A 56,928-nucleotide genomic window follows, 5' to 3' on the forward strand; every position below is an offset into this window, starting at 1 on the left:
GCGAGCGTGTCGGACGCGAAGCCTCGCCGTCCGCCGCCGTGCTCGACAGCCAGACCGTCAAAACCATGGAGAGCGGCAGGCCACGCGGCTACGACGCCGGTAAGAAGGTCAAAGGCCGCAAACGCCAAGCGCTGGTCGACACGGACGGGCGTGCGCTCGTCCTCGATCCGCAGCCTGCCGACGTGCAAGACCGGGACGGAGCCATTCCGGTCCTGCGCCTGTCACGCCGAAGCTTCCCGTTCATCACCAAGGCCTTCGCCGCCGCCGGCTATGCTGGCGACAAGCCAGCGAGCGCGAGGATCATTGCCGTCGAGATCGTGCGCAAGCCTCCGGATCAGGTCGGCTTCGCTGTCCATCCACGCCGGTGGGTCGTCGAACGGTTCTTCGGCTGGATCAGCCGCAACCGGCGCCTCTGGAAGATGCGGAAGCGACCCTCGCCTCCGCCAGAGCCTTCCTCTACGCCGCAGCCGTCATGATCCTCGTCGGACGCCTCGCCCGATCACCCTGACTCCTCGGACGGACTCTTAGGGTCTATATAATTCTGATAAAAATCTTGTGTGTATCGGCAGATATAATCCAAAATCAGGCTCATCGTAAAATCAATGAATTGTTCCTAACTGCACCGCTGCTTATGAGGCAAATTTTCTCAAGATGAATGCTTCTTGAGATGCGCTCAGTTCCAAAATCAGCAAAAACCAGTGTGAATATTATTACTCAATGCCTTAGCGAAATACCGCCCGAGACCAGCGCTATTGTTTACAATCATTGAGAACCCGAGCCAATTTTGCTTGAACTCTGGAAAACGAAACCGTGCCTTTATTAAACCTTCATCGACCCTTCCCGCCGCCACTTCATCCCGCAGGAATATAACATAACGTATAATATTCTCATGAAGCCGCTGATAATCTTCTTTCTCACTGTGAAATAATAAAAACGGATCGATAAACAGTGAGAGATCATTGATGATCGAGATGTTGAATGCGCCATCGGTATCTACGTCATCGGCAGATACCCCGGAAAAAATCGTTGAAGAAAGTTGCTATGGCACGCGGCTATCAGTTGACGGCCGTACAGAGATGACTTCATTTGTCACAATTTTCAACCTAACCGAGCTTTTTGGTGCTTCGGGCTAGGAGGGAGCAAGTCCCGTTGAACGGGTCGCCGAGGGCTGCGCGCGCAGCGTGAGGCATCTGTGGCGCTGGCGCTCTGACCGGTCGTGAAGCATCCGACAACGCTGGTGGAACGCGGCGAAGTTAGCGTCCGCCCTGCCGTGGTTGCCCCCTTCGCCAACACAACGCGGGTAAACTTCACCCGGCTAGGCTCTCAAGACTCAACCGCAACCGCGCAGCACGCCCCCCGACCCCGTCCCCGCTGCGCAGACCAACTTCGGAACGGAACCGTCGCGCGTCGCATTGCTGGCTCCGCATTCGGGAGCTTGCCGTGAGACCCACCCTTCTCGTCCTCCTCGGGCTGTCGCTCCTGGCCGTCCCGCAGCATGTCCGGGCGCAGGCCGTCGCCGGGGAGGCGTATACGACCCTGGAGGCGGACGCGCCCCGCCCGGGGCCGCCGCCGCCCCTGCCGGACCTGTCCGATCCGAACGGGCGGGCGGGCGAGGCCCTCAACGAGCCCGGCGAGCGCTCCGGCATCCCCAAGACGCTGCGGTCCTCCGGCTCCAAGGCGGGCGGTCCGGCCAACGACCTCAACCCGAGCGGGCAGGCGGAGGCGCCGGCGCCGCCCAAGGGCGATCTCGGCAAGGTCGCGGCCGGGCAGGACCTGTTCCACGGCAATTACTGCGGCAAGGGCCAGCGCGGCGCAGGCCTGCCCCCGGTCGACGCCCTCGACGCCGCCTGCATGCACCACGACGCCTGCTACGACGCCGCCGGCTACAGTTCCTGCGCCTGCGACGCGACCCTGCGGCGGGAGGCCGGGGCCGTCTCGGACGCGCCGGATGCCTCGCTGGAGACGCGGCGCCGGGCGCTGAGCGTCACCCAGGCCACGGTGGCGATGAGCTGCCGCGCGCCCTGATCCGTCCGCAGCGCCCCGCAGGCCGGGGCCGCGTTCCGGGCCGCCTATCGGCCTTGGGGCTGAAACCCAGCCCGTTCAGGGTGTTTGGATCGGGGCGCGATCCGGACGTTTCATCCGGCGAATTCACACGGATCCGTTTGACGCCAACGCTTTGAACCCTGTGCGCTTTCCCCTCCCCCCTTGCGGGGAGGGGTCAGGGGTGGGGGTGGTGCAGGATCGAGCGTCCCGGTGCCATCTGCCCCCCACCTCCAACGCCTCCCCGCAAGGGGGAGGAGCGTGCGTCCCGTCTCGCCGCAATCGCTGCGCCAAACACGTGGAAGGGCTGGGCTGAAACCCGATGCCGGCCGCCGGCTCAGGGCCCCACCGTCCCCGGTCTGCCCCCACCCGCGCTTGCGCCCGCGCCCCGGATCGCCGACAGCAACGGCTCTCCCACGGAACCGGGAATCACCCGCGTTGAACGTCCTGTCGATCCAGTCCCACGTCGCCTACGGCCATGTCGGCAACGCCTCGGCGGTGTTCCCGATGCAGCGGCTCGGAGTCGAGGTCTGGCCGGTCCACACGGTGCAGTTCTCCAACCACACCGGCTACGGGGCGTGGCGCGGCCCGGTCTTCGAGGCCGCGATGATCCGCGACGTGGTGCGGGGCATCGGCGAGCGCGGGGTGTTTCCCGCCTGCGACGCGGTGCTCTCGGGCTATATGGGCTCGGCCGAGATCGGGTCCGCGATCCTGGAGGCGGTGGATTCCGTGCGGGCGGCCAACCCGCAGGCGCTCTATTGCTGCGACCCGGTGATCGGCGACGTCGCGGAGGGCGTCTACGTGCGGCCGGGGATCGAGGCCTTTTTGCGCGAGCGCGCCGTGCCGGCGGCCGACATCCTCACCCCCAACCAGTTCGAGCTCGGCCTGCTCACCGGCCTGCCGAGCCGCACCCTGGCCGAGGCCGGGGCGGCGATCGCGGCGCTCCAGGCCCGGGGGCCCCGGGTGGTGCTGGTCACCTCGGCGCTCTGCGCGGACACGCCTTCCGACAGCCTCGACCTGCTGGCCGGGGCGGGGGGCCGGGTGTTCCGGGTCCGCACCCCGCGGCTCGCCATCGCGGTGAACGGGGCGGGCGACTGCATCGCGGCCCTGTTCCTGGTCCACTACGCCCGCACCGGCTCGGCCGAAGCGGCGCTCGGCGCCGCCGCCGCCTCGGTCTACGGCCTCCTGAAGCGCACCGCCGAAGCCGGCGCCCGGGAGATCCTCACCGTGGCCGCGCAGGAGGAGTATGTGAATCCGAGCGAGGTTTTTGTGGTGGAGGCGGTGTGAGGGGATTGGGTTGGGGGGCGTCGCGCAGGGCAGGGCCCTTGGGCCGCCGGGCGAGGTGCGGACTCCCTCTCCCGTGCGGGAGAGGGCTGGGGTGAGGGACGAGGTCCTTCCGGATACGGCGCATCCCTCACCCTGTCCCTCTCCCGCACGGGAGAGGGGACCCGCGCCTCAACAGACGACGGGTGAGCCTGCTCGCCCGCGCGGGACGCCGGCGACGCCCCCTCATTCCCCCGCCCGCACGATCGTCGGCTCGTGCGTCACGGTGAAATTCACCGAGCGGGCGATGAAGCATAGGGCGTGCGCCCGGTGGTGGAGCGCCAGGGCCTCGGCGGCGTCAGCGTCCGCGGTGATCGTCACGCGGGGGCGCAGGGTGACGGCGGTGAACTGGCCGGCGCCGTCGGCCTCCTCGGTCATGCGGCCCTCGGCCGTGTCCGTGTAGGCCGTCACCACGATCCCGGCCTGGGCGCAGAGGCCGAGATACCAGAGCTTGTGGCAAGCGCTGAGCGAGGCGACCAGCAGGTCCTCCGGGTTCCAGCGGGCCGGGTCGCCCCGGAAGGCCGGGTCCGAGGAGCCCGGGATCGGGGGCTTGCCCGGGACCTCCGCCGCGAAGGCGCGGTCGTAGCCGCGATAGGTCCGGGTGCCGGTGCCCCGGTTGCCGGTCCAGGTCACCGTGACCGCGTAGCTGTGCTCCGTCTCAGACATGGCGCCCTCCCGGCTGGACCGTCTGGGAAGCGGCACCGCACTCGGCTAGGCTTCCGGACCGCGCCGCCCGGATCGCATCGGGCGGCCGCACAGCCTAGCAAAGCGCACCGCCGCCAGCCGGTTGCGGGCGCCGCCTGGAGGACCGACACGATGGCGCGCCGCTTCGTCACCCTCGACGTGTTCACCGAGCAGGCACTCGCCGGCAACCCGCTGGCGGTGGTGCTCGACTCGGAGGGGCTCGACACGGCGGCGATGCAGGCCATCGCCGGGGAGTTCAACCTGTCCGAGACGGTGTTCGTGCTACCGCCGAGCGAGGCCCGCCACCGGGCGCGGCTGCGGATCTTCACGCCCCTGCACGAGCTGCCCTTCGCCGGCCATCCCACCGTGGGCGCGGCCGTGCTGCTGGCTTTGGAGGGGCCGGCGCAGGGGGATGCCCGGGCCTTCGGCCTGGAGGAGCGGATCGGGATCGTGCCCTGCGTGGTCGAGCCTTTCTCCGACGGGAGCGGCGGGCGGGCGCGGTTCAAGCTGCCGGCCCTGCCGGAATTCCTGGGCGAGGGGCCGGATCCGGCGGTGCTGGCGCCGCTCCTCGGGCTGGAGCCCGGCGATATCGGCACTGGCCGGCACGTCCCGAGCCGCCACGGGGTCGGCCCGAGCTTCACCTGCGTGCCCATCGCCACGGTGGCGGCGCTGGACGCCGCCAAACCCGCCCAGGGGCCCGAGGCCGCGGACGGGCTCTACCTCTATGCCCCCGATCCCGAGGCCACCGGCCAGAGCTGGCGGGTGCGGATGTTCGCGCCCCATCTCGGCCTCCGGGAGGATCCGGCCACCGGCTCGGCGGCCGCCGCCTTCGCGGGGGTGCTGATGCAGTTCGAGACCCTGGGGGAGGGCACCCACGACGTGGTGATCCGCCAGGGCGAGGCCATGGGCCGGCCGAGCGATATCGCGCTCCAGCTTACCGTCGAATCCGGCGCCCTGCGCTCGGTGGAGATTGGCGGCGCGGCCGTCATCGTGTCGGACGGACGTTTACGTGTCTGAGGGCTTCCGGATCAGCCGGCTCGCCGGCGTCACGGCCCGGCGCGTGGATTACGACTGGCCGTTTCCCCGGGACAACGCGGCGGCCATCGCCGACCATTGGCGGGCGCGGCTCGCCCGCAGCCCCGGGATGTTCGACGGCACCGTGCTGCTGGGCTGCGCCTGCGCGGTCGAGGCCGGGATCGCCCGGGTCGACCTGTTTCCGGCACGCTATTCCAGCTTCATCGCCTACTGGGATTGGGGGCGGACGGAGGGCGGCGTGGTCAACGCCTTCGCGGCGATCGTGCCCTGGAGCGCCGACGGCGCCGTGCTGCTCGGCGAGATGGGCGCCCACACGGCCAATGCCGGCCAGCTCTACTTCCCCTGCGGCACCCCGGACCTCGACGACGTGCGCGGCGACGCGGTCGACCTCGCCGGCAGCGCCGCCCGGGAGCTCGCCGAGGAGACCGGCCTCACCCTGCCGGAGGGCGCCGCGACGGCGTGGGTGATGCTGGCCGGGGCGGGGCAGTTGGCCTTCCTGCGCCCGGTGCTCTTCCCAGAGCCGGCGGAGGCTCTGTGCGCGCGCATCGCGGCCCATCACCGCCGCGAGGCCGAGCCGGAGCTTGCCGGGATCCACCTGGTGCGGGCCGCGGACGGCCCCGAGGCGGTCCGGATGCCGGGCTTCGTGCGGGCGTATCTCGCGGATGTTTTCGGGGGTTAGGGCGCCGAAGGCCGGTGGGATCAATCGCACAACGGCGACACGATAAACCACCCTGTCATTCCGGGGCGCCGCAGGCGAGCCCGGAATCCAGATCCGCCGCCGACGCAAGACCTGGAGCCATCCAGTGGTTCTGGATCCCGGGCTCCGCTGCGCGGCCCCGGGATGACAAGGAGAGTGAGAGAGCGGCCGGCGAACTCCCGATCTCTTGGTAGGAACAGGTCTTCTCTCGATGCGCCTGTCCCACCCCGACGATACCGATCTTCTCGCAGGGGCCGAGCGCGCAAAACACCATCACCCGAAGCGCCCGCAATACGGATCACCGTTTCCTTGTCCGCGGCAGGGGCTTCCTTAGACTTTGCCGCTCCGCTGGACCGCTCGCGCACGCGACGCCGAGCCACACGACAGGCCCCATGCCCCTCCGCTTCCCTGCTCCCCGCCTCACCCGCCGGCGCGCGGCCGCCGGGCTCGCCGCCGCCCTCGCGCTGTCCGCCGTCCCGTCGCGCGCGGCCGAGCCGGTGGTGCTGCGGGTCGGCGATCAGAAGGGCGGCAACCGCTCGCTGCTCGAGATCTCCGGCTTCGGAAAGGACCTGCCCTACACCATCGCCTGGTCGGAATTTCCCGCCGCCGCGCCGATCCTGGAGGCGCTCAATGCCGGCGCCCTCGATGTCGGCTATACCGGCGACCTGTCGCTGCTCACCGCCTACGCGGCCGGTGCCCCGATCAAGGCGATCGGCGGCACCAAGTCGGACCCGCGGAGCCAGGCGATCCTGGTACGCCAGGATTCGCCGATCCGCTCGGCCGCCGACCTCAGGGCCAAGCGCCTGGCCGGCACCCGCGGCGGCTGGGGCCAGTTCCTGATCGACGCGACCCTGGAGAAGGCCGGGATCAAGCTGGAGGACGCCACCTTCGCAGCCCTCAATCCCGTGGACGCCAAGGTTGCCCTGGTCGCCGGCTCGGTGGATGCCTGGGCGGTGTGGGAGCCCTACGTCTCCTTCGCGACCCTGAAGGACAAGGCCCGGGTGATCGCCGACGGCGAGGGCCTGACGCCGACCATCACCTTCATCGTCGCCTCCGACAGCGCCATCGCCACCAAGCGCGCCGCTGTGCAGGACCTGCTGGAGCGCCTGAACAAGGCCCGGCTGTGGTCCCTCGACCATCTCGACACCTACGCCAGGAGCACCGCCGCGCTGACCCGGATGCCCGAGGACGTGCTGCGCGCGGCCTACGGCGCCCAGCGATCCAGCCCGATTGGGATCGACGACGGCGTGGTGCAGGAGACCCAGGCGGCGTCCGATCGCGCCACGCGCTACGGCATACTGGGCAAGCGGCTCGACGTGAGCCGGGTGCTCGATCGCAGCTTCACCGCGCCGGCCCCGAACGCGAACTGAGGCGAGCCCCGCCGGCCCCGAAATCGCACCGCAAAAATTCGCCCGCGCCGACGGGAGCTTCGCTGTGCCCGGGACGTTTGCGTTGCAGTCCGGATCACCGGCCGAGGCGCCCTGCGGTGCGCCGGCCGGCGTTCCGGGCTGCCAGCACCGGAGCTCCCATGGCCGACCCGATCCGTTCGACAAGCTCGTCCCGCGCGACCCGCACGCGCATCCAGGAAGGCCAACCCTATCCGCTCGGCGCCACCTGGGACGGGCTGGGCGTCAACTTCGCCCTGTTCTCGGCCCACGCCACCAAGGTCGAGCTCTGCCTGTTCGACGACCAGGGCGAGCAGGAGATCGAGCGGATCGAGCTCCCCGAATACACCGACGAGATCTGGCACGGCTACCTGCCGGATGCCCGCCCCGGCACGATCTACGGCTACCGGGTCCACGGCCCCTACGAGCCGAAGGCCGGCCACCGGTTCAACCACAACAAGCTGCTGATCGACCCCTACGCCAAAGGTCTCGTCGGCTCGATCACCTGGAACCCGGCCTTGTTCGGCTACAAGATGGAATCGGGCGACGACCTGACCTTCGACGACCGCGACAGCGCGCCGTACAACCGCCGCTCGCGGGTGATCGACCCAGCCTTCACCTGGGGCCGGCACCGCAAGCCCAACGTGCCGTGGGAGAAGACGATCTTTTACGAGGCCCACGTAAAGGGCATGACCAAGCTCGACCCGCGGGTGCCGGAGAAGCTGCGCGGCACCTATGCCGGGCTGGGCACCCCGGACGTGCTCGACTACATCAAGAGCCTCGGCGTCACCTCGGTGGAGCTGCTGCCGGTGCATTCCTTCGTGCAGGACGATTACCTGCAGCAGAAGAACCTGGTGAATTACTGGGGCTACAACACGATCTCGTTCTTCACGCCCGCCCGGCGCTACGCGGCGGTGCCGGACTTCGCCTTCTCCGAGTTCAAGGAGATGGTCTCGCGCTTCCACGGCGCTGGCCTCGAGGTCATCCTCGATGTGGTCTACAACCATACCGCCGAGGGCAACGAGAAGGGCCCGACCCTGTCGTTCAAGGGCGTCGATAACGCCTCCTACTATCGGCTGATGCCGGGCGAGCCGCGCTACTACATCAACGACACCGGCACTGGGAACACCTTCAACCTGTCGCATCCGCGGGTGCTGCAGCTGGTGACCGATAGCTTGCGCTACTGGGCGACCGAGATGAAGGTCGACGGTTTCCGGTTCGACCTCGCCACGATCCTCGGCCGCGAGCCCTACGGCTTCGACGAGGGCGGCGGCTTCCTCGACACCTGCCGGCAGGACCCGGTGCTCAACGGCGTCAAGCTGATCGCCGAGCCGTGGGATTGCGGCCCCGGCGGCTATCAGGTCGGCGGCTTCCCGCCCGGCTGGGCCGAGTGGAACGACCGGTTCCGCGACGACGTGCGCGCCTATTGGCGGGGCGATCCCGGCCTGCTCCCGGACCTCGCCGCCCGGGTCTCTGGCTCGGCCGACAAGTTCAACAAGCGCGGCCGCAAGCCCTGGGCCTCGGTGAACTTCCTCACCGCCCATGACGGCTTCACCCTGCACGACACGGTCGCCTACAACGAGAAGCACAACGAGGCGAACGGCGAGGGCAACCGCGACGGCCACTCGCACAACCTCTCGTACAATTACGGGGTCGAGGGCCCGACCGACGACCCGGAGATCCAGGCGGTGCGCCTGCGTCAGATGCGCAACATGCTGGCGACCCTATTCCTGTCCCGCGGCACGCCGATGCTGCTGGCCGGCGACGAGTTCGCCCGCACCCAGGGCGGCAACAACAACGCCTATTGCCAGGACAACGAGGTCTCCTGGCTCGACTGGGGGGCGATCGGCGACGAGCAGCGGGACCTGGCCGAGTTCACCCAGCGCCTGATCATCCTGCGCAACGCCCTGCCGATCCTCAGCCGCGGACGCTTCCTTACCGGCCAGTACGACGAGGAATTCGGGGTCAAGGACGTCACCTGGCTGCGCCCGGACGGGGGCGAGATGGCCAGCGAGAACTGGTCCGAGGGGGGAGCGAAGGCCTTCGCAGTCCAGCTCGACGGCCGCGCCCAGGCCACCGGCCTGCACCGCCGCGGCGGCGACGCGACGCTGCTGATCATGTTCAACGCCCACCACGACCTGGTGACGTTCACCCTGCCCGAATCGCCTAACGGCATCGCCTGGACCCGGCTGCTCGACACCAACCTGCCTGACAGCCAGGACGTTGAGAGCTTCAAATTCGGCACCGGCTACGACGTGACCGGGCGCTCGCTGCTAATGTTCGTGCTCAAGCCGGAGGACACACCGGGCGACGACGCCACCGAGATGGAGCGCTCCTACCAGCACGTGATGCAGGCCTACGAGCGCGCCAACGTGGAGAGCGTGCACTTCCACCTCGACCCCGAAGCGTAAAACGCCCGGGCGGGACGGTTTTCGTCCCGCCCGGGCCCCGCCGCCTTGCGCCCGGCGGCGCACCCGGCTAACAGCACCCCACCGCGCGGCCCTGGTCGCGCCCGGCGCCTTGCGCCCGGGCGCCGTGTCCGCGGCCGGAGGGGTGGCCGAGTGGTTGAAGGCGCACGCCTGGAAAGTGTGTATACGGGAAACCGTATCGCGGGTTCGAATCCCGCTCCCTCCGCCATCTGACCCGCACAAACCGTTATTTTGCAACGAGTTAGCGGTTTCCATCCTAACCTTGCTTACAATGATACCTACAAGCCCCTCGCACGGGATGCGCGAGCGGCGTTCGTTAGGAATGTGAGTTGACCGGAACGGTCGTCCCGGTATTCGCGGAATGTAGGTTGGCAGTGAGATGCGCCGACCTTCCCCGTCCGCCCCGAAGTGCCCCTCAACCCACAGATGGGGCGGGCGTGGTTGCAGTTGACGTTGGCAGTGCGCCGACGGCGTTCGCGAAAACTTCCACATAGGTGAGAGACAAGCTTTGCCGTGCAGCGGTAGCGCGGGAGGGTCGACCTCACACTCGACCTCCACGCCCGCGGTGATCGTTTTCCTCCCCCGATAGCGATAGGTCAGCGGGCGTGGGCGTCGGGAGGGGGTCGCGAACTGCTCCCCCCCCTAAGCTCCCATAGCTTTCGCCAACTTGGCGACTCCTCAGCAGGCCAAGTGACAGAGTTTGCCACTTGGACCGACGCAGATCTGCGTTCGTCGTGGCCGACCGTGCAGATGCCAACTTGGCGCCTGCACCGGCTACGGGGGTGGTAAAACACCACATCCTCACCGCATCGAGGCCAGCGTCCGCAGGTCCGCCCGCACGTTATGCGCTAGTGGCGTTCGTTAGGCTGTGCATGCATTTTGCATTCAGTTTGAGGTCGGATTGGTCTCCGATCTCCCCGCCCGCCCCGACAAGCTTTCCTCCCCCGACTGCTCGAAGGGCGGGCGTGGATGCTGTGATGGCTAGCTGGCCGGGCAGAACGGTTTCCGTCCAGCAAGCTTCAGCATAAGGTGGCGGCGTCGGCACGCCTTGAGGGGGCGGTACGTCGGCCTTTCACGCCCGTCTCAGGCTCGCCCCAAGCTGCAAGGGGCGGGCGTGGATGCCAGGGGGTCGCGAATTGCTACCCCCTAAGCTCAACTTAGCCCTCCCCAACTTGGCGACTCCTCGGCCGACCAAGTGGCCAAGTTGGCCACTTGAACCGACACAGAGATGCGTTCGTCGTGGCCGCCCGTGCAGATGCCAACTTGGCGCCTGCACCGGCCAAGGGGGTCGTAAAACACCACCCCCTCACCGCATCGAGGCCAGCGACGGCAGGTCCGCCCGCACGCGATGCGCGAGCAGCGTTTGTGAGGGGCGTAATCAAGCCCGATCATTTCCTGGTCGCGCCTCTGGGAACCATCGACAAGCCCCCGAGCTTCCTAGCTTGACCGTGGGATGACCTGCACCTTCCGCGGCTCCGTGAGATGCCACCGTTCCCAGTGGCGGTACGAGAGGAGACATTCCTTGCGCACTTCGATGATCACCGCGGCCCTGCTCGCCACGCTCGGCGCCGCCGCTCTCGCGCCCCCTGCCTCGGCGGCCCCTCTCAGCCCGGCTCCGGCAGTGGCCGTCGCCGGCGTCCATGACAGCATCGTAGACGCTCGCTGGCACCCGATCCGCCGTATGCGTCGCATGATGCATCGGAACCAGCACCACCGCCGATAGCAGCCGAGCGGTCGCTGCCAGCGACATCGCCCAAGGCTCGGCCGCGGATGACACCGCAGCCGGGCCTTTCTTTTGCAATTGGAGCATCGGTCTGCTTCACCGCATCGAGGCCAGCGATGGCAGGTCCGCCCGAGCGGTTAGAGCCTCAGCTCGCCGCACCCGATCCCGGGACCGAGCGAACGCTGCATCACCGTCCCGGTACAGCATGTCTGATCGGGCGAGATCGAAGCGGGCGAGCCGGAGCATCCGGACCGCGAGGAAGGTGTAGATCACGCGCATAGCTTGATCACCTCCCGCAGGACCGTGATCACCATGCTCTCAAGGCCGTCCGGTGCCCTATTCTGCGCCGGATCCTTGAATGGGAATGTGTGAGACAGGTAGTCCTGAAGGCAGAGACGAGCCTTGGCATTCAGGTCGGCATGAGTCACCGACGGCTCTGCTAACGCGCGATCCCAGACCTCACCGTACAGCTCCATCTCGGCATCAAGTTTGTCGTCGTCTCAGTCCTCAGCCTCGCACCGAGGAAGTATGCCCGCCCAATGGGCAGTCGCCCAATCGCATGCGCGGGCTAAGATCAGCAAGATACTTTGGATTAAATATCTCGGCGCAACCCATCAGGTCACACGCTCGGCCTAATCTCTCCACGTGCGTATCACGTCCCGTGACGGCTCTGAGAGTTAGCTGCGCTGAATTAGACGCTAACTTTGTCGCAAAATCTGATCGGTCAATTAGCATCATCTCGAATAAGTAGAGTGTTCCCTGAAGAGACTTCCTCAGCAAAATGAAGGAAACCGCCATCTTACCTTTGCGAGAAGCCTCAAGCGCCTCATAAATCAAACTCAACGCATCAGATAAAGCCGCTGAAAAAACGTTGGACGCTAGTATATTTTCTAGATTTTCGCCCCTGTCTTGTTTTTGAAGCCATGCAAATATGTCATCAGAGGCTTCGAATGATGCACGCTCAACTTCATTCTCGAAATTTATTGCAGTGTAAAAGGATTTTTGTTCGACACCTGATTTTAGCAGTGTAAGCATGATGTCATGCATTGCGAAACAAAATTCGTGGGCAGGATGAATAGCCTCAGGTAATCTAATGTTTTACCTGCCGGCAATTGAGGATACGGTACCGGAAATGAACGCTTCCTTTGGGAGAAACAGACTCGAAGCCAGCAATATCGGTGCTACGTGTAAATCCGCCGGTGGCGCCGAGCAAGGTGAAGTCTGCCATGATGACGGCATTAACGAGGGTCGATCTTGGCCGACCGCGAAGCTACCGACTTACAGAAGGCGATAATCGATGAAGATTTTTTCTTGCGCGGTCGAATAATATCACACTACTCTCATGCAGGGTTTCTGCTTGGAGATTTTTCGGTCAAATGCCACACACTTGGGCTGTATCAGGTGGACGATTTTAGGTTTCCATATCGCCTCGAAAGCAAGCTAGCCGTCGTTCGAGAAATATCAAGATCTGTCGTAGCCATCCAGAAATATGAAAGCCGCATCAATGGTCTAATCGACGAAATTTTTGCTTTTTAAGAAACGCGTCATTTCATGGCTCACAGTTGGATAATGCCAAAATACAATAAGACACAAAATCTCATCGAAATGAGCATGTATATTTAGAAAAAGGCCATCCCCTTATCCTCCAGATACGAGAATTCGACTTGGATCAAATGAGATCTCTTAGCGACTCGGCATCAAATTTTGTCGGACGAATGATCGACTTTTTCGTGAGATATATTTGAACGAGAAACTTGAGAGCAACTGACAGCGTGCTGGTAGTGTGGCCTTGCTCCCATGCGCACAGCCCTCGCCGCCCTCGCCTTCATCGTCGCTGCCGGTCGGGCACGCGGCAGAAGGACCGGCTGCCCTCGCCACGGGATCAGTCTCTGAGCTGCCGCCTTCTCTCTAATATGAACCGCTTCGCACTCATCGGCATCTTCGCAGCCCTCTTCGCCGGGATCGTAGCCATCGGAGGCACTTGGTCATACGTGACGAGCATCAGCCCGGCCGTTGGGCCTGATACGAGCTCTACGCCCAATCCAACCGCGCAGAGGAAGCGGCCGTAGCTCGGCTTGCGGGACCCATACAAAAAGCCCGCGCCGGCGAACCGGGCGGGCGAAGGTTATGATTTCGAACTCTAGGGGGAGTCGAAAATCGCAGGGACCATACCGCAAATACCGGTAGAGGAAAGCCCGCCACGATGCTGGATCGGGCGGGCTTTCAGCCTCGGACAAAGGTGTCACCTCGGTGCCCGAGGCTCTGATGGCGCCAGCTGTTGAGACGGGCGCCGCAAACAATTTTAGTGCTGCAGCGCAACAAGGAAACCCGCCTCGGCAGTGCGCCGGGTGGGCTGAAGTTGTCATTGGGCTTCGAGCGCTATGCATGGCCCAGCCGATGCTGGTTCGCTTCGCCCGTTTGGATGACGTCAGGGCCTCACTCCGCCTTCGGCGTCTGCCGCCCATGGTTCTGGACCACGTCGCGGAATAGATTGGCTAGAGACGCATGCGGCAACCCTACGGTGAGTGCGACTTTCAGGCTGCGCTCAGGCCCATCAGCCCTACGGCCATTTGCCAACCAGCGACCAACATCGCGGCGATCCACGCCACCGTCGCGGCCCCGCCTGTGACCAGGATCAATACAACAAGGCGGTCCATCCGGGGGGGGCATGGACTGATCTTGAACCAGAGCTGTCCCAATCTGAGCCATAATTCACCGCCTAATCAACGCACTTTATCGATATTTGCAAGCTTTGTTCCTGCTGCGAGCAACGGCACCGCCTGCCACTCAAGAGCATAAAATGTAGATCACACTCGCTGGAGCGATCACCGCATTGGCTGCGCCAATCAGAGCAAGAATCATGACGGCGTTCGCATGAAGTTTCGGCTTGTCCTTGAACAGCCACTCAGCAGGAAACGCGAGCACTGTTATTGGTAGCATGCATACGACTATTGCGATCCATAGCAGCGCGCCGGGCACTAAGAGGAAAATACCTAATCTGCTTCTGGGTAAAAATTCGCTCAGTTGCTCGCGTGTGAGGATGGCTTGTGCCATTGGACGCGCCACTCCTCTTCCAGTCGGCTACTACAACTGAAAGTAGTATATGCTCGGCGGCGCTACCTCAACGGGAGATCGCTCAGTGTCGGGAGGCGGATTACGCAGAACCTAAGCAGTAGTTGCGCGCCTGATTATCCACCGGCCTTCACCATCTGCCGCCCGTGGTTCTGCATGAAAAAGCACGTCCCGCAGCAGGCGAGTTAACGATTCGTTAACGAAATTTGTTAACATATCTTTACGTGCCGAAGTCGGTCGCAAGGCAGCCCCTTCAAGCAGAGGGTCTAATTCTCATGCGTTTCTACTTCGACTTTGAGAATGGCGAGGAAGCTGTCCGAGACAGCAACGGCTTCGAGGCGGTTAATCTAAAACAAGCTCTGGCCGATGCTCTGGATATAATCCTCGAAGTGGCTGAAGAGACCGCCGCTAACCGACCAGATGATCTATGGACATTGGTCGTACGGGACCAGACCAAAGCACCGGTCGCGTACCTGCCAATTAGGAAGAATGTGACTCAGGTCGCTCTGGCGGCCTGACCGCGCTGCGCACCCTCAGGTGCCACCAGCCGGCACCATCGTCCGCCCACGCTGCAGCACGACATCCTTGAACAGATTGTCGGAGGCCGAGGTGCGGACGCTGGTTTCCGGCCCAGGCTTCTGAACGAGGACGTTGACGCTGCCGTTCGCCCCGATCTCGCGTCCGAGTTGGCCGAGGCTCGACAGGCTGCCGGAGAGGCTGTTCGGCGCGTTCACGACGCCGGCCACCGCTACGCCGGTGCCAAGGCTCGTGACACCGATCGTTACCAAGGCGGGGTTGAGAACGGTCTGTGCCGCCTGCCTCGCCGATCTGGCCGCGCCTGATCGTCCCCCGACTTCACGGACATGGGGTTTAGCTCGCGTTCCGTTCGGCTTGCTCGGGCGTGATGTAGCCGAGTGCCGAGTGGATGCGCTGCCGATTGTAGTAGCCTTCGATGTAAGCGAACAAGTCGCGTCGGGCCTCGTCCCGGGTCGCCCATTGTCGCTGGTGGACAAGTTCGACCTTGAGAGTGTGGAAGTCCTTCGGCAAGCTCAGGATGAGGGCTTTCCATCGGAGCGTTATCGTGAGCCCCAGCCGGTCCGGCTTATGGAGGGGATCGCCTTCATGCCGACGAGTTGCTTTCGATAGGCCTCGGCGGCGTACTGGCTGCCGCGATCAGAATGACAGATGAGCCCAGCGGCCGGTCTCTGCCGTTGGGTGGCCATCATCAGGGCGGCCAACGTCAACTCGGTCCGCATGTGATCACGCATGGACCAGCCGACGATCTTGCGAGTGGCGAGATCGAGCACGGCGGCCAGGTAGAGCCAGCCCTCGCCGGTGGGCAGGTACGTGATGTCGGCGAGCCAGACCGTGTTGGGCAGCGCGGCGGAGAACTGCTGCTTCAGGAGGTTGGGGGCGATCGGCAGATCGTGGCGGCTGTCGGTCGTGCAGGGCCGGAATCGGCGCCCTGCCAGGGCTCGGATGCCATGACGGCGCATCAGGCGCTCCACCCGCCCTCGACTGGCCGTTCGTCCCTCCGCACAAAGGGTGGCATGCACCCGAGGCGAGCCGTAGCGCCTGTGATGCCCGGCATGAATACGCCGGATGTCGTCGAGAAGGCGACGGTTGGACGCCGACCGGGCACTCTCGGGACGAGATCGCCAGTCGTAGTAGCCGCTGTGAGAGACTTCGAGCACGCGGCACATGAGACGCACCGGCCAGGTGCTCGCATGCTGCTCGATGAAAGCGAACGTCACTTGGGCATCTCTGCAAAGATGCCGATCGCTTTTTTTAGGACGTCGCGCTCCATGCGCGTCCGATCGAGTTCACGGCGCAGACGAACGATCTCAGCGGCTTGGTCGGAGGGGGAAGCCACCGGGCTCGCAGCCGCGGCTCCTGGTGATGCTGCTGCCCGTGGTGGTGAAGAGCCTCCCATCAGCGCCGTGCGCCACTGCCTCAGCATGGAGGGTTGGATCCCAAGTTCGGCCGCGATCTGCATCTGTGGTCGCCCGCTGCTTTCCAGCAGGGCCACCGCCTCGCGTTTAAACTCGGGCGTGAACTCGCGTCTCGTCTTCGCCATCAAACACCTTCCCAGCCCGCAAGGAGCGTATCAGAGGTGTCCGTAGAGCCGGGGGAGGATCAGTCTGACATGCCCCGGCGGTACGGGCGAATGATTGCCGAAACGGAAAAACCGGCCAGGCGCTGGGCCGGGTGGGCAGATGTCATTAGCGGTGTTCGCCGCCGCTCCCTCGACGGTGAGCACTCGGCCTTTCGTCGCACGCTGGCTTTTCCTCCGAACCGTTAGCGGCGCACGCAGTTGCCGCCTGACCACGATGGAGGAGAGCGCGATGTCGAACCCAGCCAAGGGACAGCACGGCGATGGCCAGCGCCACAGCACGATGAGCGCCAAGGAACAGAAGGCCGCCGAGGTCCAAGAGGCCGGGAGCGCAAAGGCCGACGCAGGCCACCCTGAGGTTCTCGAAGGTGGGAAAGCGGAGCCGACGACCGAGGGCAAGGGGCATCCCAAGTCGGCGGCATCGAATGCACCGGCAGGCGGGACCAGCGACGCGGCCACGAGCTCGGCGACAGTGGGCAAGGCTGAGAAGGAGGCTGCGGCTGCGGCCGGCGCTGAAAAGGACCAGCACGGGCGCGGACACCGGAAATCGGAGTAGCCTTCCCGTATCGAATGATCCGCTCGGCCCCGCCCCGATCTGCTCAGGGGGCGAAGGAGCATCCGATCTCACCAGCGGGCAATTGACACCGGCGAGGGCCCAGCCGGGGTTGTGCTTCATCGCCAGAGCCTGGAACAGCTTCGGCCGTGGATGGCGTTGCCATAAGCAACCCGCCGAAGCGATTTGAAGTCGAAATGGCCGACGACCTTACCCCGGACGAAAAGCGGGCCATCAACGAGGAGGCCCGCCTCAAGGTCGCGCGCATGCAGAAGACATGGGCGCAGCAGATCCGGTCCTTCAAGGTGAGGGCGCAGCTTCTCGCCGACGGAGGCAATCTGTCCCCGCGCGGTCGCTACGAAGCATCGGCCTACATCGCGGCGCTGGATCTCGCCGATGAAAAGCTGTCGCAAATTGCAGGAAGTTTGGCTGGGGGCGAGGTCACTGACGGCGAGACGCCGATAGCGGCGGCTTTGAATTGAACTTCAGGAAGGCTTTAGGCCGAAGTTAGAACGCCCGACACGCGAAAAAGCCCGCGCCGGTGGCCCCCGGGCGGGCTTGTCCAGACCTGAGCCCCGAGGGGTGGCGGGGCAGGATCCGGAGGCATTGTATCTCGGCGGCGGATACAGAAAAGCCCGCCGCGGCGCTAAGCCGGGCGGGCTGAAGGTGGTTCGGGAGGAACCGGGGAAGCTTCGCAAGCCGCAGGCCAGCTATGACGGGGCCTTCGACGAGGGTCCGCTCAAAAGTCACCCGGTCAGCCTCCACGCCCTGAATTGGGCTGCTGTCGATACTCGCCAGCTACGTGGCAGGAACAATATCGGCGGGCCGGATCCGCCTCTCAGTTGGGTCCTGGAACACCCCAGACCACAGACCCAGATGCCGCCCCCAGGCCCGCTCGGCGGCCTTCGTGTAGTCCAGCCCACGGCTCCGATCTGGCACGGCATAGCCACGTCCAATCATCCAAGCGCCGAGGTCCTCGTCGCCGACCCGGCAGATTGCTTCGACCGCACCCCCGGTCGCACCACCGCGAGGCTCACAGGCGATGGCAGCCCCGCCGATGTGATCCTCGAGTGCCCGCGCTGACGCTCGGCCGCATGGATAGGGCTGGTCCTGGGCGTCCGAGCAGGTCTGATCGGCATCGGGGGCTGCGATGCCGTAGAGGCTGATGCGGTGCGAGCCGACCATCACGGTCCCGCCGTCGAGCACTTGGGTTGGGCCGCGCAGCGGCTCGGCCGCCCTGGCGGGGGCGTGCCAGGCGAGGCCGCCCAGCAGGAACGCCGCCAGCAGCGGCAGGCGCGAGCGCCGGGCGGAGTCGTCGGGGCAGAGCACGGTGCCGGCGAGGCCGGCGGCACAGGCGAGGAGGGCACCGAGGATCAGGGACATGGAGGCATCTCCGCAAGAGGACTGCCCGCCTTCTGACCGGATCCGGCCCCGCGACCCTGACGGCGCCTGTCAGCCCCCCGTCAGGCTGGTGGCGTCATGCCGTGCGGGCGCGGGATGATTTCGCGCGCTCGGATCCCACTTGCCCCGCCATGGTCGAGCCCGTCTCCGCATGATCCAACCCCCGTCGCGCCGCGCCGCGCTCCTGCTGCTTGCCGGCGCGGTCCGGCCAGTACGCGCCTCGGAGTATGCCGACCGGGCCCGCCGCTGGAGGCACGCGATCGTCCCAGTTAGGGATTGCTGGCTTGAGCGGCGCGACAGGCGTGCTCTCGACGAGCAGCGCCAACATTGCGGTGCGTGAGCTTAGAAGGACGGCCGGCGGCTCGCCTGTGATAAGGCGCCACCGCTCGACAAAAACGGCAGCCGGCAGAACGTTCACTGCATCCGCACTAGACCTCAGGCCGTTCTCTGGCGGCTGAACGGGTGTACCCATGCGCCCTGAACGGGCACTGCCCTCTTACGGTCCATTCCTTTGTCGGAGATGGTGAAGTGGGCGTTCCCGCGGCAGATCATGGAAAAAGCCGGCGCTGGCGAACTGGGCGGGCGAAGTCTGTGATTTCGAACTCTAGGGAAGTCGAAAATCGCGGGGCCATATCGCCAAAGCCGGCACAGGAAAGCCCGCCACGATGCTGGATCGGGCGGGCTTTCAGCCTCGGACAAAGGTGTCACCGCGGAGCCCGAGGCTCTGATGGCGCCAGCTGTTGAGACAGGCACCGAAGGCAATTGTAGTGCTGCGGTGCAACAAGATAACCCGCCGCGGCGTGAGCCGGGCGGGCTGAAGTTGGGTCTCGGGGAGAGAACCCAGACTAAACGGTCGACGGCCTGATACTCCATCATGTGGCAGTTTTCGCTGCGTTCGAAACAGAAAAGCCCGCTCTGCTGTTGCTGGCGGGGCGAAAAATTATAGGATATTAAGCCTTTTCAGCGTGGGCTCAGCTGTAACGGGGGCGGCCGCAGTCTTCTTTGCGAAGGCTCGTCAGCCACGGTGCCGTTCATGACGAAATAGTGTGACCGCTACGCGCCTGTCCTCATAGCTTCGTCGGAGTGGCGTGCCTAGGCCACCTTGTCCCTCTGAAGCATAGGCGCAAGCTAGATGTTCGGTCCCGGCATGTGGTTTGACGGATCGAGCCTGAAACGTTCGGGCTCTTTCGTCCAGGTCTGGCAGATGAACTCGTAGGGGGTGAGGCCGCGTAGGGTCTTGAGCCGGCGGCCGTAGTTGTAGGCATCCACGAACAGCTGCAGGTGCTGCCGGAGCTCGTCATGGCTGGCGTAATGGTAGCGCTGGACCGTGGCGTCCTTGATGGTTCGGTTCATCCGCTCGACTTGACCATTCGTCCACGGGCAGCGCGGCTTGGTCAGGCGATGCTCGATCTTCGTCTGCTCGCAGGCCCAATCGAACGAGTGCCAGCGGTAGATGCGCGGCCGATCCTGGGTCGCCCAGTAGGCCGCCGCTTTGGCCTCGGCCTCCTCGTCCACCGGACGATTGTCGGCGAACTGGATGCCGTTATCCGTCAGCACCGTGTGGATCGTGTACGGCACGGCGGCGACCAGATCGTGTAGAAAGGCTGCCGCGATGCGCTGCGTCGCCCTCTCGTGCAGTTGAACGAAGGCGAACTTGCTTGTGCGGTCGATGGCCACGAACAGGTGTAGCTTGCCCTGTTCGGTGCTGACCTGCGCGATGTCGATGTGGAAGTAGCCGATCGGGTAGGCCTTGAAGCGCGAGCGCTTGGGTTTGTCGCCGTCAACATCCGGCAGGCGACTGATGCCGTGACGCTGCAGACAGCGATGCAGCGACGAGCGGGTCAGGTGCGGCAAGCTCGGCTGCAACGCGTAGAGGCAGTCGTCGAGCGGCAACAGGGTATGCCGCCGGAAGGCGACGATGACCGCCTCGTCCTCCACGCTGAGCACGCTGGAGCGGGGCTCCTTCGGTCCCATCCGCGCATCGGTACTGGTCTGGCGCGAGCGCCACTTCTGCACCGTCGTGGCGCTGATGCCGTAGCGCTTGGCGGCGGCCCTCACGCTCTCTTGACGAGCTTGGATTGCCCGACGGATCATCTCAGTCGTCGTGGCGCTGCCGTGGAGAACCTGTCCCATAGCGCGTCCCTCCATGCGGCATCATTTGTACCACCACACAGCGGGACCAAACATCAGGTTGACCAGCGCCACGTCGCCACCATGAGCGCGGACCACTGACCGCGCGATGGCCAGGCCGAGACCGGTCCCGCCCGTGGCCGCGTTGCGCGAACTCTCCAATCGTGCGAAGGGCGCAAACAACTCCTCGATCCTGTCAGGCGGAATGCCCGGCCCGTCATCGTCGACTCCTACGAACCTGCTTCGGAGTCTGACGCCCCGACATTTCGCTGGGCGCTTTGCTCAATATGGGCCGCCGCTCACTTGATGTCATGATGCTGATCGACACAGCAGGTCGTTTGCTCGATTTGTGAGAGACCAGTCATGTTCGACGTGACGAAGATGCTGGCCGACGCGCTTGGCGAGCACCTCGCGCTCACCTACCAGCGCACCTTTGGCAGTCGTGAACCACGTTTCGCGGAGGTGATCGAGGCGTCCGCACGTCTGACCATCGAGCGCATCGTCGGCAGCGATGCGCTTTACCACGATGGCGACCATACCGCCCTCGTCACCCTCGTGGCTCAGGACATCCTGCGCGGCCGGTTCCTCGACAAGGGCATCACGCCAGAGGATTGGCTGCATATGATCTTGGCCGCCCTGTATCACGACATCGGCTACGTGCGCGGTGTATGCTCAGGTGACCAGGCGAACGCCTTCGTCATCGACGCGCAGGGCACGACCATCGGTCTGCCGCGCGGCGCCTCGGACGCGGCGTTGGCGCCCTACCACATCGAACGCTCGAAGCTGGCGGTGCAGGAGCGCTTCGGCACACATGATCTCGTCGATGCGCAGCGGGTGATGCGGGCCATCGAGTTGACCCGCTTCCCCGTGCCCGCGGACGATGAGCACCGGGAGACTGGGACCGAAGCTGGCCTAATGCGTGCGGCGGACCTGATCGGGCAACTCGGTGATCCACTCTACCCACGCAAACTGAACGCGCTGTTCCACGAGTTCGCCGAGGTCGGCCTCGACGCCCAACTCGGCTATGCCAGCCCGGCCGACCTCGCGGAGCGGTATCCGGCGTTCTTCTGGGGCAAGATCGAACCGGTCATCGGCGACGCGGTGCGCTTTCTCGATTTGACGGTGGAAGGGCGGAGCTGGGTGGCCAACCTCTACAGCCATGTGTTTGCGATCGAGCATGACCGTCGCCGCATGGGACCACACCCAGGCTGAGTTGCAGAAGTGGTCCTCACGCAGGCGAAAGTGGTGATAGCTTTCGAGAACAACCGCGCTCACGCTATGACGTATCGTCGGCTTTGCGCCCATCTCGGCCATTCAGGAGGCCCTCGTCCTTGCCCGAAAGCGGCCCCCGATGTGATGACTCTGGTCTGCTTGTAGCCGAGCGAGCGCCCGACCTTGCGGTAGAGGCAAGACCTACGCACCACTAATACAAGCGTCGATCGCCAACGCTGACATGTTCGTCGGACCCGGCGAAAAATCTATCTCGCTGCTGAGATTACGGTTGGGCCACTGATTGAAGTGGCTTCTCGATGCCCCCGCAATGCGACGCACCACCTGCGCAAAGCGAGGCTGCCCGCGGCGCACCGCGTCACCGAAAGCTCTGCTCCGGACCGACGAACCGATTGCCCGCGAACCGAAATTATCCCGGCTCGCCTCGGGGCGAAGCCCCAGATCCGCATCTGATCACGAGTGAGATGACCCAATCCCTCTGAAAAGTTCAGCGATTTGTGCAGCTGGTGCCGCGAAAATAAGCGTCGAAGCGCTTGCGGATGATCGAAAAAATTCTCAGACTGATGATCGGTGAGAATTTTTGATCGGCTTAAGCGTCGTGGTGTTGGAGCCTAAGGAACCTTCTGTCGCGCAACGGATCGCGCACGCGTTTCCGGCGCTCAGCTCCGCTCACCGAGACGTCGCCCGCTTCGTCCTTGATCATCCGTTGCGCGCTGCGACCCTGCCCGTGAATGAGCTTGCCGACTTGGTCGGCGTCTCAGTCGCCACCGCTAATCGGTTTGCCCGCGCTGTGGGCTATGAGGGCTACGCAAAGTTCCGCGCGGCCCTCGTCCTCGGCTATGAGAAGGCGCTCGCACCGGTCGAGAAGCTGCGCGGCAGCCGAGATCAGCCCGCGACCGCGTCCGGCATCCTCGACGGAGCCTTGGCCGACATCATTCGCAACATCGAGGCGACACGCCGCGGGCTCGACGGCCAGACCTGTGCGCAGGCCGTCGAGGCGATCCGCCGGGCCCGACGGGTCTACATTGTTGGGCTGGGCAGCAGCAGCTGGCCAGCCGGCATCCTGGCGCGCAACCTCGACGTCAACCGCGAGGACGTCCATCTGCTGGCAACCCTGGAGGGGCCCGGCTTCGCCGCCCGGACTCTGCGCCGGCTGACGACCGACGACCTCGTCATCGCGCTCGCAACCCCGCGGTACTTCGCCGACACGGTGCGGCTGGCCGAGATCGCCCGGAAGCACGGCGCCGCGGTCCTGGCGCTGACCGACGGACCGCACTCGCCCCTCGTCGCCACCGCTACGATCGCGCTCTACGTGCAGACTGACTGCCACTACTTCGCCGCCTCGGATGCCAGCCTGACGGCCCTCGTGGAGGCCCTGGCGAGTGCCTTCGCCCACGCCACCGTGGATCTCGTTCCGGCGGCGACGCGGGTGACGGAGGCCGTGCTGCCGTGGCTCGACCGCGACTACGCCGCCTGGCCGCCTCAGGGCGGATCCAACGACCTGTCCGACACCCCGCCTCCGGGAACCGTTCCATGAGCGACCACCGCCCCGTACTCGTGATCCACGGCGGCGCCGGGACGATCGCGTCGGGCCAGGCCGATCCGGGCGAAGCGCGCTATCACGCGGCCCTCGCCGAGATCCTGGCGGCCGGAGCGGCCTGCCTCGCCGCAGGCGGCAGCGCCCTCGACGCCGTGAGTGTCGCCGTCGACCTCCTGGAGGAGTGCCCGCTCTTCAACGCCGGCCACGGCGCCGTCTTCACCAGCGCCGAGACCCACGAGCTGGACGCCGCGATCATGGACGGCGCCACCCTGCGGGCCGGCGCTGTCGCGGGCGTCTCGCGGGTGCGCCGGCCTGGCCGCGCCGCTCGCGCGGTGATGGGGGCGGGCGAGCACGTCCTGATGGCCGGGGCTGGCGCCGAGGCCTTCGCGGAGCAGCACGGTCTGGAGATGGTCGAACCGGATTTCTTCTCGACGGAGGCCCGCCGCGACCAGCTCCGCCGGGCACTGGCCGCCGGGCAGGTCGCCCTCGACCACGATACGGCGTCGGGGCCCCTCGACGAGACCCGCAAGTTCGGCACGGTGGGCGCCGTCGCCCTCGACCGGGACGGCCATCTCGCCGCCCTGACCTCGACCGGCGGCATGACCAACAAGCGTCCCGGCCGGATCGGCGACTCGCCGCTGATCGGCGCGGGCACCTACGCGGACGACCGGACCGCCGCCGTCTCCTGCACCGGCACGGGGGAAGCCTTCATCCGCGTCGCGGCGGCGCACGATGTCTGCGCGCGCATGGCCTACGGGGGCCAGGACCTCGCGGCGGCGGCCCGGGCGGTGGTCGAGGACGCGCTCCCGGCGGTCGGGGGCCGCGGCGGACTGATCGCTGTCGACGCGCGCGGCCGTGTCGCGATGCCGTTCAACACCGAGGGCATGTATCGCGGCCTCGTCCGCCCCGGCGAGGCGCCAACCACCGCGATCTTCGGCGAGTCCCGCCGCGTCCCAGCTCCCGCGCGCTGAGATCCGACATGCCGACCATCGCAGCCGGAACCGGCTCTCCCACCGCGATGCCCGACGGGCGCGTCGTCTCCGTCACCGGCCTCACCGTCGGCTTCGCGACCTCCGAGCGGGTCGTGGAGGCGGTCCGCGACCTGTCGTTCCACGTCGATGCCGGCGAGACCCTGGCGATCGTCGGCGAGTCCGGGTCCGGCAAGTCCGTGACCTCGCTGAGCCTGATGCGCCTCGTCGAGCACGGCGGCGGCCGGATCGCGGCCGGGCAGATGCTGTTCCGGCGCAACTCGGGCGAGATCCTCGATCTCGCCGCAGCCCCGAACGCCAAGATGCGGGCGATCCGCGGCGCCGAGATCGCGATGATCTTCCAGGAGCCGATGACCTCCCTGAACCCGGTCTTCACCGCTGGGGACCAGATCGCGGAATCGATCCGCGTCCACCAGGGGAAGAGCGCCTCCGCCGCCCGGGCCGAAACTCTGCGGATGCTCGACCTCGTGCGCATCCCTGAGGCGCGCAACGTCCTCACGCGCTACCCGCACCAGCTCTCCGGCGGCATGCGCCAGCGCGTGATGATCGCCATGGCCCTATCCTGCAAGCCGCAGCTGCTCATCGCCGACGAGCCGACCACGGCCCTCGACGTCACGATCCAGGCGCAGATCCTTGAGCTGATCCGCAGCCTCCAGGCCGAGATGAGGATGGGCGTCGTCTTCATCACCCACGACATGGGCGTCGTGGCCGAGATCGCCGACCGCGTGCTGGTCATGTACCGCGGCGACAAGGTCGAGGAGGGGGCGGCGCCCGCGCTCTTCGCCGCGCCACGCCACGCCTACACCCGGGCGCTGCTCGCGGCCGTGCCCAAGCTCGGCGCCATGGCGGGCAGCGACCTGCCGCGGAAGTTCGACCTGCTGCGGGCCGAGGCCCGGGAACAGCCGACAGGGCAGGCGGCCCCAGCCGCGGTCGACGCGCCCCATGACACCGTTCGCGCCGGCGCTGGGCCGATCCTGCGGGTGCGCGACCTCGTCACCCGGTTCGACATCCGCGGTGGCCTGCTGAACCGCGTGCGCCGCCGCGTCCACGCGGTGGAGCGGGTCAGCTTCGATCTCCATCCCGGCGAGACCCTGGCCCTCGTGGGCGAATCCGGCTGCGGCAAGTCCACGACGGGCCGCTCGCTCCTGCGCCTCGTGGAGAGCGAGAGCGGCCTGATCGAGTTCGACGGCGGCAACGTCCGCGACCTGCCCCCCGGGCAGCTCCGCGGCCTGCGGCGCAACATCCAGTTCATCTTCCAGGACCCCTACGCGTCCCTCGATCCGCGTCTGACCGTGGGCTTCTCGATCATGGAGCCGCTGCTGGTTCACGGGATCGCGACGCGCCGGGAGGCCGAGGCGCGGGTGGCGTGGCTGCTCGAGCGCGTCGGGCTCACGCCCGACCAGGCGCAGCGCTACCCGCACGAGTTCTCGGGCGGGCAGCGGCAGCGCATCGCCATCGCCCGGGCGCTCGCCCTGAACCCGAAGGTCATCGTCGCCGACGAGGCGGTCTCGGCCCTCGACGTGTCGATCCAGGCGCAGATCGTGAACCTGATGCTCGACCTCCAGCGCGAGTTCGGCCTCGCCTACCTGTTCATCAGCCACGACATGGCGGTGGTCGAGCGGATCAGCCACCGGGTGGCGGTGATGTATCTCGGCCAGATCGTCGAGATCGGGCCGCGCCGGGCGATCTTCGAGAACCCGCAGCACCCCTACACCCGCAAGCTGATGGCGGCGGTTCCGGTCGCCGACCCGGCCCACCGGCACCTGCGCGCCCGCCGGCTCCTGACCGACGAGATCCCGAGCCCCGTCCGGGCGATCGGCGACGAGCCGCAGGTCGCGCCTCTCGTCGAGATCGGCCCCGGTCATCTCGTCGCCCGCCACACGGTCGGCGGCCTCGCCGCCTGACACCGCCTATCCCCGCCAGCAGGATCGTCCCATGCCCCGAGGTCTGACCATGTTCGAGCGCTTCCTCCTCGCCGCCGGCCTGCTCGCCGTGGCGGCCGCGCCCGCCGCCGCGGCGGGCGACCCGATCCTGGCGATCAGTGGCCAGCCCGAGACCCTCGACCCGTACAACACCAACACGACGCTCACGACCGCCGTCACCAAGTCGTTCTACGAGGGCCTCTTCGGCTTCGACAAGGATCTCAAGGTCCGCAACGTCCTGGCCGAGAGCTACGAGAACTCGCCCGACGGTCTGGTCTACACGTTCAAGCTGCGCGAGGGCGTGAAATTCCACGACGGCACGACGTTCGACGCCGCTGCGGTGAAGGCCAATCTCGACCGCGTCCTCGACCCGGAGAACCACCTCGCGCGGTACAACCAGTTCAACCGCATCAAGACGATCGAGGTGCTCTCGCCCACGAGCCTGCGCATCACCCTGAAGGAGCCGTTCGGGCCGTTCATCAACTCGCTGGCCCACGCCTCGGCGGCGATCATCTCGCCCACGGCCCTGAAGAAGTACGGCAAGGACATCGCCTTCCATCCGGTCGGCACCGGACCGTTCACCTTCGTCGACTGGAAGCAGACCGACTACGTCAAGGGTGCCAAGTTCGCCGATTACTGGCAGGCCGGCTTCCCGAAGGTCGACACCATCACGTGGAAGCCGGTGCCCGAGAACGGCACCCGCGCCGCCATGCTGCAGACCGGCGAGGCCGATTTCGCCTTCCCGCTGCCCTACGAGCAGGCCAAGATGCTCGAATCCAACAAGAAGCTGAAAATCGAGGTCCACGCCTCGATCATCGAGCGGTATCTCAGCATGAACGTGCTGCAGAAACCGTTCGACGACCTGCGCGTCCGACAGGCGATCAACTACGCGATCAACAAGGAGGCGTTGGCCAAGGTCGCCTTCTCGGGCTACGCCTTCCCCGCGCAGGGCATCGTCCCGCAGGGCGTGCGCTACGCCCACAAGATGGATCCGTGGCCCTACGACCCGGCCAAGGCGCGCCAACTCCTGAAGGAGGCCGGCTACGCCAACGGCTTCGAGGCGACCCTCTGGAGCGCCTACACCACCACCACCGCCCAGAAGGCGATCCAGTTCCTCCAGCAGCAGCTCGGCCAGGTCGGCATCAAGGTCCAGACCCTGGCCCTGGAGCCCGGCCAGCGCACCGAGTGGGTGCAGACCGCCCCCGATCCGAAGACCGCGCGCGTCCGCCTCTACTATGCCGGCTGGTCGTCCTCCACCGGCGAGGCCGATTGGGGCCTGCGGCCGCTGCTGGCGACGGAGGCGTGGCCGCCCAAGCTGAACAACACCGCCTACTACAGCAACGCCGAGTTCGACGCCCTCCTCGCCAAGGCGCTGGTCTCGACGAACGACGCGGAGCGGGCCGAGCTCTACGCCAAGGCGCAGGAGATCGTGATGAAGGACGCGCCCTGGGCGCCGCTGGTGACCGAGCGGAATCTCTACGCGACCTCCGCGCGGCTCTCCGGCGTCTACGTCATGCCCGACGGCAACATCGATTCCGGCGAAATCGCTGTCGCGCAGTAGCCGCCGATCGCGGACGCTGCGCCGGGTGGCCCGATCGACGGCCATCCCGGCGCGGCGCTCCCGCGCGATCGCCTCACGGAAACCCCGGATCCCGGGCGCGAGCCTATGCTGACCTTCCTGCTCAAGCGGCTCCTCGGGCTGCTGCCGACGCTGCTGATCGTCTCGATCCTCGTCTTCCTGTTCGTCCACCTGCTGCCCGGCGATCCGGCGCGGCTGGCGGCCGGGCAGGATGCCGACGCCCAGACGGTGGCGCTGGTGCGCACCGAGCTCGGCCTCGACCGGCCCCTGCCAGAACAGTTCGTGCGCTACTTCGCCAACCTCGCCCGCGGCGATCTCGGCGTCTCGATCCGCACCCGCCGCCCGGTCTCGACCGAGATTGGCGAGCGCTTCCTGCCGACCCTCCTGCTCACGCTCACCAGCATGGCCTGGGCGGTCGCCTTCGGGCTGATCATCGGCATCGTCTCGGCGGTCTACCGCAACGAATGGCCCGACCGGGTCGGGATGACGCTCGCCGTGTCCGGCATCTCGTTTCCCGCCTTCGCGCTCGGCATCCTCCTGATGCAAATCTTCTCGGTCGAGCTCGGCTGGCTGCCGACCGTCGGCGCCGACACGTGGCGGCACTATGTGCTGCCGTCGCTGACGCTGGGCGCGGCCGTGGCCGCCGTGATGGCCCGCTTCACGCGCGCCGCCTTCGTCGAGGTCATCGGCGAGGATTTCGTGCGCACCGCGCGTGCCAAGGGCCTCAAGGAGCGCGTCGTCATCGCCAAGCACTGCCTGCGCAACGCCCTGATCCCGGTCGTGACCATGATGGGCCTGCAGTTCGGCTTCCTGCTCGGCGGCTCGATCGTCGTGGAGGCGGTGTTCAATTGGCCCGGCATGGGCCGTCTGCTCGTCGATGCCGTGAACCAGCGCGACTACCCTGTGATCCAGGCCCTGGTCCTGTTGTTCTCGCTGGAGTTCATCCTGATCAACTTGGTCGTGGACGTGCTCTACGGCCTCATCAACCCGACCATCCGCTACAGGTGAGCCGGCCGTGACCGACATCCTCGTCCCCGCCGCCCCCACCGTCGCGCCCGTCCCTACCGGCATCCGGACGCCGTGGTCGGAATTCTGGCGCAAGTTTCGGCGCCAGCGTGTCGCCGTCGTCGCCCTGGGCTTCATCGGCCTGCTGGTCGCGGTGGCCGTGCTGGCTCCGTGGATCGTGCCCTACGACCCGGTCAACGACTTCGACTACGACCGGATCAACGAGGGCCCCTCTCTCGCGCACTGGCTCGGTGTCGATCCCCTCGGACGCGACATCCTGAGCCGCATCGTCGAGGGCTCGCGGATCTCCCTCGCGACTGGCTTCCTCTCGGTCGCCGTCGGCGGCCTGGTCGGGACCGTGCTCGGTCTCCTGGCGGGCTATTACGGCGGCTGGTGGGACCGGATCGTCATGCGGATGTCCGACGTGCTGTTCGCCTTCCCGGGCATCCTGCTGGCGCTCGGCGTCGTCGCCATTCTGGGCTCAGGGCTGGTCAACGTCGTCGTGGCGGTCTCGGTCTTCAGCGTCCCGGCCTTCGCGCGCCTCGTGCGCGGCACGACCCTGGTCCTGAAGAACACCACCTACATCGAGGCCGCGCGGAGCATCGGCGCTCCCGACCGGACGATCATCCTGCGCCACATCCTGCCGGGCACGATCTCGGGCATCGTGGTCTATTTCACCATGCGGCTGGGTACCTCGATCATCACGGCCGCGAGTCTGTCCTTCCTCGGCATGGGCGCGCAGCCGCCGACGCCCGAATGGGGCGCCATGCTCAACGAGGCCCGCGCCGACATGGTCTCGGCGCCGCACGTGGCGCTGTTCCCGAGCCTCGCGATCTTCTTCACGGTGCTGGCCTTCAACCTCCTCGGCGACGGCCTGCGCGACGCCCTCGACCCGAAGATCGACCGCCTGTGACGGACATCGCCCCTCCGCGCCCCGCGCCCCGCGTCGGCCGCCTGCCGCGGGGCGCGGGCGACGCCATCACCGACGTCCCGGGCGTGACGGTCGGCCATTGCACGCTGGCCGAAGGCGACGTGCAGACCGGGGTGACGGTCGTGCGGCCGCACGGCGGCGATCCCTACCGAGACCGTGTTCCTGCGGCCGGCGTCGTGCTGAACGGGTTCGGCAAATCCGTCGGCCTGATGCAGGTCGAGGAACTCGGCGTGCTCGAGACGCCGATTGCCTTGACCAACACCTTCTCCGTGCCGGCGGTGGCCGCGGCCCAGATCCGCGCGGCGATCGCCGACAATCCAGAGATCGGGCGCGCGCTGCCGACGCTCAACCCGCTCGTGTTCGAGTGCAACGACGGCTACCTCAACGACATCCAGCGTATGGCGGTGGAGGCGTCCGACTATCGCGACGCCCTCGGCGCGGCCGGCGCCGACGTCGCGGAAGGATCGGTAGGGGCCGGGCGCGGGATGTCGAGCTTCGGCCTCAAAGGCGGCATCGGTACCGCCTCCCGGCGGGTCCGCACGCGCACGCGCGGCCGCTTCACGCTGGGCACCCTCGTCCTGTCGAATTTCGGCAAACCGTCCCAGATCCGGGTCTGCGGCACGCCGCTCGCCGCACACCTCCGGGCAGCCGCGGACGAACCGGAACCGGCCGCGGAGGCCCCGGAGAAGGGGTCGATTATCATGATCGTCGCCACCGACGCGCCCCTCGACGCGCGCCAGCTCCGCCGCCTCGCCCTGCGGGCCGGGGCGGGCCTCGCCCGGACCGGGTCGGTGTTCGGCCACGGCAGCGGCGACATCGCGCTCGCTTTCTCGACCGCCTACACCGTGCCGCACGATCCCATGCGCCCGATGCCGGCGCTCGCCCTGCTGCACGACACGGAGCTCGACCCGCTGTTCGAGGCTGCCGCGGACGGGATCGAGCAGGCGATCATCCACGCTTTGTGGCGGGCCGAGGCGGTGACGGGCCGCGACGGCCACAGGCGGCGCGCGCTGTCCGATCTCCTGCCCGGCTGGGCCGATATCCTCGGAGCCTGAGCGATGCGCATCCTGATCTCGACGGATATCGAGGGCGTCGCCGGGATCTACCATCGCGTCCAGACGACGCCGGGCAACCCCGAATACGAGCGCGCGCGGCTGCTGATGACGCGCGAGGCCAACGCCGCCATCGCGGGCGCGTTCGACGGCGGCGCGCGGGCGGTACTGGTCAACGACTCGCACGGCGACTTCCGCAACATGCCCCCCGACCTCCTCGATCCCAGGGCGCAGGTCGTGCAGGGTAAGCCGCGGCCCCTCGGGATGATGGCAGGCCTCGATCAGGACATCGATGCGGTTTGCCTCGTGGGCTACCACTCACGGGCGAGCGGACGGGGCATCCTGGCCCACACGATCAACAGCTTCGCCTTCGCCCGGCTAGAGATCAACGGCCTTGAACTTGGCGAAGCCGGTCTCTATGGCGCGCTGGCTGGCGAATACGGCGTGCCGGTCGTGATGGGGAGCGGCGACGACGTCTTCATCGCCGAGAACCATGCGCTGTTTCCTCAGACCCGATTCGTGGAAATCAAGCGTGCGACGGGACAGAACAGCGGCATCAGCCTCTCGCCCGCGCAGGCCTGCGCGGCGATCCAGAAGACCGTCGCGGCGGCGCTGCGGGATCATGCAGCGCAGCCACTCCGCTTCGACGCTCCTTTCGAGATCCGCATGTGGGCACAATCTCCTGCTCTGGCGGATCTGTTCTGCGTTTGGCCGGCCCTGCGACGGGGAGAGGGCAATGAATTCGCATTCACTGCCGCACGCATCGAGGAGGCCGTTCGGATGATCAACTGCTTGTCAGCGATGTCGGCCGCGCTCCGGTGAAGTGAAGGCGGCGCAGGAGGCGTGGTTCGAGGCTTCGCCCGACCTCGACCCCGGCCGGCTCGACTTCCCCGATGAGCCAGCGGCAGCCACCTCAATTGGGTTGGTAGAAGAACGTCCGCTTCTCCGGGCAGCCTTCTCTAGAGCATTTTCGGGTTGAGCTGAATCGGATGTCTGGGGTTCACGCGAGACTGTCGGGCTGATTCACTGATCGCTCCAGAGGAGGAGCGAGGCATGGGCCGACCCTACAGCCAGGATCTGCGGGAGCGGGTGGTCGACGCGGCAGGGGCGACGTCGCGCCGGCAAGCGGCCAAGCGCTTCGGGGTGGGGGCTGCGACCGCGATCCGCTGGATGACGGCGCTCGCCACGACCGGGACGGTGGCGGCCCGTCCGCAGGGGCGAGCCCGCCGCTCCAAGCTCGATCCGCACGAGGCGTTCTTGCGGCCCCTGATCGCCGAGCGGGACGACATCACCCTGGAGGAAATGCGCGCCCGCCTGCGGGAGGAGCGCGCGCTCCCGGTCGGGCTGGGCACCCTGTGGAGCTTCCTCGACGCGCGCGGCCTGACGTACAAAAAAAGACAGCCCACGCCGCGGAGCAGGACCGGCCGGACGTGAAGACGGCCCGCGAGGCCTGGTTCGAGGGTCAACCCGATCTCGATCCGGCCCGCCTCGTATTCCTCGACGAGACCTGGACCTCGACCAACATGGCCCGCACCCGTGGGCGCTCACCGCGCGGCGAGCGGCTGCGCTCGTCCGTGCCGCACGGCCACTGGAAGACCACCACCTTCGTGGCGGGCCTGCGCCTGTCCGGGCTCAGTGCGCCCTTCGTGCTCGATGGGCCGATCAACCGCGACGCCTTCCAGACTTACGTCGAGCGCGTGCTCGTGCCCGAACTCGCTCCCGGCGACATCGTCGTGATGGACAACCTCGGCAGCCACAAGGGCCCGGCGGTACGTGCCGCCATCGAAGCGGCAGGCGCGCAGTTGTTGTTTCTCCCGCCCTACTCGCCCGACTTCAACCCGATCGAGATGGCCTTCTCCAAGCTCAAGGCGCTGCTGCGCAAGGCCGCCGAGCGCACTGTCGAGGGATTGTGGGCAGCCATCGGACGGCTCATCGACACCATCACCCCCGATGAATGCGCTAACTTCTTCGCAGCCGCCGGATATGAACCAGATTAAATCGAAAACGCTCTAAAGCGGTCATTCCGCTTTCGGCCAGCTCCAGCCGCGTGAGCGGACGCCCTCGAACGGCTGGGTTGGGTCGGTAGCGGGAAGACCGCTTGGGTAGGATTGCTTACGGTGCGCGGCGGGGCAGATCCTGTGGCAAAACGGACCTCGCAGCCGGAGCCATTCACAACCGTTCCAGATAGTTGGAAAGGTCGACCCTGAGTGAACTCCACAAGCTCGGACTATCGCTCGCAGAGCTGAAGTGATCCTGAGTTGGACCCGGCGTTCGCCCGCCGCGTTGGCCGTTGTGGTCGCTCGCATCAACCGAACGGCTCGAGTGGTCAGGTCTGCCAAACAGACACTGAGCCAAGAACGGCGAACACGAGGCGGGAAACGATGTCAGGGAACCGGCGACTTTTCGAGGACGGGTTACATCTGCTCCACGAAGCGCATCGGCAGGGGGCGGCACAGGCGGCACGCAACTACAAGACGTCGACGCTGCCAAAGCTCAAGCAGATGCTCGAGGCGGGATCTAAGCAGAACATCGTTCAGCAGAAGCGGTTGGACGAAGTATTTGAATTAATCAGCATCAGGCCCGATCCCAAACAAGATCCAGCCATGCAGGGCATCTGCGATCTCAACGAAGCAGAAATAGCCAAGCACAGGAGCGCCGCCGACCGCGATCTCATCAACATTGAGTACGGTCAAGTTGCGGCTCATTTCTACATCGCCCGGTATGGGACGCTACGTAGTGCTGCACACGCGCTCGGACACGCCAAAGCCGCCAAGCTTTTAGATCGTACGCTTGTCGAGACCCGCGCGATCGATCAGGCTTTCACACAGCTCTACAATCATCTACTGGCACGCCGCACCTCGACTAGCTATCCGGACGAGACCGCGCTCGCCACCACGGCGTACATGCACCCCCGCCTTACGGTTGGGCTAGCGCTTGGCGGTATCTTGGTTGCGGTCGCGCTCTTGGAAGCAGGGCGATCCAAGCGACGCTGAAGGGCGGACGCAGCATGGCTCTTATGTGGGGCCTGCTGCCGTCTGCTTCAGGGGACGGGCGAATATATCTCGAATGGCCGGGTTGGGTCGGTAGGAGGCAGTCTGCTTTTCCGGCCTGCCTTCCCCGAAGCGGTCATTCCGCTTCCGGCCAGACTCCGTCACCCCAATTTGGCAGCGTACGCATAACCAGACATTCGGCTTGGCGCCCAATTCGGTCATCCTGTAGAGCCAGTGGATTGCCCAACAGCAGACATGCGTGCGGACGACGCAAGAGAGTTATTGTATTGCCCGGCAAGCCGGAAGCTTTCATGGCTTCACGAGTGCGGGACTCCCGCGGACCTGCGGCCTGGGTAAAAATCTGCCGCTCGATCATACATGTCGCAATTCGACCCCGGGATACCGCGTGTTCGTGCAAGCCCACGAGGCGTTGCGCGATTCCGCCTGAGATGGATCGCCTTAATCTGAGTTGTTGAAGCGATTCAGCCTATGCGTTCCCGATGGAGCAGCATGGAGAATTTGAAGCGCTCAGCCGGGTGGATCGTGAGCGTGATCTCGAACACCGCGCCAGCAATGTCCTGATAATGCCGAATGATGCGCAGGGCTGGCGACCCCATCTCGACTTGCAGAGGCGCGGCCAAGTCAGCCGGCACCAGCACCGCGTCGACATCCTGCCGGATGTTGGCGATCGTCCTGCCGCAGCGCTTCTCGATTAGGTCGCTGATTAGCACGTCCGGCGTCGAACGGATCGCCTCGGCAAGGTCGGCATAGGCCGCATCGACATAGGCGTCGGTCCACGCGACAGGCGGCGCGCCCGGCTCCCCGGTGCGGCGCAGGCTCGACACGCGCAGCCACTCCCGGTTGACCGCACAGCCGAGGGTCTTCGCGAGGGCGCGCCCCGCCGTTACGGGAGCAATCGTCTGAACCTCCCGTGTATGCGACACGCCGAACTGTATGAGGTCATCGACCGAGCCGAGGAACTGGCGATAGCCCGCCTGAGGCGACGCGGCCTCGACGCGGGTCCCGACCTTCTTACGGCGGGACACGAGCCCGAGATCCTGCAACTCTTGGATGGCCGACCGGATCGTATGGCGGCTCGCATTGTACAGGTCGCAGAGCTCGAGTTCGGTAGGCAGGAGCGAGCCGACCGGAAACCTTCCGTCCTCGATCGCCGCGGTCAGATCCCGGGCGACCTGCGCATATCGTGTTTCGCTCATGTCACTCGTTTACCCCGTCCGCGCGCACCCGTCGCGACCGTCGCGGTTGACGATATGTCCGGACATGATAGTGATCATTATGTCCGGACATGTGAGCCGCGACGGGGGAAATGCACCATGCCGGGACCGTCGCGCCCCACGGCCACGACCGTGCTCGACTCCATCCTGTTCCGGGATGCGTTCGGCACACCCCAAATGCGGGAGATCTTCTCCGACTACGCGCTGATCTCCCGTTACGCCGAGGTGGAGATCGCCCTGGCCAAGGCAGAAGCCCGCTGCGGCGTGATCCCCCAGGAGGCAGCCGAGGAGATCGCCCGTTTGACCGACGTATCGGCGCTGGATCTCGACCTGCTACGGCAGGAAACCGAGATCGTCGGCTACCCGATTCTCCCGCTCGTGCACCAGATGGTGAAGCAGTGCGGAGATGCCGGACGCTACGTCCATTGGGGCGCCACTACTCAGGACATTATGGATACGGCCGTCGTCCTGCAGGTGCGGGACGGCCTCGCGCTCATCGAGCAGGACATCGCTGAATTGCGGCGCATCCTGGCCGGTCTCTCGTTGCGCTACCGCGATACGCCAATGGCTGGCCGCACGCACCTGCAGCAGGCCCTGCCGGTCACGTTCGGTTATAAGACGGCGATCTGGCTCGCGATGTTCGACCGCCATGCTGAACGACTGGAGCAGCTGAAGTCGCGGGTGTTGGTCGGCGAGTTCGCGGGGGCCGCGGGTACGCTAGCCTCGCTCGGCGACAAGGGGTTGGAGGTGCAGGCAGCGCTCTGCGAGGAGTTGGGCCTCGGTATACCGGTCTCGACGTGGCACGTTGCCCGGGACGGATTGGCTGAGGTCGTCAATTTCTTCGGACTCGTCACCGGCTCCCTCGGCAAGGTCGCCCTCGACATCATGATCATGGCCTCGACCGAGTTCGGGGAGGTCTACGAGCCGTTCCTGAAGGGCCGCGGCGCGTCCTCGACCATGCCGCAGAAGCGCAACCCGATCTCGTCTGAACTGATCCTTGCGGCGTCCAAGGGCGTGCGCCAGCATGCCGGCCTGATGCTCGACGCGATGGTGCAGGATCTCGAGCGGGCGACAGGGCCGTGGCACGCCGAGTGGATGGCCATCCCGGAGAGCTTCGTGCTCACGGCCGGGGCGCTCCATCAGGCGAAGTTCGCCCTCGGCGGGCTCATCGTCGACGAGGCCAAGATGGCCGAGAACCTCGATCTCAGCCGCGGGCTCATCGTCGCCGAGGCCGTGATGATGGGGCTGGCGCCGCAGATCGGACGGCAGCAGGCCCACGACGTGGTCTACGACGCCTGCCGGGTCGTCAACACACAGGGCGGCACGTTGGCGGAGGCCCTCGCCGCCGATCCCGCCGTGTCCGAACGCATCGACCGCGCCACCATCGGTCGGCTCACCGCACCCCGGAACTACCTCGGGCTCGCGCCCGAGATGGTGGACCGCGTGCTGGGCTCGGTAGCCCGCGACGCGTGAGGCGGGCACTCGCGCGAGCCGGACAACCGGCAGAATCGCTCCGGACGTGCAAGGGGACAACGATGAACGAGAGCGCGAGTCTCGGTACGGCCGCCACGAGCACGGACCAGGGCATCGCCCCCGTCTATCGCAAGATCATCTGGCGCCTGATCCCATTCCTGTTTCTCTGTTACGTCCTGAACTACATCGATCGCGTGAACATCAGCTTCGCGAGTCTCCAGTTCCGGGAAGATCTGGGAATCAGCACCGCCGCCTACGGCTTCGGCGTCGGCATCTTCTTCGTGGGCTATGTCCTCTTCGAAGTGCCCAGCAACCTGATGCTGCAGCGGTTCGGCGCACGGACGACCATCATGCGGATCATGGTCGCCTGGGGCGTCGTCTCGATCTCGACCATGTTCGTCACGTCGGCGACTCAACTCTACGTCGTCCGGGTGCTCCTCGGTATCGCCGAGGCGGGGTTCTTCCCCGGCGTCGTCTTCTACCTGACGCTCTGGTTCCCGTCCGCGTTACGGGCCCGCATCATGGCGATGTTCGTGCTGGCGATCGCCGTGGCCGGCGTGTTCGGCGGCCCCGCCTCCGGGTTCATCATGAGCAGAATGTCGGACCTGTGGGGTCTGCGGGGCTGGCAGTGGCTGTTTCTCCTCGAAGGTATTCCCCCGGTCATCGCCGGCATCGCGGCGTATTTCCTCCTGAGCAACGGCCCGCACGATGCGGATTGGCTGAGCGCGGACGAGAAGGCCCTCGTCATCGCGGATCTCGCCGCCGAGGCGGAGGCCCGGGCGAACAGCAAGCACGGCTCCTTCCTGGCGGCTGCGCGGGATCCGCGCCTCTACGCCATCGCGGGGGCTTGGTTCACGATCGCTTGGTGCGGCTCGGTCATCAACTATTGGTCCCCCGCCATCATCCGCAACTCGGGCATATCCGACACGCTGACCATCGGCTTCCTGTCGGCCATTCCCTACGCCGTCGGTGCGCTCGGCATGCTGATCATCAACAGCCATTCAGACATCAAGCTCGAACGTCGCTGGCACTACGCGTTCAGTGCCGGCACGGCGGCCCTGGCCATCGGGTTGCTTCCCCTGGCCGCGAACACCTGGCAGCTCGCCATCGTACTGCTGACGATGCTGTCCGTCGGCTACCTCGCCTCGGTGGCGCTGTTCTGGTCGATCCCGACGGCCTACCTGTCGACGGGGGCCGCGGCCGGAAGCATCGCGCTCATCAGCAGCCTGGGTCAGCTCGGTGGCCTCACAGCGCCGAACATCATTGGATGGACCCAGCACATCACCGGCAATTTTGCGGCCGGCTTCTACACGGTCGCCTTCGGCATGGTCCTGGGCACGGGGATCATGCTGATCGCGATCCCGGCGAGGGTGTTGAAGGAACGGCGCATCGCCGAGCGATGACGCTGTGCGCCCGATCCTCGCTCCGGCGATCGAACTGCACATCCTTAGATGAGTGAGCGGATGAAACCCACAGTCGTATCCTGCGCTATCACCGGCTCCGTCCCGAGCAAGAAGGACAATCCGGCATTGCCGGTGACGCCGTCCGAGCAGATCGAGTCCACACACGCAGCTTTCGAAGCGGGGGCCAGTCTCGTTCATCTTCACGTGCGCAATGACGACGAAAGTCCGTCTTCCGATCCGGCGCGGTTCGCACGGGTCAAGGAAGGGATCGAAGCGCACTGCCCCGGCATGATCGTTCAGTTTTCGACGGGCGGCCGGGGGCGAGATCCGTCCGAGCGCAGCTCGGCCCTGCACCTCGGCCCCGACATGGCCTCCCTATCGACCGGATCGGTGAATTTCCCGACGGTCGTGTACCAGAACCCCACGAGCCTCGTCGACGATCTCGCCGGCAAGATGCGGGATTACGGCATTCGGCCCGAGATCGAGATCTTCGATCTGTCGCATCTCCACGGCGCGCGCCGGCTTATCGAGAAGGGACTGATGGACGATCGCCCGCACGTCCAGTTCGTGATGGGCGTCCAGAACGCGATGCCTGCTGATGAGCACCTGCTCGATCTTCTCCTCGCGGAGCTGCGCCGGGTGCTGCCCCACGCGACATGGACGGCGGCCGGGATCGGTCGCGCCCAAGCCACCGTGATGGAATGGGCGCTCGCCCGGGGGGCGGACGGCGTACGCACGGGATTGGAGGACAACATCCGCGTGACGCGGGATAGGCTGGCCCGCAGCAACGCGGAACTGGTGCAATTGGCGGCGGATGCGATCACGCGGCACGGCGGGCGGGTGGCAACGCCTCAGGAGGCACGGCAGGTTCTCGGACTCCGCCCGGCGGCAGAGGCCGTTCATTGATGCCCGATCTGTCACCGGATGCATCGGTCACGGAAGCCGTTCCGAGCGGGTGGGAACGGCTTCCAACCGAGGCGTTCGGCAACCACGTCGGTCCCTTCTGGCGACCGCCGGGTGAGGGAGACTGCCTTTGCGGGTTCACCGCGGACGGACGTCACGGCAACAAGCGCGACGTCGTGCATGGCGGCATGGTGGCGACGGCCTTCGATATCGGATTGGGCCATGCCTGCTGGAGCGCGGCCGACCGTAATCCGATCGTCACGGTGTCGTTGCTCATCCAGTATGTCGACGCCCTGAGGATGGGCGAGTTCGCGACCGTCCAGACTGAAATCGTGCGCGTGACGCGAAGCATGGTATTCGTTCGCGGCGTGATGAAAGTGGCGGACAGAACGATTGCGACGGCCGATGGTGTTTGGAAGCGCCTCGCGCCGCGGGCCGCTTCCTGAAGGCGGTCGAAGCGTAGCGAAGATGGAGGGCGGGTCGCCCACCGACCCTGAGCCGGCCGACAGCGCCCTAGCCGTGATCCACCCGCCGGATGCGCTGATTCTGCTGCCCGAGGCTCTCTATCCCTAGCGAGACCGTGTCGCCCGGCTGCAACCAGACGGGTTCGGGCTTGATGCCCATGCCGACGCCTGGCGGCGTGCCGGTCGCGATGATGTCGCCGGGCAGCAGCGTCATGTATCGGCTGCAATAAGCGATGATCTCACGAACGCCAAAGATCATCGTGCGCGTATTGCCCGTCTGACGGCGGGTTCCATTCACGTCGAGCCACATGTCGAGCTGCTGCGGATCGGCGATCTCGTCCTTCGTCACGAGCCAGGGTCCAATTGGACCGAACGTATCGCATCCCTTGCCCTTGTCCCATTGGCTAGACTGAAGCTGGAAGGCCCGCTCGGAGACGTCGTTCACGACGCAGTATCCGGCGACATAATCGAGGGCGTGCTCCTCGGTGACGTACTGCGCTGTCGATCCGATCACGACGCCGAGTTCCACTTCCCAGTCCAGTTTGGTGGAGTCGCGGGGTTGGATCGTGTCGTCGTTCGGCCCGCAGACGGCGCTCGGAGCCTTGAGGAAGATGATCGGCTCGCTCGGGATGGCCATGCCGGCCTCGGCCGCGTGGTCCGAGTAGTTGAGCCCGATGCAGATGAACTTCGAGAGGCCTGTGAACGGAACGCCGAGGCGGGGGCTTCCTTCTACCCGGGGAAGGCGCGTCGGATCCGTCTGTGCGATCCTGGCGAGACCGTCGGGCGCGAGTTCAGATGGACCAAGATCACGGCAAACCGACGAGAGGTCGCGGAGGACGCCTGCAGCATCAACCAGCGCAGGCCGCTCGGACCCAACCTCACCGTAGCGACAGAGCTTCATCAATCATCTCCGGATTAGGGGCGATTCAAGTGGGAGGAAACCGGTCCAGCAGATACCCCTTCGGCGAAGGAGCCGAGCCAGTCGCGGGCGAGGGTCACGTCGGCCGCGGTTAGGTCGTGGCCGCAGGGTAGGACATGGTGGGCCGCTTCGGCGCCCTGCTTGGTTAGGCAAAGCGTCAAATCAGCCCCGAGTGCCGGTGGCGCGATCGAATCCGTCTCGCCCGAGACGACGACGGCGCGCCGCCCGACGAGGGCAGCCGGCGCGCTACCAGTCAGGGGGGGAACGGCGCGCAACAGGATCGCGCCCGTCAGAAGAGCGGGATGCAGAAGCATGAGTGCGGCCGCGATGTTGGCTCCGTTCGAGAAGCCGAGGGCAAGCGGGGGCCCGAAGCCGTAACGGTCGCGGGCGGCCGCGACGAAGGCCGCCAGCTCATCGGCTCGGCGGACGACCTCGGATGAATCGAAACGACCGTCCGGATGGCGAGCGAAGTGGCGCAGCTTGCCGCCTTCCGATACGGCCCCGCGGACAGCCAGCATCGGTGCGCCGGAGGCCGCTGCCTGAGCAAAGGGCACAAGCTCGTCTTCGTTGCCTCCGGTGCCGTGCAGGAGGAGGAGCGGCGACCGGCCCCCTTCCGACGCATACCAGCGGTGAGCCAAGCTATCGAGGCTCACCGGCCTGCCTCCGGCCCGAAAGCGAGCCCGGAGGTGGCGGGGTGGGGCGTGAGTCGCGTGAACGGGCGGCGTGTCGCCAGGAGTAGCACCACGATGCCCGTCAGCATCAGGCCCGTCATGAACCACAGGCCGGGCGTCAGGCTCCCGGTCGCGTTCCGGATCCAGCCGAGCAGGAAGGGGCTCACGAAGCCACCCGTGAGGCCAAGGCAATTGATCAGCGCTAGACCGCCCGCGGCCGAACGCTCGGGGAGATAGGCCATCGGGATGCCGTAGAAGATCGGCATCGCGCCGAAGAGCGTCGCGGTCGCGACGGAGAGCAGTGCCAGGACGACTGGAAGGTTCGCGCCGACGAGGGACGCCCCAATCAGCGCGCAGGCACCGACACCAACACAGACGGCGTAGTGCCACCGCCGCTCCTGCCGTCGATCCGAGCGTCGGGACAGCCACACCATGCCGATGCCGCCGACCGCATAGGGGATTACGGACCATAGGCCGATCGCGGCGGCTCCCTGGACACCGGCGGCCTGCATCATCACGGGCATCCAGAAGGTGATCGCGTAGAGCCCGCAGACGAGGGTGAAGTACGCCAGCGCGAGGACGTAGATTCGTAGGTCGCGGAACGCAGCACCGAATGCGTGGCCGCCGGCAGCCAAGTTCGCGTCCCGGTCGATCTCCGCCAGGAGGAACGTCTTTTCGGATGATGTCAGCCAGGGAGCATCCTGAGGCTTGTCCACGAGGATCCGGAGCGCGACGAGCCCGAGAAGCACGGCCGGCATTCCCTCCAGGAGGAACATCCACTGCCAGCCCCTGAGTCCGAGAACGCCCTGCATGCCTTCGAGGATGAGGCCCGAGACGGGGGCGCCGATCACGCCGGCGAGCATGCTGCCGCTCAGGAAGATCGCAGTCATCTCCGCCCGGCGGCGGTTCGGATACCAGAGCGTCAGGTAGTACATCACGCCGGGGGCGAGGCCCGCCTCGAATGCGCCCAGGATCAGCCTCAGCGCGTAGAACGAATGGGGCCCGGTGATGAACATCGTCGCTGAGGAGGCTAAACCCCACAGGATTAGGATGCGCGCCAGCGTTCGCCGGGCGCCGACGCGCTGAAGGACGAAGTTGCTCGGGACTTCGCACAGAAAGTAACTGACGAAGAATAGTCCGGCGGCGAGGCCGTAGACCGCGTCGTTGAAGCCCAGCTCCGCGCGCATGTGCAACTGCGCGTAGCCGATGTTCACCCGGTCGAGATAGGCCGCCACGTAGCACGCGAAGAGGAACGGCAGCAGCCGCCACTGCAATTTTCGATAGAGTGCGGCGCTATCCACATCATCCGTCGCGAACGACTCGGCAGGCGGCCGGCCAAGCACGGGCAGATCACCTCCGGGCGTCACGTCCATTTCTATATTCTCCCTATCCTGTTCCGGAGCTTCCGTCCGGTTTGAGGGCGCGCCGGGCGCAAGTTCTCTCGCGCTCGCCCTCACAGGCGCGAGAACCAGTCCTCCAGTTCGATATTGAGGGGGAGGAGGATGCGAACGACGCAGTTGTACCAAGCCGTCGTCAGGACCAATTCCAGTCGTTCCTGCTCGTCCAGGAAGCCGCACAGTTCGACCCAGAGGCCGTCATCGACACGGCCGGTCCGCGTCACGTCGCGAGCGAAGCGCATGACGGCGCGTTCGGAAGCGGTGAACTGGTCATCCGTCTCAAACTCCGCGAGCTTCTCCAGCTTGGCTTGGGGCAGCCCGGCCTTCACCGCCGAGTTCCAGTGATGCGCGACCTCGTAGTCCGCCCGCGTCTCGAGGCCGACAGTCAGGACGGCCAATTCGCGGAGTTGCCGGTCGAGCAACGTGCTCTGGCGCAGCGACATCGCCATCGCGAGAACCCCGTCACACAGCGCAGGCGCGTTCGCGACGGCGAGAAAGACGTTCTCGACCGGCTTTCCCCGCAGCGCTTCCAGGCGGTCGAACAATCCCTGGTGATCTGGTCCGACGCTGTCCCGGCTCGCGTTCTCAATCCTCGGCACTTCGAGCTCCCAATCAGGGCGTTTGCGCGGTGTGGCGGACCGTGAGGGAAGGAGCCGTCAGCCCAGCGTCGGGACCGTATAGCGCGCCGAGTTGCATCGATATAATGATATCGATGCATTCAATTGATCGATGCCGTCGATCGAACGGGCAGACCGATGGAACTCCGTCACCTGCGTTACTTCGTGGCTCTGGCCGAGCACCTGAGCTTCACCCGGGCCGCGCGGCAGACGCACATCACCCAATCGACCCTGTCTCACCAGATCCGGCAACTGGAGGACCAGGTCGGGCAACGCCTGTTCGACCGCGTCGGCAAGCGCGTGTTCCTCACGGAAGCCGGGCAGAACCTGCTGCCCCGTGTCCTGCGGGCTCTCGGCGAACTGGACGAGGGCCTTCGGGCGCTCTCACCCCAGGATCAGGTCCTGACCGGTTGGCTCAGGATTGCCGCCACGCACACTTTCAATGTCAACCTCGTCCCCGCCTGCCTGACCGAGTTCCTCACCCGCAATCCCTCGATGCGCGTCGTCGTGGAGGAACTCGCCGCTAGCGTGATCGAGGAGCGGCTCCTGACCGGTGCCCTCGATCTCGGTATCTCCTACAGGCCGGACCACCAGCAGGATCTGGCCTTCGAACCCCTCTATGACGAGCCTCTGGATCTCGTGCTGTCGCCTGACCACCGATGGGCAACCAGGAAATGGGTCCGGATGGCGGAACTCCACCATCAACCGGTCGTGTTGCTCTCACCGGAATTCACCACGCGCAGGCTGCTGGATGAATGCTTCCGGCAATGCGGCGCCGTTCCGCACCTAGTCGCAGAGATGAACACAATCGGCCCCATCCTCGGCCTCGTTCGGCGTATGAACATCGTCGCGATCCTTTCGCGACAGGCCGTCCCAGAGGACGGGACGCTTTTGTCGGTCCCTCTGGAAACTCCCACGCCCATGCGGAGCCCTGGTGTGCTACTGCGCCGGAACGAGGTCCTGCCTCCGCACGTCGCATCGTTCCTGCACACGCTCCGGCGAGCCTGCGATAAGGCTTCTCCCCCGCCGCGTCGGTTGTAACGGGGATGCCCTCGCGGGGACTCGCCGGTGGGTCCACGATCGCTACGGCGAACGAGCCCGAATTGGAGTGAGATATGGCAGCCAAGCAGGTCACCCTCACCTTCGACAACGGCCCCACACCACATGTGACGGATCGGATCTTGGAAATCCTCGACCGGGCCGGGATCAAGACCACCTTCTTCGTGATCGGGCAGAGGCTCGACGACCCCGCTGCAGCCGATCTCATGCGGGCCGCTCATACAGCGGGGCATTGGATCGGAAATCACACCTTCACGCATTCGGTGGCACTCGGGGACCGGACGGACCGGGACTATGCGCTCCGAGAGATCGAAGACACGCAGCAACGGATCGGATCGCTGACGCGACCGGAGAAGCTCTTCCGCCCCTACGGGAACGACGGGCTGATCGGCCGGCATTTGTTGAGTCGTGCGGCGCTCGATCACCTTCTCGCCGAACGCTACACGACGATCACCTGGAACAGTGTTCCCGGTGACTGGAAGGACGCGGACGGCTGGGTCGAGACCGCGATGGCTCAGGTGCGGGGGCAGGACTGGAGTGTCATGGTCATCCACGACATCGAGGCTGGATGCCTCGCCCGGTTGCCTGAGCTGATTCAACGTGTGACGGATCTTGGTGCGACCTTCGAGCAAACGATTCCGCGCTCGGTGATTCTGACCGAGGCCGGACGGACCGTATCGATGTCTCCGGACTTAATGGCCGATTGATCGGCGCGCACCCGCAGGCTGCGCGGCAGAATTGGCCGGTATCATCGATCGATGGCATCGATTAAAACGATGAAAATATATCATCGCAGCACTGCAAAACGACCTGCTATGCTTCGTTGCGAGACTTGGCTCGATTGGGATAGCGCGAACACTCCGAACAGGGTCGCGTGGCGAAAGCCAAGCTCGCGACGGGGGATCCGGAATGGCCGATGCGTCCGCGACGCGCGTTGCTATCGAGCAGGCGTCTGAAAACGAGCGAGCCATGATCTATCGGAAGATCGGCCTTCGGCTGATCCCGATAATCTTCCTGTGCTATGTCCTGAACTATATCGATCGTGTAAACGTCAGCTTCGCCAAGTTGACGTTCCAGAGTGACATCGGCCTGTCGGACGCAAGTTACGGCTTCGGCGTCGGCATCTTCTACGTTGGATATATTCTCTTCGAGGTGCCGAGCAATCTTCTCCTCGGCCGCATTGGCGCGCGGAAGACGCTGACGCGCATCATGTGCCTGTGGGGCCTCGTGTCCTGCTCAATGGCGTTCGTGACGACCCCGGCGACCTTCTACCTGGCTAGGATCCTCCTCGGTGCGGCCGAAGCTGGCTTCTTCCCGGGCATCGTCCTCTACCTCACATTCTGGTTTCCCCATCGCCTGCGTGGGCGTGTGATGTCGCTGTTCGTCCTCGCCATCGCGGTGTCGGGCATCGTAGGCGGCCCGGCCTCCGGTTGGATCTTGCAGAACCTCGCCGGGGCGGCCGGCTTCAAGGGCTGGCAATGGCTGTTCCTCGTAGAGGGGGCGCTGCCAGTACTCGTCGGATTCAGCGCGTTCTTTGTGCTGAGTGACCGACCCGCGGATGCCGCCTGGCTGACGCCACGGGAGAAGGCGATCGTGGCGGCCGATCTCTCATCCGGGACCGTTGAACAGGGACACACTCCCGCGAGGGCCTTCCTGTCAGCCCTGCGAAATCCGAAGCTGTGGATCGCGACCTTCGGATATTTCTCCATCACCTGGGCGGGGACCGTTCTGAACTTCTGGGCGCCAACGATCATTCAGCGATCGGGCGTAGCCAACGTATTTAGCGTCGGGCTCCTGTCGGCGATCCCTTATTCCGTGGGTGCCGTCGGCATGCTCCTGCTGTGTCGTAGTTCGGACCGGCGACTCGAGCGGCGGTGGCATTTCGCCCTATCCGCCTTCCTGGCCGCGACGGCCGCCCTCGCCATTTCGATCGTCGCGCAGAACGTTGCGGCGGCCATCGCCTGCCTTGCCCTGCTCGCCATCGGTTATCTGTCGGCGACCGCCCTCTTCTGGACCATACCGGTGCGCTTCTTGACCGAAGCCGAAGCCGTGGGAAGTCTCGCCTTCATCAGCAGCATGGGGCAGGTCGGAAGCCTGGCGGCGCCAATCGCGTTCGGGTTTTTCACGAGCCTGACGGGCGGTCTCGCCGTCTCGACGGGTCTCGTCGCTTTCGTCCTTGCCGCCGGCGGAATGGCTATTCTCTCCCTCCGCGCCCCGCGTTTGGTCGAAAGGCCTTTGTCATCAAAGCCAATTAACACGAGCAGCGATTTCGGCACGCGGTCGTGACATCGCTTTCATCGCGAGTGTCCGATTCCACAGCGGGCATGCTCTGAAGCGGACGCGCTGCTTTCGGCCAGCCTACGCCATGCCGGATCTCCGATGGGCGCAAAAGCGGTCGTTCCGCTTTGCGCCCATCCAAGCCATTTAATCTTCTGACGTTGTATCCCGTAAGCGGACCTTCGTGCGCCGCTGCGAGCCATTCACATTAGGATCGCGAACTGGCCGAGGTTGAAACCGCTAAGCTTACCTCCGACTGACCGAGGGCATTTCGACCTGTATCCGGCTCGAAAAATTCAGATGTAGGCTGAGGCGAGGGCCGGCGAGCCTTCGAGGGCGTGGGCGAGCACTTCCAGGCCGTGCGTGATCTGCTGCCGGGTTGAGGGGCCGCCCAGACAGAGACGGACCGCTTCCGGCGGCGTCCCCGCGACGCAAAACGGGTCGCTGGCGATGACGCCGAGCCCGGCCGACCGACCTTGGCTGGCGAAGGCCGAGCGCGTCCAACCCTCCGGCAGCGTGATCCAGACGTGGAAGGCATGCGGATCGGCGGTGTAGGTCCCGGCGGGAAGCATCGCGGTTGCGATGCGTTGGCGCGCGGCCGATTCCTCGCGAACGAACTGCACGATGGCCTCCGCCGTGCCGTCCATGATCCACCGCGTCGCCAGGGCCGTCGCGATCGGTGAGGCCATGACCGTGGCCGTGCGCAGGGCGCCGCCCAGTGGCAGGGCGGACCGGGCGCTCGGGGCGACCAGGAAGGCGAGCCGAAGTCCGGCACCCAAGCACTTGGCGAGACCTGCCACGTAATAGGTGATCTCCGGCGCGAGTTCCGCAAAACTCGGCGGCGGGGTCGGGCAGATGCGGGCGTAGGCGTCGTCCTCGATGATGGTGACGGCGTATCGCCGCGCAACCGCGATCACAGCCTCGCGCCGCGTCCTGGGCAGGGTCGCGGTGGTGGGGTTCTGTAGCAACGGGTTCAGGTAGATGGCCTTCGGTGCCACTTTGGTGCAGGCGGCGGCGAAAGCATCAGGATCGACGCCGTACCGGTCCATGGGCAGATCGACGAGGCGAAGGCGCAAATGCGCCGCAAGCGCGCGGATGCCGGGATAGGTGATCCGCTCGGCGCAGATCGTGTCGCCCGGCCGGGCGACCTGCCCCAGGATGCTGAACAGGGCGCTGTGCGCCCCCGGGCAGATCAGCAGACGCTCCCGGGACGTGACGACCCCGCGGCCTTTCAGCCAGCGCAAAGCCGCCTCCTTGTCCTCCTCGGTCCCGCCGAAGCCCTGATAGCGCAATAGGTTGGTGAGATTGCCGGACAGATCCACGAGTGCGGCCTGCATCCGGGCTTGCAGGGCCGGCGTGTCAGGCTCGGGGGGCAGGTTCATGGTGAAATCGACCGGACCGATCCGACGCGCGGGCGCGGCGGCAGGCGAACGGGGCGGGCGAGCCGGATCGACCACGAAGGTCCCCTGGCCGACGCGCCCCTCGATCAGTCCGCGCTTATGGGCCTCGACGTAGCCGCGTGAAACCGTCGTGAAGTTCAGATCGAGCGCCTCGGCGAGGGCGCGCTGGGTCGGGAGGCGCGTCCCCGCCGTCAGGCGCCCCGTCCGGATGTCGTCGGCCAAGGCCTCCGCAATCGCGAGGTAATGAGGCTTGCCCCACCGCTTTAGATCCGGCGTCCAGGCGCCGGTCCCTCCAATCTGCGCGTTCAGTCGTTCGTCTCGCTCGGGCGAAGTCATGCGTGGCGGCCCAGATCATGATGCGATCAATGCTTGATTGTATGGTCTGCAATAGCCGTACCGCGATCAAGCTCCGCAGGACCATTCTCCGGCATCCATACAATGCCGACAATCTTCGATCCGCAAACAGCCATCCTCTGGTGATTGTGTACTCATATTTCGCTCAATAACTAGGCGGCAGGCGCAAGGCCTAATATACTCGAGCCAGCTGCATTGATCGCATTATTGTATGAATATCGCTCCGACACCTTGTATGGCTGATTGATCGAAGTCCTCTGGCACACCGCTTGCCATGAATGGTTTACGGCCGCTCGAAGTTCAGTCTTCCGCGGTCCAATCCTTCGAGGAGAGAAATCAATGCCTGCTGTGAACCGCGAGCATCACAAGAAGGGCGACTTCCTGGTCGATTACGAGGAGAAGGTCTTCGAGGACGTCAAGGCCGAGCCGGGCCAGAAGGCGCTGGTGACCTTCCATACCGTCGCGTTCGAGGGTTCGATCGGCCTTGTGAACCTGCTCCAGGCCACGCGCCTGCAGCGCAAGGGGTTCGAGACGTCGATCCTGCTCTACGGTCCGGGCATCACGCTAGGCGTCCAGCGCGGCTTCCCACGGCTCGGCGACGAGGCCTTTCCGGGCCACCTCAACTTCAACAACCAGCTTGAGAAGTTCATGGCCGAGGGTGGCAAGGTCTATGCCTGCCGGTTCTCGACCCAGGCTCTCTACGGCCACGGCGAGGCCGCCTTCATCGAGGGCATCCGCATGATCAACCCTCTCGACGTCCTCGACTGCATCCTCCTGCACAAGCGCGACAACGCGGTGATCATCGACACCTGGACCGTCTGATCGGCCCTTTGGCTTCCAGTCCGGGACGTCGCATCCGGCGGCCGCGCGCGACGTGGCCGCCGTTCACAGCCGGAGGATCGCCCATGTCAGACAGCCGGATCGTGCGGGCCGCCGCCGTCCAGATCGCGCCAGACCTCGACCGGCCGGAGGGCACTCTGGAGCGGGTGCTCAATGCCATCGATGAGGCCGCCGCCAAGGGCGCGCGCTTCATGGTCTTTCCCGAGACCTTCGTCCCCTATTACCCCTACTTCTCGTTCGTGCTGCCGCCGGCGATGCAGGGCGCCGAGCACCTGCGCCTCTACGAGCGGGCCGTGACGGTGCCGGGACCCGTGACCCAGGCGGTCTCCGTCGCCGCACGCCGTCACGGGGCGGTCATCGTGCTCGGGGTCAACGAGCGCGATCACGGCTCGCTCTACAACGCGCAGCTGGTCTTCGACGCCGACGGGAGCCTCAAGCTCAAGCGCCGCAAGATCACGCCGACCTATCATGAGCGGATGATCTGGGGTCAGGGCGACGGCGCCGGCCTTACCGTGGTCGATACGGCGGTGGGGCGCGTCGGCGCGTTGGCCTGTTGGGAGCACTACAATCCGCTCGCCCGCTACGCCCTGATGGCGCGCCACGAAGAGATCCACGCGGCGCAGTTCCCGGGCTCCCTCGTGGGCCAGATCTTCGCCGACCAGATGGAGGTGACGATCCGCCATCACGCCCTGGAGGCGGCCTGCTTCGTGGTGAACGCCACGGGCTGGCTCACCGACGAACAGGTGGCGCAGGTCTGCCCGGACGAGCGCCTGCGCGGCGCCTGCCACGGCGGCAACTGCACCGCCATTGTCTCGCCGGAAGGCAAGCACCTCGCGGAGCCGCTGGGCGCTGGCGAGGGTATCCTGATCGCCGACATGGACCTGGCGCTGGTGACCAAGCGCAAGCGGATGATGGACTCGGTCGGCCACTACGCCCGGCCCGAACTTCTCAGCCTGCTCCACGACGACCGCCCGGCCTCGTTCGTGCACCAGCCGATCCGTTCCCAGACCGATTTCCGGAGTCTCGACCATGAGCAGCAGCCCGCTTCCGACGAGCCTTCCCGCGTTCCCGCCGGTGGTGGCGGGCTTGGTCGGGATGCCGACGGAGCGCCTGATCAACGCATTGCAGTCCTACGGCGTTAGGCTCGCCGACAGCCGCGCCGGGGCGCCGAGCCGCCGCGGCGGGGCCGGTCCGTCGGACCACAAGGCCATGACCATCGCGGGCCGGACCGTGATGGTGCCGGTCCACACCGAGGCCGCCTTTGATTCGCCCTTCCTCGTCCGCCGCCCGGACGACAACGGGGTCTCGGTGATCGAGCATGACGGCGTGGTGATCGGGCAGGCGACCTTCCCGGGCAAGCCGCGCTTCTACGCGCTCTCGACCTTCGACGGCGTGCCGTATTCGAAGATCGCCGTTCTGCACGGGCGGGACGTGCTGGCCACCACCGTGCTCCAGACCTGTATCCGCTACGCGAGCCGCACGAAGACTTGCCAGTTCTGCTCGATCGGCCAATCGCTCGCCGCCGGTCGCACCGTCGCGCACAAGACGCCCGAACAGCTGGCCGAGGTCGCCCGCGCAGCGGTGCTCCTCGACGGCGTCAAGCACATGGTCATGACGACCGGCACGCCGAACGCGACCGACCGGGGCGCCGCCGTGCTCTGCGAGAGCGCCTTCGCCGTCAAGGCCGCGGTCGACCTGCCGATCCAGGCGCAGTGCGAGCCGCCGGATGACGACCGCTGGTTCGAGCGGATGAAAGCGTCGGGCATCGATGCCCTCGGTATGCATCTGGAAGCCGTCACGCCCGAAGTCCGGGCCCGGATCATGCCCGGGAAGGCGAGCGTGCCGCTGGAGCGGTACTACGGGGCCTTCGAGGCGGCCGTTCCCGTCTTCGGGCGGGGCCAGGTCTCGACCTACATCCTGGCCGGGCTAGGCGACGCCCCGGAGGCGATCCTGGCGATGGCCGAGCGCCTGATCGGGATGGGCGTCTACCCGTTCGTGGTGCCGTTCGTGCCGATCTCGGGCACCCCGCTGGAGAGCCATCCGGCGCCCGGCCCCGATGTCATGCACGGCATCCTCAAACCCCTCGCGGACATGCTGGTCGGCGCGGATCTTCGTTCGACCGACATCAAGGCCGGATGCGGGCGCTGCGGCGCCTGCTCGGCGCTCTCCACCTACGAGCGCGCGGGGGCGGTCTCATGATCTTCGAGCCCGTGCCGCCCTATTGGCCAAGCCACTTCCGCATCAAGTTCGCCACGAGTTCGTGGGAGCGGAACGCCTGCGCGGCGCTCCGCCGCCAGGTCTTCTGCACGGAGCAGCGCATCTTCACCGGGGACGACCGGGACGCCGTCGACGCGCACGCGATCCCGATCTGTGCCCTCTCGACTCTCGGCGGCGACGCCGACGCGGTCGTCGGCACCGTCCGCATCCACGAAGCGTCGGAGCGTGCCGGCGCATGGTGGGGATCCCGCTTGGCCGTCGCCGGACCGTTCCGCGGCACCGCTGCCCTGGGAGCCGGGCTCATCCAAGTCGCGGTCTCCTCGGCCCATGCGAGGGGCTGCACGCGGTTCCTGGCCCACGTGCAGGATCGGAATGTTCCGTTGTTCCAGGCCCTGCATTGGACGAGCCTCGACGAGGTCGAACTGCACGGGCGACCGCATCACCTGATGCAGGCAGACCTCGCGGCCTACCCGCCGATGCACGACCCCGAGCACGGGCTCGTCACGTTCCACAAGGCCGCGTGATGTCGTCGGGCTTCGACATCCAGTCCTTGGCCGGCCAGATCCGTGACGCGCGCGGAGTCGCGCACAAGCGCGACATCGATGCCGTGGTCGAGCGGCTCGGGCTGAACAGCCGGCACGACGCGGTGCCGGTCGGCGACGATTGTGCCGCCATACCGGATGGCGACGGCCACCTGCTGTTCGCCATCGAGGGCTTCCTCGACAGCTTCGTCGCGGCCGATCCGTATTTCGCTGGCTATTGCGGCATCATGGTCAACCTCAGCGACATCGCCGCCATGGGTGGGCGCCCGCTCGCGGTAGTCGACGCGCTGTGGAGCCGAGATGCCGCGGCCGCGGACCCGATCCTGGCAGGCCTGTCCGACGCAGCGGCACTGTACGGCGTCCCGATCGTCGGCGGTCACACCAATACGCGCGCTGAAGCCGGCAACCTCGCGGTCGCCGTGCTCGGCCGCGCTGGCCCGCGCCTGCTCACGAGCTTCGACGCGGCGCCCGGCGACGACTTCGTCGCGGCGATCGACCTGCGCGGACGCTTCCGCGACCCATACCCGTACTGGGACGCCTCGACCGGCACGGCCGGCGAGCGTCTGCGCGGTGATCTCGCGCTGCTGCCGGGCTTGGCGGAGAGCGGGCTCTGCCGGGCGGCCAAGGACATCAGCATGGCGGGCGTCGTCGGCACTGCCCTGATGCTGCTGGAATGCTCGCATGTCGGCGGCATCATAGACCTCGACGCGATCCCGCGGCCCACCGGTGTCCCGCTCGACCGGTGGCTCACCGCCTTCCCAAGCTTCGGCTACCTTCTGAGCGTGCACCCGGACTGCACGCCGGACGTCCTCGCGCGGTTCGCCGAACGGGATATCGCGGTCGCCACGGTCGGTAAGCTCGATGCGAGCCGGGTCGCCCGGGTTCGCGATGCCTCCGGCGGAGAGGCCGTGGTCTGGGACTTCACGATCAGCCCGCTGATCGGTTGTGGCCAGGATGGCGCGGGTGTCGTCCGATGACGCCCCTGCGCATTGCCATCCTGACCCACTCCACCAATCCACGGGGCGGCGTCGCGCATTGCCTCGCCCTGGCCGAGGCCCTGTGCGCGCTCGGGCATGAGGCGGTGGTCCACGCGCCCGATCCGTCGGGGCGCGGCTTCTTTCGCGCGGCCGCCTGCCCGACGGTATCGGTAGCCGCAAAGCCGATCGCCGGCGCAACGGTCGACCTCGTGCGGGCGCGCATCGACGATTACCTGCGCCACTTCGCGTCCCCCGCCGCCTGTGACTTCGACGTCTTTCACGCCCATTGCGGCATCGGCGGCAATGCCCTCGCGACGCTGAAACACCGCCGCTTGATCCCCGGCTTCGTGCGCACGGTCCACCACGTCGACAGCTTCGCCGACCCGGTGCTCGCGACGTGGCAGGATCGCTCGATTCGTGAGGCCACGCACCTGCTCTGTGTCAGCCGCACCTGGGCCGACCGGATCGCGACCGATCGCGGTGCGGAGATCGGTGTCGTCGGGAACGGCGTGGACTTGGCGATGTACCAGGAGGCGCCGAGCGAAGCCGATCTGATTGTGAGGGAGCGCTGGGGCCTCGGTGCCGGGCCGGTCGTCCTGAGCGTCGGTGGCTTCGAGGCGCGCAAGAATACGGCCGGGATCATCGAGGCTTTCGCGCTCTTGCGTCGACGCCATCGCCAAGCGCAGCTCGTGGTCGTCGGCGGCGCATCGCTCCTCGATCACGCCTCCTATGGCGCCCACTGCCGCGCCACTCTGCAAGCCCATGGGCTTGCGATCGGGCGCGGCGAGGCGGTGATCGAGACCGGGCCCGTCTCGCAGGAGGAGATGCCGGCCTTCTATCGCAGAGCGGCCGTCCTCGCCTTTCCATCCTGGACGGAGGGTTTCGGGCTCTGCGTCCTGGAGGCGATGGCCTGCGGCACCCCGGCGATCGTCTCTCGCCTGCCGCCCTTCACCGAGTACCTCCGGAGTGACGACGCCCTCTTCGTCGATCCCGGCGATCCCCGGGCCATCGCCGACGCCATGACGGCCGCCCTGGCCCCGATGACGCGCGCGAGGCTGCGGGTTGCCGGTTCGACCCGGGCCGCCGCTCATTCCTGGGGCGCCTGCGCCGAGCGTCACCTCGATACTTACGCGGCCTGCGCCCGCGTCGAACGGGAGCCGATCCATGCCTGAGATGCACTTCCACATCCGCTGGCCCGATGGCCGGCGCGAGGCCTGCTACTCGCCCTCCCTCATCGTGAAGGATTTCCTCGCGGTCGGCGAAAGCTACGCCCTCGACGCCTTCGTTGAGAAGACCCGCACGGCCCTCACAATCGCGAGTGAGCGGGTGCGCGAGAAATACGGCTTCGCGTGCTCGTCGGCGATGGCCCAGCTCGCCCGGATCGAGACCGCGGCGAAGCAGCAGGACCCCGGGGGCCTCGTCACGGTCGAGACCTTCGAGTCCTGAACCCGGCGCCTTCCTCGAAGCATCGCGGAGTTAGAGCCATGACGTCCACGCCCCGTCACGTCCCCGTCGCCATCGTCGGCGGTGGCCAGGCCGGTCTCTCGGTCAGCTATCACCTGAAGCAGCGTGGGATCGATCATCTCGTCTTCGAGAAGGCATCCGCGGCGCACACGTGGTCGAGCCAGCGCTGGGACACGTTCTGCCTGGTCACGCCGAATTGGCAGTGCGACCTGCCCGGCCATCCCTACGACGGGCCGGATCCGGACGGGTTCATGAAGAAGGATGAGATCGTCGCGTATCTGAAGAACTTCGTGGCGAAGGTGAACCCGCCGATCCGGGAGGGTGTCGCAGTCACACGCGTCGAACGGCGCGACGACGGGACCTTCTCGGTCCAGACCTCGGACGGCGACTTCACGGCGAACGAGGTCGTGGTCGCCTCGGGCGGCTATCACACCCCGATCATACCGCGCATGGCCGAGAAATTGCCGGGGTCGGTCACGCAGATTCACTCGAACCAGTATCGCAACCCGGCCCAACTGCCGGAGGGCGAGGTTCTGGTGGTCGGCTCAGGTCAATCCGGCGCGCAGATCGCTGAAGATCTGCATCTCGCCGGTCGCACAGTGCATCTCGCGGTAGGCGACGCGCCACGCTGCGCCCGGTTCTACCGCGGCCGCGACGTCGTCACGTGGCTCGCCGATATGGGCTATTACGAGATGACCGTCGACAACCATCCGCTGCGCGACGGCGTCCGCGACAACACCAACCACTACGTGACCGGGCGCGACGGTGGCCGGGACATCGATCTGCGTCGCTTCGCCAAGGAGGGCATGAAGCTCTACGGTGTCCTGGAAGATTTTGAGGATGGCAGCCTACGCTTCCGCGACAATCTCAAGCGCTCACTCGACGGGGCCGACCGCACGTACAACGGCATCAACGCGGCCATCGACAAGTACATTGCCGAAAACAACGTCGATGCTCCGGTGCAGGCGCACTACACCCCCGTTTGGGAGCCGGGCGAGCCCATCACCCGTCTTGCCCTCGAAGGCTCCGGCATCACCGCGATCGTCTGGTGCATCGGTTTCACGCCGGACTTCCGATGGCTCGACGCGTCCGTGTTCAACGGAGCGGGAAACCCCAAGCACAAGCGTGGCGTGACGCAGGAGGACGGCGTCTATTTCATCGGTCTGCCCTGGTTGAATACCTGGGGCTCGGGCCGCTTCGGCGCAGTCGGCCGCGATGCCGAGTTCGTCGCGCAGAGGATCCAGACGCACCTCGGCGCCGAGCGGTTCGCCCTGAAGTTCGCCGTTTAGATGAAGCGCTCCCGAAGCGGCCGCTGGTACGGCACCGATGGCTGCCTCAGCCGGTGTTTGAGACAGCCTCGCCATCGCGTTATCTCGGGCGCGGGTTGATCAAGCCTCGAAGCCTGATGCCGCGCGGCCGCTCACCTGCGCGTAGGAGAAGGCCTGCGCAGCTAACCTTCAGGCATCGTGGCGTTGGATTGTCCCTCCAGCATGCTGCCCGCCCCACATGGGATATGCCGAACCTCTGTGTAGACGGTCTGTTTGAGAACAGGCCGTGGAAAGCGCTGGGACATCGTTCGTGAGAGTTGATTGCTCAAGCGCCCGATAGAGGCACGGCTAAGTCCTAAGCGGTCGTCCTTGCTGGCATCTTCTCTATGCCTCAGCCGTGCGAGCGAGCGAGCTCCGGCATGCTTCGATCCGGCCGCCGACAAGCGTGCTTTCGCAGCAACATGAGCGCACCCCCTCGTATCGCTCGTCATTTTTACAGTAGACTCAAAGTCAAACAATGACACACTTATAGTCGATATGGGAATGCGTACAAATTGATCGCGTTTCCATACAACTAAGACGCTGAAGTCCAACAAAACAACCGATCGGTATCTGCGCCGGGGCTTTTCGGCGAACGGGAACGCTCGGCCTGCGCCCGGCAAAAAGGGGATTGAGGATGCTGAACAGGATCACGGCAACGCTCGCGGGCGCTGCGGCCGTCGCGTTGAGCGCGACGGCCGCCTTCGCCCAAGCCACAACGATTCCGGGCGAGCAAGTCGGCCTCGCCGCCGGCGCGCCGTTGCCCGAGGGCCTCTACGCGGTCGACACCTTCATTTACCGTCGCACGGATCAGCCCTTCTCGCCCGACACCGCGATCAACGTCCCGTTCCTGCTCTGGTCGACCCCGCTGACACCTTTCGGCGGCCGCATCGAAGCGCTCGTCGCTCAGCCCACCGTTTTCGCCTTCACCCGCAACGGCGCCGGCCAGCGAAACAAGGATATCTCGATCAACGTCGGCACCCTCCTTGCCGGCATCTGGGCGTTCGACCTCGGCAACAATTTCGGCGTCAGTTTCCTGGGCGGCGTTCACTTGAACGACCTCGATGCCGGTCGCGGCTCGCTCGGGACCGGTTTGGCTGGAACGCCGGTGCTGCCGCAATTCTCTTCGAACACGTACAGGTTCGGCGTCGCCGGCAGCTACACCGGCGACGGCTGGAACATCACCGCCAACCTGACCGGCAACGTCTACGACACGCCCGGCCGCTTCGGCGGTCCCGTCGGTGCAGCGATCGGCCCAATCCGCCTCTCGGATGCAATCCTGCTGGATCTGACCGCCACGAAGAAGTTCGGCAACTTCGAGATCGGCCCGGTCGCCTACGGTGTCTACAACTTCGACACCAGCCAGTTCAGCGCCGCGAACGGCAATCGCGGCCGCTTCGCCGTCGGTGGCCTCATCGGTTACGATTTCAAGGCCTTCACCGTTCAGGCGTATGTGGCACGCGACGTGGTCACCGGTGCCCAGTACACGAACGCGCTCGGCCGGACCCGAGACAATTATTCGACCGACGGCTTCGTCCGCTTCGTCGTCCCGCTCTACACCCCGCCGGCGCCGGCTGCGGTGGTAG

The 56,928-nt window shown here is 66.1% G+C and carries 51 protein-coding genes, 1 tRNA gene and 4 pseudogenes (1 of these 56 only partly in view); 41 read left to right on the forward strand and 15 right to left on the reverse strand.

Annotation, left to right across the window (positions count from 1 at the left end; translation table 11 throughout):
* From LGR69_RS27525 to pdxY, 4 genes and pseudogenes are all read left to right on the forward strand, one after another.
* Nucleotides 1–508, forward strand: a pseudogene (locus LGR69_RS27525) (transposase); the annotation flags it as partial.
* 454 nt (nt 509–962) lie between these two features.
* Nucleotides 963–1,133, forward strand: coding sequence for a hypothetical protein (locus tag LGR69_RS27530; RefSeq protein ID WP_230368035.1), 171 nt, complete (start codon nt 963–965; stop codon nt 1,131–1,133).
* Between the two features lie 307 nt (nt 1,134–1,440).
* Nucleotides 1,441–2,025 (forward strand): hypothetical protein, encoded by a 585-nt coding sequence (locus LGR69_RS27535; RefSeq protein WP_007568378.1) that lies wholly within the window; start codon nt 1,441–1,443, stop codon nt 2,023–2,025.
* A gap of 453 nt (nt 2,026–2,478) precedes the next feature.
* Nucleotides 2,479–3,327, forward strand: coding sequence for a pyridoxal kinase PdxY (gene pdxY, locus LGR69_RS27540; RefSeq protein ID WP_007558413.1), 849 nt, complete (start codon nt 2,479–2,481; stop codon nt 3,325–3,327).
* Between the two features lie 222 nt (nt 3,328–3,549).
* Here pdxY and LGR69_RS27545 read toward each other — a convergent pair whose 3' ends face one another.
* On the reverse strand, nt 3,550–4,029 hold the full coding sequence (locus LGR69_RS27545) for an OsmC family protein (RefSeq protein WP_007558411.1): 480 nt from the start codon (nt 4,027–4,029) through the stop codon (nt 3,550–3,552).
* Nucleotides 4,030–4,179: 150 nt separating this feature from the next.
* On the opposite strand from LGR69_RS27545, the gene LGR69_RS27550 reads away from it, so the two are divergent.
* The 5 genes from LGR69_RS27550 to LGR69_RS27570 all read left to right on the forward strand — a co-directional run bounded on the left by LGR69_RS27550 (nt 4,180) and on the right by LGR69_RS27570 (nt 9,801).
* Nucleotides 4,180–5,064 (forward strand): PhzF family phenazine biosynthesis protein, encoded by an 885-nt coding sequence (locus LGR69_RS27550; protein ID WP_007558408.1) that lies wholly within the window; start codon nt 4,180–4,182, stop codon nt 5,062–5,064.
* Nucleotides 5,057–5,761: an NUDIX hydrolase gene (locus LGR69_RS27555; protein ID WP_230368036.1), complete on the forward strand. Its 705-nt coding sequence runs from the start codon at nt 5,057–5,059 to the stop codon at nt 5,759–5,761. The genes LGR69_RS27550 and LGR69_RS27555 overlap by 8 nt, the downstream gene beginning before the upstream one ends.
* Before the next feature lie 410 nt (nt 5,762–6,171).
* The gene (locus LGR69_RS27560; protein ID WP_230368037.1) at nt 6,172–7,149 is read left to right on the forward strand and encodes an ABC transporter substrate-binding protein; all 978 of its coding nucleotides are present in this window, start codon (nt 6,172–6,174) and stop codon (nt 7,147–7,149) included.
* A 158-nt stretch (nt 7,150–7,307) separates the two neighbouring features.
* Nucleotides 7,308–9,575, forward strand: a complete 2,268-nt coding sequence (gene glgX / locus LGR69_RS27565; RefSeq protein WP_007558403.1) for a glycogen debranching protein GlgX — start codon at nt 7,308–7,310, stop codon at nt 9,573–9,575.
* A 136-nt stretch (nt 9,576–9,711) separates the two neighbouring features.
* Nucleotides 9,712–9,801: transfer RNA gene (locus tag LGR69_RS27570), tRNA-Ser, on the forward strand.
* Nucleotides 9,802–11,585: 1,784 nt separating this feature from the next.
* Here LGR69_RS27570 and LGR69_RS27575 read toward each other — a convergent pair.
* Both LGR69_RS27575 and LGR69_RS27580 read right to left on the reverse strand, forming a co-directional pair.
* Nucleotides 11,586–11,792 (reverse strand): hypothetical protein, encoded by a 207-nt coding sequence (locus LGR69_RS27575; RefSeq protein WP_007558397.1) that lies wholly within the window; start codon nt 11,790–11,792, stop codon nt 11,586–11,588.
* Between the two features lie 31 nt (nt 11,793–11,823).
* Entirely contained in the window at nt 11,824–12,363 is a 540-nt protein-coding gene (locus tag LGR69_RS27580) for a hypothetical protein (RefSeq protein WP_128754911.1), read from the reverse strand.
* A 207-nt stretch (nt 12,364–12,570) separates the two neighbouring features.
* On the opposite strand from LGR69_RS27580, the gene LGR69_RS27585 reads away from it, so the two are divergent.
* The gene (locus LGR69_RS27585) at nt 12,571–12,852 is read left to right on the forward strand and encodes a hypothetical protein (RefSeq protein WP_210160728.1); all 282 of its coding nucleotides are present in this window, start codon (nt 12,571–12,573) and stop codon (nt 12,850–12,852) included.
* A 1,251-nt stretch (nt 12,853–14,103) separates the two neighbouring features.
* On the opposite strand, the gene LGR69_RS27590 is transcribed toward LGR69_RS27585, so the two are convergent.
* Nucleotides 14,104–14,370 (reverse strand): hypothetical protein, encoded by a 267-nt coding sequence (locus LGR69_RS27590; RefSeq protein WP_081496914.1) that lies wholly within the window; start codon nt 14,368–14,370, stop codon nt 14,104–14,106.
* 293 nt (nt 14,371–14,663) lie between these two features.
* On the opposite strand from LGR69_RS27590, the gene LGR69_RS27595 reads away from it, so the two are divergent.
* Nucleotides 14,664–14,906: a DUF6894 family protein gene (locus LGR69_RS27595; RefSeq protein WP_007558395.1), complete on the forward strand. Its 243-nt coding sequence runs from the start codon at nt 14,664–14,666 to the stop codon at nt 14,904–14,906.
* A 15-nt stretch (nt 14,907–14,921) separates the two neighbouring features.
* Here the strand turns inward: LGR69_RS27595 and LGR69_RS27600 are convergent, their stop codons facing one another.
* Together LGR69_RS27600 and LGR69_RS27605 are read right to left on the reverse strand one after the other, a co-directional pair.
* The gene (locus tag LGR69_RS27600; RefSeq protein ID WP_128754910.1) at nt 14,922–15,122 is read right to left on the reverse strand and encodes a hypothetical protein; all 201 of its coding nucleotides are present in this window, start codon (nt 15,120–15,122) and stop codon (nt 14,922–14,924) included.
* A gap of 136 nt (nt 15,123–15,258) precedes the next feature.
* Nucleotides 15,259–16,465, reverse strand: a pseudogene (locus LGR69_RS27605) (IS3 family transposase).
* Between the two features lie 268 nt (nt 16,466–16,733).
* On the opposite strand from LGR69_RS27605, the gene LGR69_RS27610 reads away from it, so the two are divergent.
* On the forward strand, nt 16,734–17,057 hold the full coding sequence (locus tag LGR69_RS27610) for a hypothetical protein (protein WP_007558390.1): 324 nt from the start codon (nt 16,734–16,736) through the stop codon (nt 17,055–17,057).
* Nucleotides 17,058–17,203: 146 nt separating this feature from the next.
* Nucleotides 17,204–17,536 carry a hypothetical protein gene (locus LGR69_RS27615; RefSeq protein WP_230368038.1) on the forward strand — a complete coding sequence of 111 codons (333 nt, stop codon included), beginning with the start codon at nt 17,204–17,206 and terminating at the stop codon, nt 17,534–17,536.
* Between the two features lie 316 nt (nt 17,537–17,852).
* Here LGR69_RS27615 and LGR69_RS27620 read toward each other — a convergent pair whose 3' ends face one another.
* The 3 genes and pseudogenes from LGR69_RS27620 to LGR69_RS27630 all read right to left on the reverse strand — a co-directional run.
* Nucleotides 17,853–18,437, reverse strand: a complete 585-nt coding sequence (locus LGR69_RS27620; protein ID WP_230368039.1) for a thermonuclease family protein — start codon at nt 18,435–18,437, stop codon at nt 17,853–17,855.
* 1,146 nt (nt 18,438–19,583) lie between these two features.
* Nucleotides 19,584–20,588 (reverse strand): IS481 family transposase, encoded by a 1,005-nt coding sequence (locus LGR69_RS27625; RefSeq protein ID WP_230368040.1) that lies wholly within the window; start codon nt 20,586–20,588, stop codon nt 19,584–19,586.
* 21 nt (nt 20,589–20,609) lie between these two features.
* Nucleotides 20,610–20,807 (reverse strand): annotated as a pseudogene (locus LGR69_RS27630) (ATP-binding protein); the annotation flags it as partial.
* A gap of 141 nt (nt 20,808–20,948) precedes the next feature.
* Between LGR69_RS27630 and LGR69_RS27635 the strand changes: the two are divergent.
* From LGR69_RS27635 to LGR69_RS27690, 12 genes and pseudogenes are all read left to right on the forward strand, one after another.
* A complete protein-coding gene (locus LGR69_RS27635) occupies nt 20,949–21,797 on the forward strand; it encodes a hypothetical protein (protein WP_007558381.1) in 849 nt (282 codons plus the stop codon).
* 619 nt (nt 21,798–22,416) lie between these two features.
* Entirely contained in the window at nt 22,417–23,352 is a 936-nt protein-coding gene (locus tag LGR69_RS27640; RefSeq protein WP_230368066.1) for a MurR/RpiR family transcriptional regulator, read from the forward strand.
* Entirely contained in the window at nt 23,349–24,326 is a 978-nt protein-coding gene (locus LGR69_RS27645) for an isoaspartyl peptidase/L-asparaginase family protein (RefSeq protein WP_230368041.1), read from the forward strand. The genes LGR69_RS27640 and LGR69_RS27645 overlap by 4 nt, the downstream gene beginning before the upstream one ends.
* Before the next feature lie 8 nt (nt 24,327–24,334).
* The gene (locus LGR69_RS27650; protein WP_230368042.1) at nt 24,335–26,248 is read left to right on the forward strand and encodes a dipeptide ABC transporter ATP-binding protein; all 1,914 of its coding nucleotides are present in this window, start codon (nt 24,335–24,337) and stop codon (nt 26,246–26,248) included.
* Nucleotides 26,249–26,279: 31 nt separating this feature from the next.
* Nucleotides 26,280–27,827: a glutathione ABC transporter substrate-binding protein GsiB gene (gene gsiB, locus LGR69_RS27655; protein ID WP_230368043.1), complete on the forward strand. Its 1,548-nt coding sequence runs from the start codon at nt 26,280–26,282 to the stop codon at nt 27,825–27,827.
* 105 nt (nt 27,828–27,932) lie between these two features.
* On the forward strand, nt 27,933–28,853 hold the full coding sequence (gsiC, locus tag LGR69_RS27660) for a glutathione ABC transporter permease GsiC (RefSeq protein WP_230368044.1): 921 nt from the start codon (nt 27,933–27,935) through the stop codon (nt 28,851–28,853).
* Nucleotides 28,854–28,860: 7 nt separating this feature from the next.
* Entirely contained in the window at nt 28,861–29,763 is a 903-nt protein-coding gene (gene gsiD, locus LGR69_RS27665) for a glutathione ABC transporter permease GsiD (protein ID WP_230368045.1), read from the forward strand.
* A complete protein-coding gene (locus LGR69_RS27670) occupies nt 29,760–30,836 on the forward strand; it encodes a P1 family peptidase (RefSeq protein WP_230368046.1) in 1,077 nt (358 codons plus the stop codon). Before gsiD ends, LGR69_RS27670 begins: the two co-directional genes overlap by 4 nt.
* A gap of 3 nt (nt 30,837–30,839) precedes the next feature.
* Entirely contained in the window at nt 30,840–31,655 is an 816-nt protein-coding gene (locus LGR69_RS27675; protein ID WP_050731672.1) for a M55 family metallopeptidase, read from the forward strand.
* A pseudogene (locus tag LGR69_RS27680) lies at nt 31,654–31,752 on the forward strand (IS630 family transposase); the annotation flags it as partial. The gene LGR69_RS27675 and the pseudogene LGR69_RS27680, both read left to right, overlap by 2 nt.
* Before the next feature lie 134 nt (nt 31,753–31,886).
* Nucleotides 31,887–32,830, forward strand: a protein-coding gene (locus LGR69_RS27685; RefSeq protein ID WP_230368047.1) for an IS630 family transposase whose coding sequence is annotated in 2 segments (ribosomal slippage) — nt 31,887–32,223 and nt 32,223–32,830 — 945 coding nt in all. Because the reading frame shifts where the segments join, the coding sequence is not laid out codon by codon here.
* Between the two features lie 384 nt (nt 32,831–33,214).
* Nucleotides 33,215–33,826, forward strand: a complete 612-nt coding sequence (locus tag LGR69_RS27690; protein WP_230368048.1) for a DUF892 family protein — start codon at nt 33,215–33,217, stop codon at nt 33,824–33,826.
* A 479-nt stretch (nt 33,827–34,305) separates the two neighbouring features.
* Here LGR69_RS27690 and LGR69_RS27695 read toward each other — a convergent pair whose 3' ends face one another.
* Nucleotides 34,306–35,040 (reverse strand): GntR family transcriptional regulator, encoded by a 735-nt coding sequence (locus LGR69_RS27695; protein WP_230368049.1) that lies wholly within the window; start codon nt 35,038–35,040, stop codon nt 34,306–34,308.
* A gap of 117 nt (nt 35,041–35,157) precedes the next feature.
* On the opposite strand from LGR69_RS27695, the gene LGR69_RS27700 reads away from it, so the two are divergent.
* The 4 genes from LGR69_RS27700 to LGR69_RS27715 all read left to right on the forward strand — a co-directional run bounded on the left by LGR69_RS27700 (nt 35,158) and on the right by LGR69_RS27715 (nt 39,283).
* Nucleotides 35,158–36,531: a class-II fumarase/aspartase family protein gene (locus LGR69_RS27700; protein WP_230368050.1), complete on the forward strand. Its 1,374-nt coding sequence runs from the start codon at nt 35,158–35,160 to the stop codon at nt 36,529–36,531.
* A 62-nt stretch (nt 36,532–36,593) separates the two neighbouring features.
* Nucleotides 36,594–37,934: an MFS transporter gene (locus LGR69_RS27705; protein WP_230368051.1), complete on the forward strand. Its 1,341-nt coding sequence runs from the start codon at nt 36,594–36,596 to the stop codon at nt 37,932–37,934.
* Between the two features lie 60 nt (nt 37,935–37,994).
* Complete coding sequence (locus LGR69_RS27710; protein ID WP_230368052.1) at nt 37,995–38,840, forward strand: beta-keto acid cleavage family enzyme; 846 nt, start codon at nt 37,995–37,997, stop codon at nt 38,838–38,840.
* Complete coding sequence (locus LGR69_RS27715; RefSeq protein ID WP_230368053.1) at nt 38,840–39,283, forward strand: PaaI family thioesterase; 444 nt, start codon at nt 38,840–38,842, stop codon at nt 39,281–39,283. Before LGR69_RS27710 ends, LGR69_RS27715 begins: the two co-directional genes overlap by 1 nt.
* A 67-nt stretch (nt 39,284–39,350) precedes the next feature.
* On the opposite strand, the gene LGR69_RS27720 is transcribed toward LGR69_RS27715, so the two are convergent.
* From LGR69_RS27720 to LGR69_RS27735, 4 genes are all read right to left on the reverse strand, one after another.
* Nucleotides 39,351–40,202, reverse strand: coding sequence for a fumarylacetoacetate hydrolase family protein (locus tag LGR69_RS27720; protein WP_230368054.1), 852 nt, complete (start codon nt 40,200–40,202; stop codon nt 39,351–39,353).
* Between the two features lie 14 nt (nt 40,203–40,216).
* Nucleotides 40,217–40,873: an alpha/beta hydrolase gene (locus tag LGR69_RS27725; RefSeq protein WP_230368055.1), complete on the reverse strand. Its 657-nt coding sequence runs from the start codon at nt 40,871–40,873 to the stop codon at nt 40,217–40,219.
* A complete protein-coding gene (locus tag LGR69_RS27730) occupies nt 40,870–42,264 on the reverse strand; it encodes an MFS transporter (RefSeq protein WP_230368056.1) in 1,395 nt (464 codons plus the stop codon). The genes LGR69_RS27725 and LGR69_RS27730 overlap by 4 nt, the downstream gene beginning before the upstream one ends.
* An 80-nt stretch (nt 42,265–42,344) precedes the next feature.
* Nucleotides 42,345–42,833, reverse strand: a complete 489-nt coding sequence (locus tag LGR69_RS27735; protein WP_230368057.1) for a carboxymuconolactone decarboxylase family protein — start codon at nt 42,831–42,833, stop codon at nt 42,345–42,347.
* A gap of 177 nt (nt 42,834–43,010) precedes the next feature.
* Between LGR69_RS27735 and LGR69_RS27740 the strand changes: the two genes are divergently transcribed.
* From LGR69_RS27740 to LGR69_RS27750, 3 genes are all read left to right on the forward strand, one after another.
* Nucleotides 43,011–43,946 (forward strand): LysR substrate-binding domain-containing protein, encoded by a 936-nt coding sequence (locus LGR69_RS27740; RefSeq protein WP_230368058.1) that lies wholly within the window; start codon nt 43,011–43,013, stop codon nt 43,944–43,946.
* A 74-nt stretch (nt 43,947–44,020) separates the two neighbouring features.
* The gene (locus LGR69_RS27745) at nt 44,021–44,671 is read left to right on the forward strand and encodes a polysaccharide deacetylase family protein (RefSeq protein ID WP_230368059.1); all 651 of its coding nucleotides are present in this window, start codon (nt 44,021–44,023) and stop codon (nt 44,669–44,671) included.
* 202 nt (nt 44,672–44,873) lie between these two features.
* Nucleotides 44,874–46,250: an MFS transporter gene (locus LGR69_RS27750; RefSeq protein ID WP_230368060.1), complete on the forward strand. Its 1,377-nt coding sequence runs from the start codon at nt 44,874–44,876 to the stop codon at nt 46,248–46,250.
* Nucleotides 46,251–46,537: 287 nt separating this feature from the next.
* Here the strand turns inward: LGR69_RS27750 and LGR69_RS27755 are convergent, their stop codons facing one another.
* Nucleotides 46,538–47,977 carry an aminotransferase-like domain-containing protein gene (locus LGR69_RS27755; RefSeq protein WP_007558306.1) on the reverse strand — a complete coding sequence of 480 codons (1,440 nt, stop codon included), beginning with the start codon at nt 47,975–47,977 and terminating at the stop codon, nt 46,538–46,540.
* A gap of 357 nt (nt 47,978–48,334) precedes the next feature.
* Between LGR69_RS27755 and LGR69_RS27760 the strand changes: the two genes are divergently transcribed.
* From LGR69_RS27760 to LGR69_RS27800, 9 genes are all read left to right on the forward strand, one after another.
* Nucleotides 48,335–48,817 carry an MSMEG_0572/Sll0783 family nitrogen starvation response protein gene (locus tag LGR69_RS27760; RefSeq protein WP_007558304.1) on the forward strand — a complete coding sequence of 161 codons (483 nt, stop codon included), beginning with the start codon at nt 48,335–48,337 and terminating at the stop codon, nt 48,815–48,817.
* Between the two features lie 83 nt (nt 48,818–48,900).
* Nucleotides 48,901–49,977, forward strand: coding sequence for a Nit6803 family nitrilase (locus LGR69_RS27765; RefSeq protein WP_007558302.1), 1,077 nt, complete (start codon nt 48,901–48,903; stop codon nt 49,975–49,977).
* Entirely contained in the window at nt 49,931–51,034 is a 1,104-nt protein-coding gene (locus LGR69_RS27770; RefSeq protein ID WP_007558301.1) for an MSMEG_0568 family radical SAM protein, read from the forward strand. The genes LGR69_RS27765 and LGR69_RS27770 overlap by 47 nt, the downstream gene beginning before the upstream one ends.
* Nucleotides 51,031–51,576 carry an MSMEG_0567/Sll0786 family nitrogen starvation N-acetyltransferase gene (locus LGR69_RS27775; protein WP_007558299.1) on the forward strand — a complete coding sequence of 182 codons (546 nt, stop codon included), beginning with the start codon at nt 51,031–51,033 and terminating at the stop codon, nt 51,574–51,576. Before LGR69_RS27770 ends, LGR69_RS27775 begins: the two co-directional genes overlap by 4 nt.
* Entirely contained in the window at nt 51,576–52,571 is a 996-nt protein-coding gene (locus LGR69_RS27780) for a sll0787 family AIR synthase-like protein (protein ID WP_007558297.1), read from the forward strand. Before LGR69_RS27775 ends, LGR69_RS27780 begins: the two co-directional genes overlap by 1 nt.
* Nucleotides 52,568–53,743 (forward strand): MSMEG_0565 family glycosyltransferase, encoded by a 1,176-nt coding sequence (locus LGR69_RS27785; protein WP_007558294.1) that lies wholly within the window; start codon nt 52,568–52,570, stop codon nt 53,741–53,743. Before LGR69_RS27780 ends, LGR69_RS27785 begins: the two co-directional genes overlap by 4 nt.
* A complete protein-coding gene (locus LGR69_RS27790) occupies nt 53,736–54,017 on the forward strand; it encodes an MSMEG_0570 family nitrogen starvation response protein (protein ID WP_230368061.1) in 282 nt (93 codons plus the stop codon). The genes LGR69_RS27785 and LGR69_RS27790 overlap by 8 nt, the downstream gene beginning before the upstream one ends.
* Nucleotides 54,018–54,055: 38 nt before the next feature.
* Complete coding sequence (locus LGR69_RS27795; RefSeq protein ID WP_007558290.1) at nt 54,056–55,324, forward strand: MSMEG_0569 family flavin-dependent oxidoreductase; 1,269 nt, start codon at nt 54,056–54,058, stop codon at nt 55,322–55,324.
* Between the two features lie 655 nt (nt 55,325–55,979).
* Nucleotides 55,980–56,928, forward strand: partial view of a transporter family protein gene (locus LGR69_RS27800; RefSeq protein WP_007558288.1) — the 5' portion only. Its footprint extends 23 nt past the window's final position; only the first 949 of its 972 coding nucleotides appear in the window; it begins with the start codon at nt 55,980–55,982; its stop codon lies beyond the right edge, outside the window.

This window comes from Methylobacterium brachiatum (genome assembly GCF_020523825.1).
Lineage (GTDB): Bacteria > Pseudomonadota > Alphaproteobacteria > Rhizobiales > Beijerinckiaceae > Methylobacterium > Methylobacterium brachiatum.

What these genes read in the sequence shown, in the direction of transcription:
- LGR69_RS27720 (WP_230368054.1), bottom strand. Translation starts at nt 40,202, where the DNA reads ATGAAGCTCTGTCGCTACGGTGAGGTTGGGTCCGAGCGGCCTGCGCTG.
- LGR69_RS27610 (WP_007558390.1), top strand. Translation starts at nt 16,734, where the DNA reads ATGTCGAACCCAGCCAAGGGACAGCACGGCGATGGCCAGCGCCACAGC.
- LGR69_RS27675 (WP_050731672.1), top strand. Translation starts at nt 30,840, where the DNA reads ATGCGCATCCTGATCTCGACGGATATCGAGGGCGTCGCCGGGATCTAC.
- LGR69_RS27590 (WP_081496914.1), bottom strand. Translation starts at nt 14,370, where the DNA reads ATGGCACAAGCCATCCTCACACGCGAGCAACTGAGCGAATTTTTACCC.
- LGR69_RS27795 (WP_007558290.1), top strand. Translation starts at nt 54,056, where the DNA reads ATGACGTCCACGCCCCGTCACGTCCCCGTCGCCATCGTCGGCGGTGGC.
- LGR69_RS27580 (WP_128754911.1), bottom strand. Translation starts at nt 12,363, where the DNA reads ATGCATGACATCATGCTTACACTGCTAAAATCAGGTGTCGAACAAAAA.
- LGR69_RS27700 (WP_230368050.1), top strand. Translation starts at nt 35,158, where the DNA reads ATGCCGGGACCGTCGCGCCCCACGGCCACGACCGTGCTCGACTCCATC.
- LGR69_RS27530 (WP_230368035.1), top strand. Translation starts at nt 963, where the DNA reads ATGATCGAGATGTTGAATGCGCCATCGGTATCTACGTCATCGGCAGAT.
- LGR69_RS27745 (WP_230368059.1), top strand. Translation starts at nt 44,021, where the DNA reads ATGGCAGCCAAGCAGGTCACCCTCACCTTCGACAACGGCCCCACACCA.
- LGR69_RS27760 (WP_007558304.1), top strand. Translation starts at nt 48,335, where the DNA reads ATGCCTGCTGTGAACCGCGAGCATCACAAGAAGGGCGACTTCCTGGTC.
- LGR69_RS27695 (WP_230368049.1), bottom strand. Translation starts at nt 35,040, where the DNA reads ATGAGCGAAACACGATATGCGCAGGTCGCCCGGGATCTGACCGCGGCG.
- gsiC (WP_230368044.1), top strand. Translation starts at nt 27,933, where the DNA reads ATGCTGACCTTCCTGCTCAAGCGGCTCCTCGGGCTGCTGCCGACGCTG.
- LGR69_RS27575 (WP_007558397.1), bottom strand. Translation starts at nt 11,792, where the DNA reads ATGGAGCTGTACGGTGAGGTCTGGGATCGCGCGTTAGCAGAGCCGTCG.
- LGR69_RS27770 (WP_007558301.1), top strand. Translation starts at nt 49,931, where the DNA reads ATGCCGACGGAGCGCCTGATCAACGCATTGCAGTCCTACGGCGTTAGG.
- LGR69_RS27785 (WP_007558294.1), top strand. Translation starts at nt 52,568, where the DNA reads ATGACGCCCCTGCGCATTGCCATCCTGACCCACTCCACCAATCCACGG.
- gsiB (WP_230368043.1), top strand. Translation starts at nt 26,280, where the DNA reads ATGCCCCGAGGTCTGACCATGTTCGAGCGCTTCCTCCTCGCCGCCGGC.
- LGR69_RS27545 (WP_007558411.1), bottom strand. Translation starts at nt 4,029, where the DNA reads ATGTCTGAGACGGAGCACAGCTACGCGGTCACGGTGACCTGGACCGGC.
- LGR69_RS27715 (WP_230368053.1), top strand. Translation starts at nt 38,840, where the DNA reads ATGCCCGATCTGTCACCGGATGCATCGGTCACGGAAGCCGTTCCGAGC.
- LGR69_RS27625 (WP_230368040.1), bottom strand. Translation starts at nt 20,588, where the DNA reads ATGGGACAGGTTCTCCACGGCAGCGCCACGACGACTGAGATGATCCGT.
- LGR69_RS27650 (WP_230368042.1), top strand. Translation starts at nt 24,335, where the DNA reads ATGCCGACCATCGCAGCCGGAACCGGCTCTCCCACCGCGATGCCCGAC.
- LGR69_RS27705 (WP_230368051.1), top strand. Translation starts at nt 36,594, where the DNA reads ATGAACGAGAGCGCGAGTCTCGGTACGGCCGCCACGAGCACGGACCAG.
- glgX (WP_007558403.1), top strand. Translation starts at nt 7,308, where the DNA reads ATGGCCGACCCGATCCGTTCGACAAGCTCGTCCCGCGCGACCCGCACG.
- LGR69_RS27780 (WP_007558297.1), top strand. Translation starts at nt 51,576, where the DNA reads ATGTCGTCGGGCTTCGACATCCAGTCCTTGGCCGGCCAGATCCGTGAC.
- LGR69_RS27620 (WP_230368039.1), bottom strand. Translation starts at nt 18,437, where the DNA reads ATGTCCCTGATCCTCGGTGCCCTCCTCGCCTGTGCCGCCGGCCTCGCC.
- LGR69_RS27790 (WP_230368061.1), top strand. Translation starts at nt 53,736, where the DNA reads ATGCCTGAGATGCACTTCCACATCCGCTGGCCCGATGGCCGGCGCGAG.
- LGR69_RS27560 (WP_230368037.1), top strand. Translation starts at nt 6,172, where the DNA reads ATGCCCCTCCGCTTCCCTGCTCCCCGCCTCACCCGCCGGCGCGCGGCC.
- LGR69_RS27645 (WP_230368041.1), top strand. Translation starts at nt 23,349, where the DNA reads ATGAGCGACCACCGCCCCGTACTCGTGATCCACGGCGGCGCCGGGACG.
- LGR69_RS27550 (WP_007558408.1), top strand. Translation starts at nt 4,180, where the DNA reads ATGGCGCGCCGCTTCGTCACCCTCGACGTGTTCACCGAGCAGGCACTC.
- LGR69_RS27755 (WP_007558306.1), bottom strand. Translation starts at nt 47,977, where the DNA reads ATGACTTCGCCCGAGCGAGACGAACGACTGAACGCGCAGATTGGAGGG.
- LGR69_RS27690 (WP_230368048.1), top strand. Translation starts at nt 33,215, where the DNA reads ATGTCAGGGAACCGGCGACTTTTCGAGGACGGGTTACATCTGCTCCAC.
- LGR69_RS27750 (WP_230368060.1), top strand. Translation starts at nt 44,874, where the DNA reads ATGGCCGATGCGTCCGCGACGCGCGTTGCTATCGAGCAGGCGTCTGAA.
- LGR69_RS27765 (WP_007558302.1), top strand. Translation starts at nt 48,901, where the DNA reads ATGTCAGACAGCCGGATCGTGCGGGCCGCCGCCGTCCAGATCGCGCCA.
- LGR69_RS27635 (WP_007558381.1), top strand. Translation starts at nt 20,949, where the DNA reads ATGTTCGACGTGACGAAGATGCTGGCCGACGCGCTTGGCGAGCACCTC.
- LGR69_RS27710 (WP_230368052.1), top strand. Translation starts at nt 37,995, where the DNA reads ATGAAACCCACAGTCGTATCCTGCGCTATCACCGGCTCCGTCCCGAGC.
- LGR69_RS27595 (WP_007558395.1), top strand. Translation starts at nt 14,664, where the DNA reads ATGCGTTTCTACTTCGACTTTGAGAATGGCGAGGAAGCTGTCCGAGAC.
- LGR69_RS27775 (WP_007558299.1), top strand. Translation starts at nt 51,031, where the DNA reads ATGATCTTCGAGCCCGTGCCGCCCTATTGGCCAAGCCACTTCCGCATC.
- LGR69_RS27730 (WP_230368056.1), bottom strand. Translation starts at nt 42,264, where the DNA reads ATGGACGTGACGCCCGGAGGTGATCTGCCCGTGCTTGGCCGGCCGCCT.